Source organism: Moritella dasanensis ArB 0140 (assembly GCF_000276805.1).
Classification (GTDB): domain Bacteria; phylum Pseudomonadota; class Gammaproteobacteria; order Enterobacterales; family Moritellaceae; genus Moritella; species Moritella dasanensis.
In genome coordinates, this window is the sequence record NZ_AKXQ01000008.1 from 1 (window position 1) to 57,671 (window position 57,671).

At 41.2% G+C, this 57,671-nt stretch carries 49 protein-coding genes (1 of these 49 running past the window's edge); 26 read left to right on the top strand and 23 right to left on the bottom strand.

Annotation, left to right across the window (positions count from 1 at the left end; all coding sequences use genetic code 11):
• Positions 1-22 precede the first annotated feature (22 nt).
• A complete protein-coding gene (locus A923_RS22970) occupies positions 23-13,042 on the top strand; it encodes a T1SS-143 repeat domain-containing protein (RefSeq protein WP_237716190.1) in 13,020 nt (4,339 codons plus the stop codon).
• 237 nt (positions 13,043-13,279) lie between these two features.
• On the opposite strand, the gene A923_RS0108135 is transcribed toward A923_RS22970, so the two are convergent.
• From A923_RS0108135 to A923_RS0108145, 3 genes are all read right to left on the bottom strand, one after another.
• A complete protein-coding gene (locus tag A923_RS0108135) occupies positions 13,280-13,669 on the bottom strand; it encodes a ComEA family DNA-binding protein (protein WP_017221173.1) in 390 nt (129 codons plus the stop codon).
• A gap of 315 nt (positions 13,670-13,984) precedes the next feature.
• Positions 13,985-14,530 carry a septation protein A gene (locus A923_RS0108140; RefSeq protein ID WP_017221174.1) on the bottom strand — a complete coding sequence of 182 codons (546 nt, stop codon included), beginning with the start codon at positions 14,528-14,530 and terminating at the stop codon, positions 13,985-13,987.
• A gap of 129 nt (positions 14,531-14,659) precedes the next feature.
• Positions 14,660-16,105 (bottom strand): peptide MFS transporter, encoded by a 1,446-nt coding sequence (locus tag A923_RS0108145; RefSeq protein WP_017221175.1) that lies wholly within the window; start codon positions 16,103-16,105, stop codon positions 14,660-14,662.
• 332 nt (positions 16,106-16,437) lie between these two features.
• On the opposite strand from A923_RS0108145, the gene rfaH reads away from it, so the two are divergent.
• Positions 16,438-16,947, top strand: coding sequence for a transcription/translation regulatory transformer protein RfaH (rfaH, locus tag A923_RS0108150; RefSeq protein WP_017221176.1), 510 nt, complete (start codon positions 16,438-16,440; stop codon positions 16,945-16,947).
• A gap of 94 nt (positions 16,948-17,041) precedes the next feature.
• Here the strand turns inward: rfaH and A923_RS0108155 are convergent, their stop codons facing one another.
• A complete protein-coding gene (locus tag A923_RS0108155) occupies positions 17,042-17,422 on the bottom strand; it encodes a type IV pilin protein (protein WP_017221177.1) in 381 nt (126 codons plus the stop codon).
• A 221-nt stretch (positions 17,423-17,643) separates the two neighbouring features.
• Here A923_RS0108155 and glnS point away from each other — a divergent pair, with 221 nt between their 5' ends.
• Positions 17,644-19,287, top strand: coding sequence for a glutamine--tRNA ligase (glnS, locus tag A923_RS0108160; RefSeq protein WP_017221178.1), 1,644 nt, complete (start codon positions 17,644-17,646; stop codon positions 19,285-19,287).
• A 142-nt stretch (positions 19,288-19,429) separates the two neighbouring features.
• Here glnS and fur read toward each other — a convergent pair whose 3' ends face one another.
• The 5 genes from fur to A923_RS0108190 form a co-directional block, all read right to left on the bottom strand.
• Complete coding sequence (fur, locus tag A923_RS0108165; protein WP_017221179.1) at positions 19,430-19,855, bottom strand: ferric iron uptake transcriptional regulator; 426 nt, start codon at positions 19,853-19,855, stop codon at positions 19,430-19,432.
• 301 nt (positions 19,856-20,156) lie between these two features.
• The gene (fldA, locus tag A923_RS0108175) at positions 20,157-20,684 is read right to left on the bottom strand and encodes a flavodoxin FldA (RefSeq protein WP_017221181.1); all 528 of its coding nucleotides are present in this window, start codon (positions 20,682-20,684) and stop codon (positions 20,157-20,159) included.
• Positions 20,685-20,716: 32 nt separating this feature from the next.
• Complete coding sequence (gene ybfE / locus A923_RS0108180; protein WP_017221182.1) at positions 20,717-20,989, bottom strand: LexA regulated protein; 273 nt, start codon at positions 20,987-20,989, stop codon at positions 20,717-20,719.
• A gap of 35 nt (positions 20,990-21,024) precedes the next feature.
• On the bottom strand, positions 21,025-21,240 hold the full coding sequence (locus A923_RS0108185; protein ID WP_017221183.1) for a DUF2788 domain-containing protein: 216 nt from the start codon (positions 21,238-21,240) through the stop codon (positions 21,025-21,027).
• 70 nt (positions 21,241-21,310) lie between these two features.
• Positions 21,311-22,078, bottom strand: a complete 768-nt coding sequence (locus A923_RS0108190) for an alpha/beta fold hydrolase (RefSeq protein ID WP_017221184.1) — start codon at positions 22,076-22,078, stop codon at positions 21,311-21,313.
• A 170-nt stretch (positions 22,079-22,248) separates the two neighbouring features.
• Between A923_RS0108190 and seqA the strand changes: the two genes are divergently transcribed.
• The 20 genes from seqA to purF all read left to right on the top strand — a co-directional run bounded on the left by seqA (position 22,249) and on the right by purF (position 43,851).
• Complete coding sequence (gene seqA / locus A923_RS0108195; RefSeq protein WP_017221185.1) at positions 22,249-22,878, top strand: replication initiation negative regulator SeqA; 630 nt, start codon at positions 22,249-22,251, stop codon at positions 22,876-22,878.
• 98 nt (positions 22,879-22,976) lie between these two features.
• Positions 22,977-23,996, top strand: coding sequence for a vitamin B12 ABC transporter permease BtuC (btuC, locus tag A923_RS0108200; protein ID WP_017221186.1), 1,020 nt, complete (start codon positions 22,977-22,979; stop codon positions 23,994-23,996).
• Between the two features lie 26 nt (positions 23,997-24,022).
• Complete coding sequence (locus A923_RS0108205) at positions 24,023-24,838, top strand: ABC transporter ATP-binding protein (protein WP_017221187.1); 816 nt, start codon at positions 24,023-24,025, stop codon at positions 24,836-24,838.
• Positions 24,839-24,864: 26 nt separating this feature from the next.
• Entirely contained in the window at positions 24,865-25,809 is a 945-nt protein-coding gene (locus A923_RS0108210) for a pyridoxal-phosphate dependent enzyme (RefSeq protein WP_017221188.1), read from the top strand.
• A gap of 229 nt (positions 25,810-26,038) precedes the next feature.
• Complete coding sequence (locus tag A923_RS0108215; protein WP_017221189.1) at positions 26,039-26,431, top strand: DUF2750 domain-containing protein; 393 nt, start codon at positions 26,039-26,041, stop codon at positions 26,429-26,431.
• Positions 26,432-26,497: 66 nt separating this feature from the next.
• Complete coding sequence (locus tag A923_RS0108220; RefSeq protein ID WP_017221190.1) at positions 26,498-27,370, top strand: 6-carboxytetrahydropterin synthase; 873 nt, start codon at positions 26,498-26,500, stop codon at positions 27,368-27,370.
• Positions 27,371-27,643: 273 nt separating this feature from the next.
• Positions 27,644-27,997 carry an HIT domain-containing protein gene (locus A923_RS0108225; protein WP_017221191.1) on the top strand — a complete coding sequence of 118 codons (354 nt, stop codon included), beginning with the start codon at positions 27,644-27,646 and terminating at the stop codon, positions 27,995-27,997.
• Positions 27,998-28,155: 158 nt separating this feature from the next.
• Entirely contained in the window at positions 28,156-28,668 is a 513-nt protein-coding gene (locus A923_RS0108230; protein ID WP_017221192.1) for a hypothetical protein, read from the top strand.
• Positions 28,665-29,648: a phosphotransferase gene (locus tag A923_RS0108235; protein ID WP_017221193.1), complete on the top strand. Its 984-nt coding sequence runs from the start codon at positions 28,665-28,667 to the stop codon at positions 29,646-29,648. The genes A923_RS0108230 and A923_RS0108235 overlap by 4 nt, the downstream gene beginning before the upstream one ends.
• Before the next feature lie 51 nt (positions 29,649-29,699).
• Positions 29,700-30,713, top strand: coding sequence for a beta-N-acetylhexosaminidase (nagZ, locus tag A923_RS0108240; RefSeq protein WP_017221194.1), 1,014 nt, complete (start codon positions 29,700-29,702; stop codon positions 30,711-30,713).
• A 370-nt stretch (positions 30,714-31,083) separates the two neighbouring features.
• The gene (gene fabB / locus A923_RS0108245) at positions 31,084-32,301 is read left to right on the top strand and encodes a beta-ketoacyl-ACP synthase I (protein ID WP_017221195.1); all 1,218 of its coding nucleotides are present in this window, start codon (positions 31,084-31,086) and stop codon (positions 32,299-32,301) included.
• Positions 32,302-32,504: 203 nt separating this feature from the next.
• The gene (locus A923_RS0108250) at positions 32,505-33,623 is read left to right on the top strand and encodes a 4-phosphoerythronate dehydrogenase (protein ID WP_017221196.1); all 1,119 of its coding nucleotides are present in this window, start codon (positions 32,505-32,507) and stop codon (positions 33,621-33,623) included.
• 17 nt (positions 33,624-33,640) lie between these two features.
• Complete coding sequence (locus tag A923_RS0108255) at positions 33,641-34,657, top strand: aspartate-semialdehyde dehydrogenase (protein WP_017221197.1); 1,017 nt, start codon at positions 33,641-33,643, stop codon at positions 34,655-34,657.
• A gap of 282 nt (positions 34,658-34,939) precedes the next feature.
• Complete coding sequence (locus tag A923_RS0108260; protein WP_017221198.1) at positions 34,940-37,390, top strand: FimV/HubP family polar landmark protein; 2,451 nt, start codon at positions 34,940-34,942, stop codon at positions 37,388-37,390.
• Between the two features lie 184 nt (positions 37,391-37,574).
• Positions 37,575-38,366, top strand: coding sequence for a tRNA pseudouridine(38-40) synthase TruA (gene truA, locus A923_RS0108265; RefSeq protein ID WP_017221199.1), 792 nt, complete (start codon positions 37,575-37,577; stop codon positions 38,364-38,366).
• Positions 38,367-38,711: 345 nt separating this feature from the next.
• Positions 38,712-39,668 carry an acetyl-CoA carboxylase, carboxyltransferase subunit beta gene (gene accD / locus A923_RS0108270; protein WP_017221200.1) on the top strand — a complete coding sequence of 319 codons (957 nt, stop codon included), beginning with the start codon at positions 38,712-38,714 and terminating at the stop codon, positions 39,666-39,668.
• 23 nt (positions 39,669-39,691) lie between these two features.
• Positions 39,692-41,047 (top strand): bifunctional tetrahydrofolate synthase/dihydrofolate synthase, encoded by a 1,356-nt coding sequence (gene folC / locus A923_RS0108275; RefSeq protein ID WP_017221201.1) that lies wholly within the window; start codon positions 39,692-39,694, stop codon positions 41,045-41,047.
• Positions 41,048-41,053: 6 nt separating this feature from the next.
• Positions 41,054-41,665, top strand: coding sequence for an SPOR domain-containing protein (locus A923_RS0108280; RefSeq protein WP_017221202.1), 612 nt, complete (start codon positions 41,054-41,056; stop codon positions 41,663-41,665).
• 103 nt (positions 41,666-41,768) lie between these two features.
• Positions 41,769-42,278 carry a CvpA family protein gene (locus tag A923_RS0108285; protein WP_017221203.1) on the top strand — a complete coding sequence of 170 codons (510 nt, stop codon included), beginning with the start codon at positions 41,769-41,771 and terminating at the stop codon, positions 42,276-42,278.
• Positions 42,279-42,336: 58 nt separating this feature from the next.
• Positions 42,337-43,851, top strand: coding sequence for an amidophosphoribosyltransferase (purF, locus tag A923_RS0108290; protein WP_017221204.1), 1,515 nt, complete (start codon positions 42,337-42,339; stop codon positions 43,849-43,851).
• Between the two features lie 110 nt (positions 43,852-43,961).
• Here the strand turns inward: purF and A923_RS0108295 are convergent, their stop codons facing one another.
• Positions 43,962-44,702: a UDP-2,3-diacylglucosamine diphosphatase gene (locus A923_RS0108295; protein ID WP_017221205.1), complete on the bottom strand. Its 741-nt coding sequence runs from the start codon at positions 44,700-44,702 to the stop codon at positions 43,962-43,964.
• Between the two features lie 79 nt (positions 44,703-44,781).
• Positions 44,782-45,279 (bottom strand): peptidylprolyl isomerase, encoded by a 498-nt coding sequence (locus A923_RS0108300; RefSeq protein WP_017221206.1) that lies wholly within the window; start codon positions 45,277-45,279, stop codon positions 44,782-44,784.
• A 246-nt stretch (positions 45,280-45,525) separates the two neighbouring features.
• Between A923_RS0108300 and cysS the strand changes: the two genes are divergently transcribed.
• Together cysS and A923_RS0108310 are read left to right on the top strand one after the other, a co-directional pair.
• Positions 45,526-46,920: a cysteine--tRNA ligase gene (cysS, locus tag A923_RS0108305; protein WP_026006144.1), complete on the top strand. Its 1,395-nt coding sequence runs from the start codon at positions 45,526-45,528 to the stop codon at positions 46,918-46,920.
• Positions 46,921-47,020: 100 nt separating this feature from the next.
• Positions 47,021-47,494, top strand: coding sequence for an FKBP-type peptidyl-prolyl cis-trans isomerase (locus A923_RS0108310; RefSeq protein ID WP_017221208.1), 474 nt, complete (start codon positions 47,021-47,023; stop codon positions 47,492-47,494).
• A 93-nt stretch (positions 47,495-47,587) separates the two neighbouring features.
• On the opposite strand, the gene folD is transcribed toward A923_RS0108310, so the two are convergent.
• Positions 47,588-48,445, bottom strand: coding sequence for a bifunctional methylenetetrahydrofolate dehydrogenase/methenyltetrahydrofolate cyclohydrolase FolD (gene folD / locus A923_RS0108315; protein ID WP_017221209.1), 858 nt, complete (start codon positions 48,443-48,445; stop codon positions 47,588-47,590).
• Between the two features lie 154 nt (positions 48,446-48,599).
• Here folD and A923_RS0108320 point away from each other — a divergent pair, with 154 nt between their 5' ends.
• The gene (locus tag A923_RS0108320) at positions 48,600-49,196 is read left to right on the top strand and encodes an NUDIX domain-containing protein (RefSeq protein ID WP_017221210.1); all 597 of its coding nucleotides are present in this window, start codon (positions 48,600-48,602) and stop codon (positions 49,194-49,196) included.
• Positions 49,197-49,391: 195 nt separating this feature from the next.
• On the opposite strand, the gene A923_RS0108325 is transcribed toward A923_RS0108320, so the two are convergent.
• From A923_RS0108325 to A923_RS0108375, 11 genes are all read right to left on the bottom strand, one after another.
• Positions 49,392-49,949 (bottom strand): DUF3833 domain-containing protein, encoded by a 558-nt coding sequence (locus A923_RS0108325; protein ID WP_017221211.1) that lies wholly within the window; start codon positions 49,947-49,949, stop codon positions 49,392-49,394.
• A gap of 2 nt (positions 49,950-49,951) precedes the next feature.
• Positions 49,952-50,500 carry a chalcone isomerase family protein gene (locus tag A923_RS0108330; protein ID WP_017221212.1) on the bottom strand — a complete coding sequence of 183 codons (549 nt, stop codon included), beginning with the start codon at positions 50,498-50,500 and terminating at the stop codon, positions 49,952-49,954.
• Positions 50,501-50,544: 44 nt separating this feature from the next.
• The gene (locus A923_RS0108335; RefSeq protein ID WP_017221213.1) at positions 50,545-51,069 is read right to left on the bottom strand and encodes a DUF2878 domain-containing protein; all 525 of its coding nucleotides are present in this window, start codon (positions 51,067-51,069) and stop codon (positions 50,545-50,547) included.
• A 74-nt stretch (positions 51,070-51,143) separates the two neighbouring features.
• A complete protein-coding gene (locus A923_RS0108340) occupies positions 51,144-52,442 on the bottom strand; it encodes an SAM-dependent methyltransferase (protein ID WP_017221214.1) in 1,299 nt (432 codons plus the stop codon).
• A 2-nt stretch (positions 52,443-52,444) separates the two neighbouring features.
• Entirely contained in the window at positions 52,445-53,221 is a 777-nt protein-coding gene (locus A923_RS0108345) for a DUF1365 domain-containing protein (RefSeq protein ID WP_017221215.1), read from the bottom strand.
• Positions 53,218-54,486, bottom strand: coding sequence for an NAD(P)/FAD-dependent oxidoreductase (locus A923_RS0108350; protein WP_017221216.1), 1,269 nt, complete (start codon positions 54,484-54,486; stop codon positions 53,218-53,220). The genes A923_RS0108345 and A923_RS0108350 overlap by 4 nt, the downstream gene beginning before the upstream one ends.
• A gap of 122 nt (positions 54,487-54,608) precedes the next feature.
• Complete coding sequence (locus A923_RS0108355) at positions 54,609-55,328, bottom strand: SDR family NAD(P)-dependent oxidoreductase (protein WP_017221217.1); 720 nt, start codon at positions 55,326-55,328, stop codon at positions 54,609-54,611.
• Positions 55,329-55,353: 25 nt separating this feature from the next.
• Positions 55,354-55,818: a nuclear transport factor 2 family protein gene (locus A923_RS0108360; protein WP_017221218.1), complete on the bottom strand. Its 465-nt coding sequence runs from the start codon at positions 55,816-55,818 to the stop codon at positions 55,354-55,356.
• A gap of 245 nt (positions 55,819-56,063) precedes the next feature.
• Positions 56,064-56,744 (bottom strand): ChrR family anti-sigma-E factor, encoded by a 681-nt coding sequence (locus A923_RS0108365; protein WP_017221219.1) that lies wholly within the window; start codon positions 56,742-56,744, stop codon positions 56,064-56,066.
• Positions 56,741-57,307, bottom strand: coding sequence for a sigma-70 family RNA polymerase sigma factor (locus A923_RS0108370; protein ID WP_017221220.1), 567 nt, complete (start codon positions 57,305-57,307; stop codon positions 56,741-56,743). Before A923_RS0108370 ends, A923_RS0108365 begins: the two co-directional genes overlap by 4 nt.
• Before the next feature lie 156 nt (positions 57,308-57,463).
• Positions 57,464-57,671, bottom strand: partial view of an LON peptidase substrate-binding domain-containing protein gene (locus A923_RS0108375; RefSeq protein WP_017221221.1) — the final stretch only. The gene runs 401 nt beyond the window's last position; the window shows 208 of its 609 coding nt (coding positions 402-609); its start codon lies off the right edge, out of view; the stop codon is at positions 57,464-57,466.

Here is a 57,671-nt window from a genome sequence, read left to right on the forward strand (position 1 = left end):
GCAAGCTGCGTTAATCGCAGAGATGCAAGCCGAACTCACCTCGGGCGGACAAGCACTGAGCTTTAGCGTCGATGGTGACGGCAATCTTGTTGGTGCATTAAACGGCGTTGTTGCGGTGACGGTGTCTTTATCTGGCGAGCAGCAAGGTCAAGACGTGAAAGTCACGGTGACCATCACGCAGAACGTCCCGTTAGATCATACTAATACTGGCGACATCGGCGGCTACATAACGTCCGCTAATGATGAAATTCACATCAATGTGCCAGTGCAAGCGACCGATACTGACGGTGATGATTTAGATGCGCCAGCTAATGTCGATATCACGATAACAGATGGTGCAAATCCATCGTTTGGTACTGATTCTGGTGTGACGATTAATGAGTCAACCGAGCAAGGCAATACAATTTCAGGTCAGATCCCATTGAATGTGGGTTCTGATGCGATTGACAGCATTATCTTTCAAGCAGGCCAACCTGGATTAATGGGGATCACCAGTAACGGCGCAGCGACCACGGTTAGCGTTGTTGGTAATACCTTAATCGTACTCGACAGCGCGGGCGATGCCGTGATGACGGTAACTATCGCGACGGACGGTTCATACGAGGTGATTGTCACCGGCCCTGTTGACCAAGGTGACAGTGAATTAACCAATATTGATTTGGGTGTGACTGCCACAGATAAAGATGGCGATAAGACTGATGGCACACTCGACATTACCCTCACGGATGGCAGTAATGCCGAAGGTGGCGATGACGGTGCACTGACACTGGCTGAAGGTGATTTAGATGTTAATGGTAACGGTGTAGGCGGAGCAGACACCACTTACCCAGCATCACAATCGGGTTCATTCGTGATTAAAGCGGGTGAAGATCGTCTTGTTCCTGATTCAATTGTTATCGACCCCGCTTTGCAAGCTGCGTTAATCGCAGAGCTAGAAGCTGAACTAACCTCGGGTGGCCAAGCTCTGACCTTTGATATCGATAGCGACGGCAATCTTGTCGGTGCATTAAACGGCGTTGTTGCAGTTACGGTGTCTTTATCTGGCGAGCAGCAAGGTCAAGACGTGAAAGTCACGGTGACCATCACGCAGAACGTCCCGTTAGATCATACTAATACTGGCGACATCGGCGGCTACATAACGTCCGCTAATGATGAAATTCACATTAATGTCCCAGTACAAGCGACAGATACTGATGGTGATAATTTAGGTAGCCCAGCCAATGTAGATATAACCATCACCGATGGTGCAGATCCATCGTTTGGTTCTGATTCTGGCGTGACTATTAATGAGTCAACCGAGAAAGGCAATATAATTTCAGGTCAGATTCCATTGAATGTGGGCTCTGATGAAATCGCAACCATTGAATTCCAATCAAATCAACCAAGTCTTGCAGGCATTACCAGTAATGGTCAGGCGACTACATTCACGTTTGTTGGTAATACATTGACGGTACTGGACAGTGCTGGTAAGCCAGTGATGACAGTAACCATCGCGACTGACGGTTCGTATAAAGTCACTGTGACTGGTCCAGTTGATCAAAAAGACGCGAGTGATAAGGTCAATATTGACCTGAACGTTACTGCCACCGATAAGGATGGCGATAGCACTGACGGCATATTGGATATTACCCTCACGGATGGCAGTAATGCCGCGGGTGGCGATGACGGTGTGCTAACACTGGCTGAAGGCGACTTAGACGTTGCGGGTGATGGCGTTAATCCAAGCGATACTGATACCACTTACCCTGCATCACAATCAGGCTCGTTTGTAATCAAGGCGGGTGAAGACCGTCTTGTTCCTGATTCGATTGTTATCGATCCTGCGTTACAAGCTGCGTTAATCACTGAACTACAAGCCGAACTGACCTCTGGTGGCGAAAAGCTAACCTTTACAGTCGATAGCAGCGGTAATTTGGTTGGTACATTGCCAAGCGGTGAGGTTGCTGTGACGGTGTCTTTATCTGGCGAGCAGCAAGGTCAAGACGTGAAAGTCACGGTGACCATCACGCAGAACGTCCCGTTAGATCATACTAATACTGGCGACATCGGCGGCTACATAACGTCCGCTAATGATGAAATTCACATCAATGTGCCAGTGCAAGCGACCGATACCGATGGGGATGATTTAGATGCACCAGCTAATGTAGATATCACGATAACAGATGGTGAAAATCCATCGTTTGGTATTGATTCTGGCATTGTTGTAAATGAAACATCGAATAACAATGTAGCTGTAGAAGGGCAACTGAATCTGAATGTGGGTTCAGATGCGATTGCAACATTAGTCTTTGCTGAGAACCAAACTGATCTCGACGGCCTTACCAGCAACGGTAACCTTACGACCTATGACGTGACAGATAACACCATTACATTATTTGATAGCAGTGATCAGCCAATCATGGTGATTACTGTTGATACAGACGGTAAGTATATGGTGACAGTAACAGGTCCCATTGATCAAAAAGATAGCCTATCTACTGATTTGAACTTGGGGGTCATAGCAACCGATAAAGACGGAGACACAGCATCAGGCGAGATGAAAATCAGTATTACCGATGGTGTAAATGGCAGTGGTGGTGAAGCTGTTAGTATGGAAATTATTGAGCCCGATTCAAATCCAAATGGTTACCCAGTCTCTGCAACGACGGATATCACGCTGAAGGCAGGTGAAGATCGTCTTGATGTCAACACCGTCGGTATCGATGACACCGGAGCATTAATTGCTGAGCTAGAAGCGGAATTAACTTCTGGTGGTGAACCTCTGGCATTTACACTCGAAAATGGTGTGCTAGTTGGTAAGCTTCCAAATGGTGACATTGCAGTTAGCGTGACCGTGACAGCGGTACAAGCTGGTCAAGATGTGACTGTGACAGTAACAGTCGATCAACTTCTCCCTCTGGATCATAACGCGTTGGGGAATAGTACTGGATATGTCAGCGAAAATGGTGACAGCATTGCAATCAATGTTCCTCTGCAAGGTAAAGATACCGATGGTGATAGCTTAGATAACCCTGCGGTTGTTACGGTAACGATCAAAGATGGTCAATTGCCATCATTTGGTGTTGATACTGGTATTTCTCTGAACGAAGAAACTCAAGAAGGCCAAGTTATCTCAAGCAGTATTGTTGTTGATAAGGGCAGTGACGAGATTGCATCTATCGTATTTGATGATGCAAATATGCAATCAGGCTTTGAAAATGTCACCAGTAATGGGCTTGCAACGACAGTTGAAGTGAGTGGTCAGGTATTACTGCTGAAAGACAGTGATGGTAAGACTGTACTTGAAGTCACTATTAATAACGGTGGTTCTTACACGGCGAAAATCACTGGCGAATTAGATCAAGATATTAATAACCTGCTGAACTTACCAATCAAAGTGACCGTAACAGATGATGATGGTGATACTGCTAGCGGCATCATTAACATTGAAATTGCAGATGGCAGTGATGCAACTGGTGGCGAAGGTCACGCAATGACTGCAGTTGAAGGGGATCTTGAGACGCAAACGGGCGGAACGACCTATCCTAAAACAACGTCAGATTCTTTTAAGGTAACGGCAGGAGAAGATCGCCTCGACCCAACATCAGTGAACATCGATTCGGCACAAATAGAAGCATTGATTGATGAATTAGAGTTGGAGTTAACGTCGGGTGGTGAAAAGTTAGACTTCGTGCTCAGTGTAGATGGCTCGACTTTAGTCGGCAGTACGACCCCTGGTGGTGATGTAGCTGTCACAATCACTTTATCAGGCACTCAAGTGGGTGACGATATCAATGTGAACGTTGAATTTAAACAGCATCTGCCACTGGATCATAATAATCCAACCGATACCGATGGTTTTGTCAAAACCAATGGTGATGACATTACTATCAGCGTGCCAGTACAAGTGCAAGACACCGATGGTGATGATCTAAAGACTGCTGCTAAAGTAGATATCACCATTCAAGATGGTGATAATCCTGTGTTTGGTGCTGATGATGTCACAGAGATTACAGAAACCGAAAATAGCCAAACGGTATCAGGTTCTATTGAGCTTGATATAGGTAGTGATGCAATTGAGAAGGTTGAGTTTGAGGCTGTGCAGGCATCACTTGATGGCTTAACCACTAACGGTCAAGCAACAACGTACACCGTTAATGGTGATGTGATTTCGGTAACGATTGACGGCGGTACAAATAATAATGATCCAGTGCTTACCATCACCATGAATAACGATGGTACGTATGCAGTTAAGCAAGACGAACCACTTGATCAAGATAGTACAAAAGACGACAAGATAGACCTGAGCTTAGGTGTTACTGCGACCGATAAAGATGGTGATGTTAGTAATATCGGTAAAATCATTATTAGCATCAAAGATGGTCAAGATGCAACTGGTGAAAATGTTACTGCAAACCTAACGGTAGTAGAAGGCGATCTTGAAAACCCGGCTAAAGATAAAGCGTACCCATCAACAGGGGGGGGTAGCTTTAAGGTTGAGGCTGTCACTGACAATCTGGTTTCAAGCACGACGCGTGTTGAAGCTGATGTACAAACTGACCTCTTAACTGAGTTGAACAGTCTAACATCAAATGGTGCGCCATTAACGTTTACGCTAATCGTTGATGCTAATGGTGTCATTACTATTACGGGTATGACACAGACCGGGAACACAGACATTTTACAGATAACACTGACGCCAACGCAACTAGCGAACGGTGATATCAACGTGGTAATGGCTATTGAGCAAAGTGGTCCATTGGATCATACCAGTGGCTCGGGCACTTACGTTAATGTAGGTGATGACGCGATCAAGGTCAACATTCCAGTACAAATAACGGATTCTGACGGCGATGATCTTGCGCTACCAGTGGATGTGAAAGTCACTATTACTGATGGCGATGATCCCCAATTTGTTGCAGACAGCACTGTTAATTTAAAAGATGGAAATAATGCAGGGCTCGTCAAAGGTCAAATAGATGTCGACACAGGTAGTGACGAGGTTGTTAAGGTGTACTTTGACAATACGCAATCTTCGTTGAATGGTCTAACCAGTAATGGTGGTTCAACCAGCTACACGGTGAGTGCTGATGGCAGTTCGATTGTTGTCACTCTAGATAGTAAGCCCAATGTAGTGGTCATGAACATCACGGTTGATATCGACGGTAACTATACAGTTCAGCAAAAACAATCGATTGACCAAATTGACGACCAAGCGGGTGATAATGAAAACATCATTCTTAATGTATTAGCGGACGATAAAGATGGTGATACCAGTGTGCCGGGCCATATTAAAATCGTGGTCAATGATGGTTCTAATGCAGTTGGTGGCCAAACAGGTACTATTACAATTACTGAAGGGAATTTAACGCCAAGTGTGGGTGAATCCTCTTACCCTGTGTCTGATTTCACCACTATTCGTGTCGCTGCTGGTGTCGACCGATTAGATCCTAATTCTGTAGAAATCGATAGCAGTACTATTGAGGCATTAATTACAGAACTGCAAAATGAATTAACGGCGGGTGGTGAGGATATTGCGTTCACCTACAACGAAAACACGGGCACATTAACAGGTGTAGCCGCAGGTGTTGTAGTGATGACCGTGGTTGTTAGTGCTGTGCAAAGACCTAATGGTGATGATGTAGATATCACCATTAGCATTACACAAAATCAACCGCTTGATCATAAAGATGGCAATGCAGACGGCATGGTATCAACGGATGGTGACAAGATTAGCATCAAGGTGCCTGTTCAAGTGGCAGATACCGATGGTGATAAATTAGATACTGCTGTTACCGTGGATGTGACCATCAATGATGGTGTGGCCCCTGTGATTACAGGTTTTGAGTCGATGTCTGTCAATGAAAGTGCTTTGAATGGTAATAACCAAAACCATCAAGGTTCAGATCCATCAAGCAAAGACGAAAAATCGAAAGGGAAAATTACTGTTGATAGCGGAAGTGATGAAGTTACTGATTTCGTTATTGATGTTGCGACCTTTAATCAGCAAAACGTTGGTGTGTTAATGTCGGATGGGCAGCAAATCACGCTGTCTTACAATAGTAACAATGGTAATTACATCGGTAAGGTTGGCAATACGACTATCTTTGTTATTACACTGAGTAATAGTGGTGAATATAAGTTTATTCTTAGAGGTAATGTTGACCACGAAGAAGGTGGTGCAACTGATGATGAACTAATAATTACTTTACCGGTACAAGCTATTGACCAAGATGGTGATAAGAGTAATACCGTTAATGTACCTGTTACGATTAAAGATGATGAGCCAACTGCGACTGATGTTACCTTAAATATGGTTGAAGGTAGCACGTCTACATTAGAGGATGTGTTATCAATAGTAGGTGAAGGTGCGGATGATGCGACGGTCACGGCCTTAATCGTAGATAACGTTCGTATCCCTATTGATTCTTTACCTACTTCGGGCGATTACTACTTATACGAAGTTAAAGAAGGCAATGAGGTTCTGGGAACGTTGTTGATTACAGCTGAAGGTGAAACGTACTTCAGTGCTAATGGTGATCTAGACCATGCCATTGAAGATGTAACGAAACTCATTGATGTGGAAATTACCGATGGTGATGGTGATACTGACACGAGTAAGATTACGTTAGAAATCAGCGATCAAGACGCCAAGTTAACAACGCAGAATAGCACTGGCCTAGAAGATAACGGTAGTGCTTCAGATACGATTGCTTCAAATTACCACGGTATTACCATTAATATGGATATCAATGTAGGGGATTTAGATCGTGGTGAAGCGGTGGGTAATGTAACGATTACTGCTCCAACACCCGCACATGGTGTATTCATATACGATGATGGTAATGGCACTATCATCACTTTAGCTTATACCGATGGAAAGGTGACTATTCCTGCTGCTGCATTTGAGCTTCAAGCCGATGGTGTCACTTATACACTAGGTGGTGTGACATTTTTACCTGATTCTGACTTCTCGACAATAGGTTCTGACTTTACGATAGATGGTGGCAAACTTACCTTCGATGTAAGTGCTGAAATCGTCAATAGTGATGGTTCTACTCATCCAAATATGGATGGGAAATTCACTATTTCAGTTGATGGTGTAGCAGATATTCCAACCTGGGATGATGCAAATACTACCGAGCACTATACGGTGACGGAAGACTCGGATAACGTTGACTTGAACTTGACTGCCGTACTTCAAGATGATGATGGCGCTAACACAAGTTCAGAAGATCTGTATTACTTCATTACGATCACAACAGGTGATGGCACGTTAGTGGGTGACAACCTAGTCGAAACATCGATTGGTTCTGGTATCTATAAAGTGGCTGCTGCCGATATCGGTTCTGTGCAAGTCGACCCTGCTGATAACTTCAGTGGCGACATTAAATTGGATGTATACGCGCAGAGTGAAGAGCGTGATAATAAAGATACGGCTGACTCTGTACATAAAGAAATCATCATCAATGTCAATCCTGATGCTGATGAAGCAACCATTAAAGTGAAGCGTATTGAATCAGATGAAGATGTTCTGATTAACTTGAAAGATCACATATTCTTAACTCCTCAAGACGATAATACTGATAATTCAGAGATACTCTTTGTGCGTATATCAGGCTTACCGACAGGTGCTATCTTGCTGCTTGGTGGGGATATACAAAATAAAGTTGATGGTGAGGATTATTATGAAGTTGCATACGATGCTATTGATGGCCTGCAGCTAAAACCAACACCAGAAAGTAATGTTGACTTCACCTTTACTGTCGAAGGTGTTGTAAAAGACACTGGCACAGTAACACAGCCTGATGGCACAACGACAAATGTGGTGAATGCATTTGTTACTGGTAGTCAAACAATTGAAGTTGACTTAACGGGTGTTGCGGACAAACCTAGTTTTGAATTAGATACTTCCACTTGGACCCCATTACTTGATGATCGCATAGGACTTGAAACAACGATTTCAGAAGATGGTGAAGCTAAGTTTGATTTTGGTGTGATGTCTGGAGAAATTGCCAAGATTCCAGATGGTATTACAGACACTTCAGAAACCTTATCCTTGGTGATCTCGAATATTCCTGAAGGCGTTAAGATCTTTGATGCGAACGGTAATGTACAAGCACTAGTGTATGTCGGTACTGATGACAATGGTAATCCGAAATACGAAGTGAAATTGAGTACGCTGAATGGCATTACGATTACTCCACCACTACACAGCACGCTTGATATTGATCTTGCTGTGCGCTTAGTCGTGACAGAGAATGACGGTGACAGTAAATCGTTTGACGGTAACTTGGTTGTCCATGTTGTTCCGGTTATTGATGCGCCGCTTACATATACCACAGAGTCAACCGGACTTGAAGATGGTCTTATTGAATTGAATTGGAAGCCTGAACTCACTGACAGTAAAGAAATGATTATTGGTCTGGAGTTTGCTGATGTTCCTGATGGATATTATTTGCTCATCGGTACTAAATCGTTTAATCCTGTTGATGGAAAAATCACCTTCTCGAATGACCCTGCTGATGACCCTGAAGTTACCCCTAGATTTGATCCTGCAGAATCAATATACCTAAAAGCTCGTGAAGATTTTGAAGATTCTGATGTTGATTTCATATTGAAAACGAAAATTACAGTCATTGAAGATGATGTTGATTCATCAGCGGACGCTAAGGAAACCGAAATAGTAGGTATACTTAATGTCAACATTGATGCTGTTGTGGAAGACGATGGAATATTAGCAATTGTAGAAACTGACGTTGACGGTGTTGTAACGTATACAAATAGCATTACCAGTGATGCAAATGGTGTAATCGACATCAATGTTAATACAACAGGTGACCAGACGTTTACGGGCGGTTTAAGTTTTATCGAAGATGATTTAAGCAGTGATGAAGTGATTGAAAAAGTCATCATTACGTTCGTCGATGCTGATGGTAATACGATAACCGAACAAGCTGTTTTGGATCAGTTTTTTGTGGCAGGAGGCATAAACAATGGTGATGGCAGTTGGACCGTACCTCAATCTGAATTAGGTAATCTGAAAATTACAGCAACAGAAGATCAGGCCTCAACCGTTTATGTAAAAGTTTCAGCTGAGATTCGCGACCTGGGTGATAACAGTGAGAGTGATTCGAGCAACACTGTGATAAAAGACGCAAATATTGAACTTGAATTCATAGGCTCCTCAGGTAGCACCCTATTAGCAGGAAATATCGATGTTGATAACGATGTGATCATCACTGGCACCGAAGATACCCGTCTTAATTTTGGTGACCAATTAGAGGCCTTCATTTCTGTTAACACTGTAGATTCTGTAGGTGATGTATTCACCTTAGTGATTAGCGCTGCCGATTTACCCCCTGGTGCGTCAATCACGGGTGCGGAATTTAACTATGAAACCGGTGAATATGTGTTTAATGTGGCAGTTGGCTTAGATGGTAAAGTTGATCTTTCTGCGGTTGGTATGTCATTGCCGAAAGATTTTGCTGGTGATTTTGAGCTTGACGTTAAGTATGTGACGACAGATACCGTGAGTGGCGATGTTAAAGAGGTCATTGGCAGTATTCCTGTGCAAGTGACTCCTGTTGTCGATATTCCCGGTAATTCACAAACAGGTGATAATACGCCGGAAATCAAAATTAGCGTCGTTAAGACCGGTGGGTTAGACAGTGACAAACAGCCAATAACAGATGGTAGTGTTGATCATGATTACGTAGGTGTCGCGTATGAAGATGGTGATATTACGCTTGATTTGAGTGTGGTGCTTGCTGATAGCAGCACCTCTTTAAATGAAGGGTTAGAAACGGTAACGTCAGTTACTCTGACGGTTGATGCAGCGCAAGGCTTCTTTGTTGGCACTGATGGTTCATTAGTTTCTGAAATTACGCTACCAGCAAGTGAATTGGGCAATATTCAATTCCGTCCTGTGGAAGATTTCAGTGGTTCAGTCAGTGTTGGGGTGAAAGTCGACATTACGGATACGGCGGACTTCGATCAAATTGGTGGTTCAGCAACTGATACCGGCTCTTACACGACTGATGTGAACTTTGAGGTGGTGGCCGTTAACGACGCGGTGAACTGGACAGGCACCGATAAAGTTGTGATCGGTCAAGAAGATGCTGGCGGTGTGTCGCTTGTTGGTATTGGTGGAACGATTGTCGATGTTGATGGTTCTGAACAAATTCTGTCGATGAAACTGACGGGGGTGCCAGATGGTTTCACTATTGAAGGAGCGGCAAACAACAGTAATGGTGAGTGGAGTATTTCGCTACCATCGGGTCAGACTACTTTCAACTTAGATAATATTAAAGTAATTCCACCTGAGAATTTCAGCGGTAAAGTTGAATTAAATGTGGTGGTTTACAGCAAAGAAGATTCGTTAACGGAAGTGGTTGAGCATTCAACCAGTATCACCATTGACGTGCAACCAGTGGCAGACCGTGTGGACACTGATGTTGAAATAGAAGCATCGGGCACAGAGAACAACACGGCAGGCATTGATTTAATCCTAAATGTTGAAGCTTTTGATGATACAAATAGTTACAGCGGTTCAGCAATAAATGTAACAGAAAAAGGACCTGAAGGCTTACAAATTACCTTGAGTGATGTGCCTGATTCTAGCTCGATTGCTCTACCTGATGGTGTGGCGGGTAGCGTGACTAACATGGGTGGTGGTATATGGGTTGTGACTGTTGAGTCTTCTGATATTGATAAGTTGATTTTCCACCCTGGTGATGCGAACAGTGCGAATTGGGACGGTAATATCAATGTTGATATCCGCGCTGTGGATAACGGTGTTGTAGCCGAAGATAGCATCGCGATAGATGAAACTATCCATATCGAAGTTGAAGCTGAAAATGATGCACCGGTTAATGTTCACCCAAGTGATTTAACCGCTGATGAAGATGTGCCGCTATTAATTACCAGCTTGAAAGTGGTTGATGTTGACGTTAATGACACGGTTGGTAGTGAAATGACCGTCACCCTGAATGTCGGCGATGGAACCCTAAGTGTTCCTGCTAGCTTTGATTGGGCAGCGTTAGGGTTGACTGTAACAGGTGAAGGTTCGGAGACATTAATCATTACGGGCAGCCTTGATGATATCAATGCGCTACTCGCGAGTGGTGTGGAATATACCGGAGATGCTAATTTTAATGGTGAAGATGCCCTAACCATGACAACAAATGATCAGGCTAACGCTGGTACTGGTCCTGCTGAAGGCTTGACTGACAGCGATAGCATTACGATAACCGTTAATCCTGTGAATGATGCACCAGTGAATACGGTACCTGGTTTTGTGACAGCTGCAGAAGAAGACGGTAATACCATGATTACAGGTATGCAGATCAGTGATGTCGATGTTGGAGAAGCTGGTTCGACAGGGTCTATGTTCGTCACATTAAATGTGGCTAACGGTATTTTGAGTGTTGTTATTCCTGATGGAAGCAGTGTTGCTGTGACAGGTCAGGGAACTGACGCTGTGATAATTACAGGCTCAATGGATGACATTAATGCGCTATTGGACAATGGCGTTACCTATGAAGGTAACGATAATTTCAGCGGTGTTGATGAGCTGACCATGACGACCTATGATGGTGGTAATGTCGGCTCGGGTAATGAGCATACGGCAATCAGTAAAGTTTCTGTCACGGTAACCCCAAAAGCTGATGTGCCAACATTATCACTGGATAATAGTTTTATTCAGACCAGTGCAATACGTGCTTCGATGAACACCATGATTCCATTATTGGGATTGATGGCGGCTGTCACCGATGCATCAGAACTTCTGACCATTGAGGTTCGTAATTTAGGTGCTGGGGAGTTAGTCGATAGCAATGGTCAACCTGTTGGAACTAATATGGGCGCCGGTGTTTGGGTCGTATTAGAGGCCGATCTCGCTGACTTACATGTCATTAACTTAAGTGAAGGTGAGAACAACTTAGAAGTTGTTGCTGTGTCAGAAGAAACCGATGGTAGCAAAGCGGAATCAACCCCTGTGGATATCAATATTGTGGTCGATAACCTCGCTAATACGGGCAATCAGATAGGAGGTTCATCTAACTCTGATGCAGCAAACTTGGTGATTGATAGTAGTGCTGAAGCAACACTATTCGGCGGTGCTGGCAATGACATCTTAATTGGTGGTACGGCATCTGATATTCTCATTGGTGGTGCGGGTAACGATATTCTTTGGGGCGGTATTCAAGATGGCTCTGGTGATGGCGCTAAAGATACCTTTGTATGGCAAACCGGAGACTTTGGAACGGTAGGCAATGTGGCTACAGATAACATCATGGACTTTGAAGTGGGTCTCGATACCATTGATTTAACAAATGCTTTCAGTGCATATGACGCTATGTCGCTGAGCGATTTGAGTAGTCTTATCAAGCTGACGGGAAATGGCGCAGATTCGACGCTTGAAATTTACGATGACCAAGGTGGTTTAGTTCAAAATATTGTGCTCAATGGTGTGGCTGAATCAGTGCTTTTAGGGAATGATCCTGCAGGCATGTCTAATGAAGACAAATTAGGTGCATTACTTAACAGTGGACAGCTTGATGTTGCCGATAATTTTGGTAATGGAGTCAGTAATAGTTTAAATGCAGGTGATAGCGGTGAAAGCCTATACGGTTTTGATGGGAGTGATACGTTAATTGGTGGTGATGGTGCCGATATTCTTTCTGGCGGTGAAGGTGACGATATCTTAACCGGCGGTAACGGTGCAGACTTGTTTACGTGGGAAGAGAGTGCCTCTGGCACTGATACGATTACTGATTTTACACTGGATGAAGACCAACTTGATTTATCGCAAATATTATCTGATGGTGATGATGATAAATTTACCATGGATGATTTATTAGCCCACACCGATTCTGGCGATTTGGCGGCAAGCTTTGATGCAGATGGAAACGTAAATCTTACCGTTAAAACAGAAGCAAATAATGACCAACATATTGTTCTCAATAATATCGACTCTGCCAGTTTTGGTGGTGTTAGCGAAGCTGATATTTTGAATCAATTATTCAGTCACGATGCTTTTAAGGTTGATCCTAACTCTTAACTCTTCATACATCATGAACAAGTCGAACCAATTTAAGGTTATAACAGCTCGGTTTAAGCTGTTGTAAATTGGTTCGACTTGATTTTTAAATGAAAATTTGACATAAAAAAACCCAATAATTGGTTTTCTAACTATTGGGGTCACTTCATTAGCTGCAGGCTATTTATATCTATAACAGCGCTATATGTTTATAGCAGTAGCATGTGTTTATAACAGTACTATCTACCTAAAACACTGCTATAAGTCAGTCACACTGATTTTACCTGCCAACTTAGTTATGGTTGCTTGTCCTATGCCTTTTACGCTCGCTAAATCTGTCGTCGTTACAAATTCACCATTGTGGTCACGCCACTGTATTATTTTTGCGGCTTTATAAGCGCCAATACCGGGCAGCGCGCTCAGTTCTGATTCACTGGCGGTATTTATATTGACTGGCATTAATAGCGTAGTTCCTGCTATGGCGGAATGGCTTAGATCAAATGCGGTTGTTTCGGTTGTCGTACCAACAGCCATGTTTATGGATGCTGGTTCCGGCATTGTAATTTGTTCTGCACTCACATGCGAAAATACAAGTAAAGGTGCGGTAACGGCAATGTACAATGCGAAACGATTCATTTTTTTTAACATTTATATTCCTTTATAGTGATAACAATTAATACTGCTTACAGGGTCAAACTGTAGTAATAATGGGTTTATTTGTTATCAATAATGCCCTCGCTGTGTTGGTGGTCACATCTTTGAATAAGGAATTATATAGGAGTTCAAATTAGCAGTATGAAGGAAGTATTAGGTATTCTGAGGGCGTTAATCAGGTGCTATTCACGGGGGGATTAGAACAAGCACTGCATTCAATGAATTCGTCATTGTTCAATAAAATGCAGTACTCAGATAGATGATAGTCAGTTATCACTCAGTGTTATTCATTAACACTTTTTATTCATACTATTTATTATCGCTGTTTTCTTTTGGCATGTAGCGATAGAGATAAGCGACGGTGAGTAGTGTGAAGGCAAGCATGATGCCAAGGACACCAAAGACTTTAAAGTCCACCCATATCTCTTCTGACATATTAAATGCAATGTAATGATTAAGACCTGCAAGCGCAAGAAAGAAAATAGACCATGCCGTATTCACTCGTGACCATACAAACTCAGGTAACACCATTTCTTTGCCGAGCATTTTTTTCAGCAGGTTGTGCTTGAAACCATACTGGCTAACTAATAATACAATTGAAAATAGGCAGTAAATAACGGTTACTTTCCATTTAATGAAGCTTGAATCTTGCGTGAATAAGGTTATACCACCAAACACAGTCACCATCGCAAACGTGATTAATTGCATTTTTTCAACTTTACGATATTTAATCCAAGTAAAGAGCAGGGTACAGGCTGTGACTACGATTAGCGCAGCGGTTGCTGCATAAATGTCGTACATTTTATACATGATGAAAAAGACGATCAGGGGAATAAATTCATTAAATTGTTTCATAAAGTTTTTGGCTCACGGCTAACGATTAAACTTAGTTTATCATGAAAATAGCAGATATAAAAAAACAGCCTCATGATGAGGCTGTTTTTACATTTCTTTAACTGTTTTATAAATTAGCTTTAATCTTTATTAAGCTGTTGCTGCTACCGGTTTTTGGTTGTTGGTATCTTGTGTAATAACTTGCCCTTCTGCACCGTGCATCCAGTAAATTAGTTTACGCGCTGATGCAAATAGGATCAGTGATGAAACTACAGCTGCTATCGCGATACCGCCGAAGATAGCCATTGGACCTGCTTCACCAATTTGCGAACCAATCATGCCTGCTACTTTATTGGCAATCGCGTTAAAGCCAAACCAAGCGCCCATCATTAATGATGCTAAGCGTAGCGGTGCTAATTTAGTGATCATCGATAGACCAATTGGAGAAAGACATAATTCACCCATCGTATGGAAGAAATAAGCACCCACTAACCAATACATGCTGGTCTTAACGGTTAAATCGCCACCTTGCTCTAGTGTTGCAAAGATCATGAACACAAAACCAATAGCTAACATCAAGAGTGCCATTGCAAATTTCACTGGTGATGTTGGTTCTTTAGGTCCCATCTTAATCCAAATCATACTAACGATTGGTGCACAGGTAATAATGAAGAACGGGTTTAATGATTGGAACCAAGCAACGGGTACTTCAAAACCACCAATCATACGGTCGGTATAATCATTTGCGTAAAGGTTCATCAGACCACCGGCTTGTTCAAAGCCAGCCCAGAAGATGATAACGAATAGGCCTAAGATTAGGATAACTTTGAGGCGATCAACTTCAATTGCAGTTAATGTTGGCTTTTTGCCTTTATTTGCAGCTAGTTCTTTTTTAGCCGCGGCTTCTATACCAATGTTACCGAGGTATTTATTGGCAAATAGTTTTTGCAATACAACACTCAGTACCATGGCGATACCAGACATTAAGAACCCGTACTTGTAATCGCCAGTATAAACAACAACAGCACCAACTAAGATACCTGATAAGAACGCGCCTAAGTTAATACCCATATAGAAGATAGTAAATGCGCCATCACGACGGTTATCACCTTCTTCATATAAGTCACCAACCATGGTTGAGATGTTTGGTTTAAACATGCCGTTACCAGCGATGATGAATGCAAGACCTAAGTAAAGTCCCGCTGTAGGGCTGAGTGATAATGCTTCGACCGGTACAAATAAAAGGAATTGCCCCAGTGCCATTAATACGCCACCAATGATCACGCTTCGACGTTGACCGAGGAAGTTATCTGCTAACCAACCACCGATTAACGGAGTGATGTAAACTAAACCTGTGTAGGTACCATAAAGAGAAAGGGCATCAGCTTGGCTCCAACCTAGACCAGCCATACCACCTTGGTAATTAGGGTCGGTTAATAATGCCGCAGCTTGTTGGTCTTGAGTTACTGAAACTAGAAAAAGAACAAGAATTGCACGCATGCCATAATAGCTAAAGCGTTCCATCATTTCTGTACTGAACAAAAGGAACAAACCTTTTGGGTGACCCATAAATGTATCTGAATTATTAGGATTCATAATATCGCCTGTTTTGTATTTTTGTATTTGTTTTTTATATTTATAATTTTATGCTGATTATTTATAGTTAATCAGTCTATTCATTCTTTTATATCCCTTTTGGTAGAGAGTGACAAGTGTAAATCTTGATTGTACGAGCTGAGTCACCTAAATTTGAGTTTATGTTCTATATACGAGCGATAGATGTTTTATTGATGTTAACTGGGCGTTATTGTTATGGGTGTTTATGGTTGATATATATGCACTTTATACAAATTCAAATTTAAACTTTAATTTCCACCATTATTACGTAAACTTACAAAGGTGATAATGATTAGGATAATCAAGTCGAAATGGAAGATATAAAAAAAGACTGGTACTTGCTGTACTGTAAAGGGAAGGAAGAACTTAGAGCATTAATGAACCTAGAAAATCAAGGTTATGAAAGTTTTTTCCCAACCATGAAAGTTGAGAAAAAAGTGCGGAATAAACTGACTTGTATAGATGTGGTCATGTTTCCTAATTACCTATTTGTCGAAATAGACAAGGACACGGCAAATTTCAACAGTATACGCTCTACGCGTGGTGTCATTGATTTTGTTAAGTGTGGCGCTAATTACACGAAAGTGCCTACTGCATTGGTTGAAGCATTAAAAGTAAAACAATCATGCCGAGATAAATCAGCCAAGGAAGTGAAGGTATATAGCGAAGGTGAAAAAGTGATCATTCAAGATGGTCCCTTCAAAGGTATGGAAGCTATTTATCAATGCAAAGACGGATTGGAACGTTCAGTGTTACTGATTAATTTGATCCATAATGTAACCACCTTATGTATCCCTAACGCAGAGATAAAAAGTAAATAAGCGCGTTACCATTAACTCTCGGCATAGATTAAGCCTTACTTCAGATAAGGCTGTCCTCAGTTACAGCGCTTCTTTTATAACGCCGCTATTTTTATTACCAACAAAGCGTTGGTAACCGCGTTAAATTATGATCTAAACTCAATGCTCGACACTCACTATCATTACGCTGATTATCTATCGCCGTTGCGGTCACTTTGTACTGATTGTTTGCTGCGATGTGAATACTGTATTGGTATTTGCTACTACTAAGATCGACTGCCAAATTGTTCAGTGCAACGTATTGTTGCTGTCGACTAAAATTATCTGTTTGTAATAAGCTGATGACTGTTAACTTCATTTTAGCTTGATCGCGATGAGTCGTTAATAAGCTGTGTTGGTAACTTGGTACTGCCATGCCGACTAAAATGCTCATAATAGCGAGTGTGATGAGCAATTCAATCAATGTAAATCCCAATGACATTGTTAATTTTTTCATTGTATTCCTCCATGATGACTTTGTTTGCTAGAGCTTAGGTAATAAACCAACGGTTGGTGATGTTTTAGGCAGTGTTGTGATAGTGATTCCGTCCAAGATAAGGTTAATGGCGCTGGTACAAGGCTAACTGGCCCGCATTCGCATTTAATTGTTGTGTCTGACGACATTTTGTTAGATCATTGCTCACTATTTTATTAAAAATTTACTGTTTGAGGTAAGGAATGAGTCAGGCCGAAGTACGTCCAACGAACTTTATTCGTCAAATTATTGATGAAGATTTAAATTCCGGCAAACACACGAATGTGCATACGCGTTTTCCGCCAGAGCCAAACGGCTTTTTGCACATTGGTCATGCCAAATCTATTTGTTTGAATTTTGGTATTGCTGACGATTACCAGGGACAGTGTAATCTACGTTTTGATGATACGAATCCAGAAAAAGAAGACATTGATTACGTTCATGCGATCCAAGAAGATGTGAAGTGGTTAGGTTTTAATTGGGATGGCGAAGTTCGTTATTCATCAAACTATTTTGACAAGTTATTCGAATACGCAGTTGAATTGATCCAAGCGGGCAAAGCCTATGTTTGTTTCTTAAATTCAGAAGAAACGCGCGAATATCGTGGCACGCTTAACAAGCCGGGTAAAAACAGCCCATACCGTGAAACGAGCATCGAAGAAAACCTAGCGCTATTTAATAAAATGCGTGATGGTGGTTTTGCTGATGGTGAATGTAGCTTACGTGCTAAAATCGACATGACGTCATCGTTCATGTGTATGCGTGATCCAGTTATTTACCGTATTAAGCGTGCTCATCACCACCAAACTGGTGATAAATGGTGCATTTACCCAATGTACGATTTCACCCATTGTATTTCTGATGCGATAGAAGGTATTTCACATTCTATCTGTACATTAGAATTTCAAGATAATCGCCGCGTTTATGATTGGGTATTAGATAATATCTCAATTGATTGCCGTCCGCGTCAATATGAATTCTCACGTTTGAATATTGAATACACGATGATGTCTAAGCGTAAGCTTAATGCATTAGTAACAGAAAACCACGTCAGCGGCTGGGACGATCCACGTATGCCAACGATTGCTGGTTTACGTCGCCGTGGTTACACAGCTGCGTCAATTCGTGAATTCTGTAAGCGTATTGGTGTAACTAAGCAAATCAATACAATCGAAATGGGCATGCTAGAAGCGTGTATCCGTGAAGATTTAGAGAACTCTGCACCGCGTGCAATGGCAGTACTTGATCCGGTTAAATTAGTGATTACTAATTACCCTGAAGATCAAACAGAGCAATTAATTGCGCCTGCTCACCCTAAATTAGAAATGGGTAACCGTACTCTGCCATTCGGCCGTGAACTATTTATTGATCGTGCAGATTTCCGTGAAGAAGCGAACAAGAAATACAAACGTTTAGTATTAGGTAAAGAAGTGCGTTTACGTAATGCTTATATCGTTAGAGCTGACGACGTTGTTAAAGACGACGAAGGTAATATCACTGAGATCCACTGTACTTACGACGATGAAACACTAGGTAAAAACCCAAGTGATGGTCGTAAAGCAAAAGGTGTTATTCACTGGGTATCTGCGACGGGTTCTGTTGATGCTGAAGTACGTGTTTATGATCGTCTATTTAAAATAGAAGATCCTGCAAGTGTGGATACATTAGAAGAAGCACTGAATGAAGAATCATTGGTTGTGATTAAAGCAGCTAAAGTTGAACCGGGTCTTGTTACTGCAGAAACTGCAAGTGCATACCAGTTTGAACGTGAAGGTTACTTCTGTGCAGATAAAGATTCAACAGCGGATAAACTTGTGTTTAACCGTACTGTTTCTTTACGCGGCTAAGCATTGCTTATCGTTTTGTAAGTTGAGCGTTTAACACCAAGTGATTGTATTTTATTGCTTGGTGTTATTCGAAGACAAAAAAAACACATGAAAAAAGGAGCTATAGGCTCCTTTTTATTTATCTGTTATTTAGTTCGTGTGATTATTTATGTTCACATTTGCCACTAAGTGAACGGCCATACAGGTATAAACTGTGGGCTTGTAATGACATATTGTTGTCAGCTGCCATTACACGTTGACGTTCTTCGATCAAGTCATCATGAAATTCAATCACGTGGCCACAATCAAGACATACAAGGTGATCGTGGTGGTCTTGCGTTGCCAATTCAAAAACAGATTTACCGCCTTCAAAGTAATGGCGTGTCACAATGCCTGCATCATCAAATTGGTTAAGTACTCGATATACTGTCGCTAGACCAATTTCTTCGCCTTTGCTAAGCAATTGTTTGTATAAATCTTCGGCACTAGTATGCTGACTGCTAGGGAGTTGTAACAATTCTAAAATTTTAATTCTTGGCAGTGTTATTTTTAACCCTGCTTTTTTTAATGCGCTTTTTCTATCAGTCATAACGTACTCATTTTAAAATAGAGAAGAGTATTATTTCTTTATATTGTTTACCATTATATGACGAGACGCAAAAACAATAAACCTCATATTTGTTAAAGCGGGATTTAAATGCATAAATTTAGGTGTTTAATTCGAGAGTAGAGGACAGTTATTGATTTTGAAGTAGGGTTAAGCGATTTTTTACAAAAAAGGAGTCGGGATTGTTAACAGGGGAAACGGATAAGGTATTATCGGAAAATAAAGTAAAAGATAAAACAAGTTATAAAACGTCGCTTTATCTCTTACTTTGTAAACGAGAAGATTAGTCTTCTAGTTCAGCAAGGCACATTTCGCTGTGGATCTGTTTTACCCAAGCTTCAACACGCTCTGCAGTTAATTCTGGTTGACGATCTTCGTCGATACCTAAACCAACAAAGTGGTTGTCATCAGTTTGTGCTTTCGATGCTTCGAAATCATAACCTTCCGTTGGCCATTCACCGATTAATGTACCGCCTTTTGCTTCAACAACGTCACGTAGTGTGCCCATTGCATCAAGGAAGTATTCAGCATAATCTTCTTGGTCACCGCAACCAAAGATTGCAACAAGCTTGTCAGAAAAATCAATTTCTTCTAGTGATGGCATGAAATCATCCCAATCACATTGAGATTCGCCATAATACCAAGTTGGAATACCTAAAATTAATAGGCTGAATTCGTTAATATCTGCAGTTGTTGATTTTGCAATATCTTTAACATCAACAAGCTGTTTACCCAGTTGTTTCTGGATCATTTTAGCAACTACTTCAGTGTTACCAGTGTCACTACCAAAAAATAAGCCTACGCTAGCCATTCTTAAATTATCCTAATAGTTGTAATTTAAACTCATCGAGCTACATGAGTGTGCAATAATTGTTGTATATATTCACTGCGTGTCATCTTAGCACTTTTTGCTTTCATATTTAACATATCAAATAAGTCTTGTTCGACTTTTAATTCAATACGTTTTAATCCATTCGCCTTATCTCGGCTTAATTGATTACGTTTATTGTGTTTCAACTGCTCTTTACGTGAGAGTGGGTTGGTTTTAGGTCTACCAGCACGCTTCTCTTCAGCAAAAAGGTCAATCGTGGTTCTGTCTAAATTTTCCTTTGCCACGTTATTTTCGCCATTGCAGTTAATAATATTAGTAATTAAATCTGGGTTTCCCAGACAGTGATCAATATTTCTTTAAACACAAAACCAGCCATACCAAAACAGAGTACAAACCAAACAGCTATACGTCCGAATCGCGGCACATTACCTTTTTTAAGTACGTCTTGAATTGCCATGCCGATTAAGAAAAACAGTGCGACAAAGAATAGCTTAATGCCTACCGCTTCAATTAAGTCAATGTATTCATACAACATATCAATTTTCACCTAAAGTACATAACTGTATTTACTTAAAGTACGAACGGGCAAATATAGCACAATGTGACTAATGACTAAATAAAAAGTCGACTATTATTTTATTAAATATCACGGGCTTTTCAGCATGTAGCCAGTGCCCTGTGCCTTGCACTAATTTTGCTTTTGCCTGGGGGAAATATTTCGCAATCGCTGATTTGTGTGCGTTGGTAATATAATCTGAGTTCATGCCTTTAATAAATAACACTGGCTTATCATACTGTTTATTTACTTCTGGCCAGTCTGAAATGACATCGTATTGCGAAATAATAGTGTCTAACGCATAGTGGAAATCAAAGTTGCCTTGGTCATTTTTATATAACCCTTTGAGTAGAAATTGCTGCACACCCGCTTCTTCAACATGCTCTGCCAGTTTTTCTTGCGCTTCACTGCGGCTGTTGATGTCTGTTAACGGTATGTTTTTTAGACCCGCAAAGACATTATCATGTCGAGGAGGGTAATTAACCGGTGCAATATCGGCGATCGCTAAACTGATTACGCGGGTTGGGAAGTTTAACGCGGTGCGCATGGCAATTTTACCGCCCATCGAATGACCGATGATGTGCGCTTGTTCAATTGCTAAATGATCCAGCAACTGAATAATATCATTTGCCATATCATCATAATGCATACTATGATGGCGCATAGATAAACCGTGGTTTCTGACATCAACAGCAATGACTTGATAATCAGTTTTTAGTTGTTTAGTCAGCATGCCTAAGTTAGTGGCACTGCCAAATAAACCATGGATAACGATAACAGGAATACCCTGACCGTATATTTTGTGATTAAGTAACATATATCTCTCCGTTATTGTGACTGATTCTACCGCAATAATTAGGTCAATGTCGTGTATGAATTGTCGACAAATGCATCATAGAGGTAATTTTTTGCTTATAAGCGTAGAGAGAAATCTATTCACAAGGTATAATTAAACCAAATTTATAAGCAAGGATTCACTAGTTAAATATGAAAACGATTGAGCTTGAAGACGACCTATATCGTTATATTGCTAGTCAAACGAAAGATATTGGCGAAAGTGCATCAGATATTTTACGTCGCTTACTTGATGTATCAGCAAATGTTTCTGCAGATTTAACGAATGTTGAAGAATCGCAGCCGCATGCAGTGGACACCAACAGTGAGACTAAGCAAACGGTAACTAAATCACCGGTAGTAGTCGAAGAAGAAGAACCGACACCTGTATCTGCACCTATTGTGGTAGAAACAGCAGTAGAGGTTGTTAGTCATTCTACATTGCCAGCCAGTATCGCTAAGCTTATTAAAAATAAGAAATTTAAAGAAACGACAGTGTCGGTTACTAAGTTTATCCAGATCTTATCTGTGCTTTATGCTGAAAACCCGAAAGAGTTTGATACTGCGACTGATATTAAAGGTCGTAAACGTATTTACTTTGCAAAATCTGAAAGTGAATTGTTAAGCGCGGGTAGCACGACTAAACCGCGTCAGATTGAAAACACACCATATTGGGTTATTACTAATACCAATACGGGACGCAAACGTAATATAATTACGCAGCTAATGGCTGAAATGGGCTATACCCATGCGTTAATTGATGCTGTAAGTCAATCTATCTAATTACAGCCTACTGACAGGGTATTTGAAATGTGCTTAAGCGTTATGCTGACATTATTTGAAGTACCTTGTCTGTTTCTTTCAGAATCCCCATTTAAATTATGATCGACCTACTTGAATTACAGCGTGCCAGTACGCAAAAAAGTCGAACTACCCTTATCTTGTTATCAATCTTCCTTGTTGCTGTTACTTTTATTTCACTCGCCTCCGGTAATTTTAGTATTGGTTTGGATGATATTGTTAACGGACTCTCACCTTTACAACAACAAGTGCTGTTTGAATTACGCTTACCACGTATTATTACTGCTATTTTAGTCGGCGGGGCGTTAGCTGTGGCAGGCTGTATCTTACAGGTGCTATTGGCGAATTCGCTGGCAGAGCCTGGTGTGATCGGTATTTCATCGTTTGCCAGCTTGTTTGCGGTATTATCAATCGTGTTGCTTGATTCGTTATTACCACAATTTGCTGGGCTACAGCAGTACATCTTGCCACTGTCGGCTTTTGTCGGCGCTAGTCTGGTGACTGGCCTGTTGTATCAAGTGACCAAGAATAATTTACCCACCACGAAGATCTTATTATTGGGTGTGGCGATTGGCATATTCTCGGGGGCCATTATGACTTGGCTACTTTATTTTTCAGATGACAGTAGCATGCGTCAGATGCTGTATTGGATGATGGGCAATTTAGCCTATGGTGCCGACCTTATTTATATTGCGGTGATACCACTGGCTTTGAGTTTTGTGTGGATCATGCGCCGTATCGATGCGCTTAATCTGTTGCAGTTTGGTGAGCAGGGCGCTTTTCAGTCTGGTATTGATGTGCCTAAATTGCGTATTCAGCTGATTTTATGCGTTGCCGTGCTTACCGGTATATCCGTATCAATGGCCGGGGTGATCAGCTTCATCGGTTTAGTTATTCCGCATATTTTACGCATTTTGGTCACCAGTCAATTACGCTTTTTGGTGCCGGCTTCGGCTTTGCTTGGGGCGAGCTTTTTATTATTAGCAGATTTAATTGCCCGCAGTGCGTTTGCCACTGCTGAGTTACCTGTCGGCGCAATAACTGCTAGCCTTGGCGCACCATTCTTTATCTATTTGTTGTTACGTAAGCAAGTAGCGTAAAGTAAAAAATAAGATGGGAATAGACTATGGTTAAGGTAAAAAATACGATGCAGCAACCTGCAATACTCTCGCTCACTGGGGTGAATTATCAGCAGCGTCTACATGACATCAATATATCGATTGAGGCCGGTGGTTGTTTGTTTTTATTGGGGCCAAACGGCAGCGGTAAAAGCACGTTATTAGCCATTCTTGCTGGTCATGCAAAAGCTTGCCAAGGAGAATACCAGCTAGCAGCACGTAACGTTACGGATTATCCTATTGCCGAACTTGCACTGCAACGCGCATGGTTACCGCAAGCATCGCCGCCGCCTTTTGCCATTCCTGTGTATCAGTTTATTGCGTTAGGTTTACATCCATTAGGTATAAACCTAGAAGATGAGCAGGCTTGTCAGGTGATTAATCAGCTATTGTCGCGTTTGGATATTGCGAAATTAGTCACGCGAAATTGTGATCAGTTATCTGGTGGTGAATGGCAAAGAGTATTGATTGCGCGGACCTTGGTACAAGTATCACCCATACTAAATAAACAATCAGTGCTGTGCTTGTTAGATGAACCATTAACAGGACTTGATTTAAAACACCAAATTGAAGTGTTACAGATATTAAAAGAATTTTCTGAGCAAGACATTACCATTATTGCGTCTATTCATGATCTTAACCTTGCCCTTAATCATGCCTCAGCGGTGTTACTATTAAAGGCAGGACGCGTGGTTGGGCAGGGGGATGCTAATCATGTATTAACCGTTGAGACTATTAAGCAAGTGTATGACGTTGATACCGAGCTGTTAGCTGTTAATGGCCGCCAATTTATTGTCTCTGCCGCACTGCCTATGTCAGTTTAGTTAGGTAATAAAACGAGGACACCTCTGTGCAACTACGAAATACCCCTGTCGATGAAATCGAATTCTTAGGTCATCAAGTGTATGTCAAGCGTGATGACTTATTAGATGTGGCTTTTACGGGTAATAAAGCCAGAAAATTTTATCACTTCTTACAACAAGATTTATCCCAAGTCGATATTCTGGTCGGCCATGGTTCTGTTCAAGCTAACTCTTTGTATTCACTATCTGTATTAGCGCAGTTGAAACAATGTCAGCTGTATTATTATGTTGACCATCTGCCGCAGTACCTTATTGATAACCCCCAAGGTAATTACCGCGCGGCTTTAGCGCAAGGCGCATATATTATCGTCGTTGATTCACTCGAATTATCCGTCATTGAGCATATACAACAGCAAGTATTACCGAGGTTAGCTGAGCAAGGCCAACGCGCGGTATTTATTCCTGAAGGCGGGCGTTGTCAATATGCTGAAATGGGATTGAAAATTCTCGCTGATGAGATTAAGGCTTGGGCTGCAGCAAAGTCGTACGCGGACATTCGCGTCGTACTGCCTGCAGGAACCGGCACAACGGCCTTGTTTTTACAAAAGCATTTACCCTTTGAAGTACAAGCGTGTGCGTGTGTTGGCGGTGATGGTTATTTAAAACAACAGTTCTTGGCATTGTGCGTTGATGAATCGTTGCACCCGACTATTATGAAGGCAGACAAGAAGTATCATTTTGGCAAACTTTACCTGCCGTTTTATCATATATGGGCGCAGTTAAAACAAACCACCAATATAGAATTTGATTTACTTTACGATCCGCTCGCTTGGTTATGCTTGCAGCGTGAATTTACCATTGCTAATGAGAATACCGCTGCAGGACTTGAAAATAGCGATAATCGCCCCATTCTTTATATACACCAAGGTGGATTGCAGGGTAATGAAACCATGCTACCGCGTTATTTTCGCAAACTGTCATTTGTAAAATAGAATGGGTGTGTGGAAAATCGAGTTGCGTTATCTGATGGCTACGTTGTGATGTTTACGAACCTGATAAGTGAATGCTTATCAGCATGAACATGACTAATACCAAGTAGAAATAGTAATACTGACTTTACTATTTCTACTTGGTATTTATTATTACGCAGCGTACAATCCGCAGCTGCTTTATTATAAACATTATTTGAAACTGCAAACCGCGGTTTCTTGAGAGAAAATTATGACATTTAAAATCCATGACAAGCAAACTGCTGACGCTGTTGAAAAATCACCAGAAGCACGTTTCAACTATTTCATTTTTCGTGCAGTTAAGTCTGAAGAAATATGGACATTAGCAGACGAGAACGGTTTTGTTATTAGCGAAACTGAAGGTGAAAGAAGCATCCCAGTTTGGCCACATGCCGAGTTTGCAAGTGAGTGGATCCAAGGCGATTGGGCTGCGTGCCAACCGCTTAAAATTGAAATGGGTGCTTGGCGTAACAGTTGGTTACCAGGTCTTGCTGCAGATGGCGTTGTTATCTCGGTATTTCCAAAAGCTGGACAAGACGTAGTTGTTGTTGATAGTGAAGAACTTATGGCTTCATTTAAAGATGAATACGACGCACAAAAATAGTATTAATCAATGAGTATCACTCAAACAGCGCTACCTATTTTAGTTACCATAAAGGACATTATTTAGATGAAATTATTCGTCAAAGACCTTACTGTTATTGATTCTTCAGTATTGGATTATTCACGCGGCGTTATTGGCCAAAGTTGGTTAGTGGATATCGTTCTGCATGGTGACTTAAATGAACAAAGCATGATCCTTGATTTTGGTATTGTGAAAAAACTTATTAAGTCGACGGTTGATGAATTAGTCGATCATAAATTGATCGTACCTGCACATGCTAAATTTTGTGATGTGATGAGCGATGGTGCATTTACTTATGTCGATGTATGGCGTGAGCACAGTGAATCAATTCATTTAGCTTGTCCTGACCAAGCGTTTGCCTTGATCCCTACAGCACAAATTACGCTTGCTAGTTTAGAAACGTATTTGACTGAGCAATTAATGTTACGCCTGCCAAACAATGTTAAAAAATTAGATGTTAAATTACGTGAAGAAAAAATTGACGGCGCAGAATACTGCTACAGTCATGGTTTACGTAAACATTTAGGTAATTGCCAGCGTATCGCCCATGGTCATCGTTCGACGATTGAAATTCTACGTAACGATGAGCGTGATAGCGCACTTGAACTGAGTTGGGCAGAGCGTTGGAAAGACATCTACCTTGCTGAACATTGCGACATGGTATCAGCGTCTGAATTATCACTATCTCGTGCGGGCATGGCGGCATTAACGCCGGAACATTACTGTTTTAAATATCAGGCGCCACAAGGTGAATTCCAGCTTGCCATTAGTAAGTCAATTGTCGAAATTATGCCGACTGAAACAACCGTGGAAAACATTGCTCAGTATATTGCTGATACATTAGCAAAAGACTGCGATGATACGTTAACAGTATTTGCTTATGAAGGTGTTGGTAAAGGCGCTATTGCTTCTGCTTAATCGCCGCTAGTGTTGACTTTATTCACTGCTGAATTGAAATGATAAGCCCGCCAGCCACTACACTCATATGTAGAGGCTGGCGGGCTTTTTTGTTGTGGTTATCACTGAAACAAGCAAAGATAATGAGTGGTGGTGGATAACAGGTGTATTTGTATTTTTTTTCACTTATTATTGAAGTACTTATTATTGTGCGATAATTATTAAGCTTATTGTCGTACGATAATTATTAAACGATTTATTATTAAATGACTTAATTTTGTAATGGAGTTAAAAATGGCAGAAGAAACAATTTTTCGTAAGATCATTAATAAAGAGATCCCAGCTGATATTCTTTACCAAGATGAGTTAGTGACAGCATTTCGTGATATTAGTCCAAAAGCAGCCACACATGTATTAATTATCCCTAATAAGCTGATCCCGACGACCAATGACGTATGTGAAGCCGATGAGCTAGCGTTAGGGCGTTTATTCACCGTAGCACGTAAAATTGCCGAGCAAGAAGGTATCGCTGAAAATGGCTATCGTCTTATCGTTAACTGCAATAAGCACGGTCGACAAGAGGTTTTCCATTTACACATGCACCTTGTTGGTGGTGAGCAACTTGGTGCCATGGTGACGACTAAATAGTTCGATTGAATCGTCGGCATAAATAGCACGGGTTAAACCCTGCTATATACTATAAAGATGACCGCTTATCTCATTGCTATCTTGTCGGTCATCTCATTACGTTATCACTATTAAAGACAATAAAACCAACAGTAACAGGATCTTGAGGGGGAGTATAAATGAAATGGATGCTCATATTATCGTATCTGCTTAGTGCGTTATTGGTTACCGGTTGCACCTCGTCAGTACAATCACCACAACTCGTGCCTGCACCGTCACAGCAAGTGCTCACCATGGCGCTTGATCCTATTCAAGAACACCCGCTAACTACCCAAGTACGAGAATTAAATTGGCAGTTATTGCAGCAACCTTTCTTTGTGCAAGGTACTTTTGAACACGGTCAACGCCTTTATATCACCTATCCAAGTAGCGTGGTCGCGCTACCTATTACTCATGAAGAATTACAACGGGCGAGTGCTGAAACGCTGACGCAACCGCGCTGGTTTGATATCCAGGTTTTAGCTGTAGCAGAACAAGACCAGAGCGCCGAAATCGTAGAGAAAAGTTATTCTTTGGTTATCAGCGTTGTTAACATCAAAGATACGCCTAATGCACATACCTTAACGATCGAACTGCTGAATAATCGTTTCAATACGGTTGAAGCACACGTCAGTCGTGTGATCTTGTTATGAGCTTGAAACCTGAACATTGCCATGTTGATGTAGAACCTGCCGCTAAAAATGCCGTGAACCAATTACCTGAATGCGTTGTCGAAATAGCGCCTGAATGTATTGCCGAAGCCATACCTGAATTTGTGGTGCAATTTAGTCCTGCGTTATTTTCTTTAACCCCCGTATTAGGTGGCTTAAGTAATCATAATTCTCGACTTGAATTCCAACGCAATGGTGTGCAACAGCGCTATTTTGTACGGCAGTTATCATCGACGTACCATGACATGGATAACAATGTTGAGCACGAATACGCAGCGCAAATTCAAGCAGCAAGTATCGGTTTAGCGCCGAATATCATTGTTCAGCATGCACAAGGCATGATCAGTGATTGGATTGTTGGCCAGCATTGGAATGAAGCCGAGCAAGGCCGAGATGAAAACATAGAAAAAATAGCGCAATTAGTCGCTACGCTTCATCAACAACCTCTGCCTCACCATCATCTTGATATGGTCGAGCGTCTGCAACATTATTACCAGACAATTAATACCGAATTTAAAACCGTACAACGAGAGCAACAACTAGCCCTTGTAATTAACTTAATTCAGCAACATTTATCGACAAATCTAACGACAAATAGAACTGTCTTTTGTCATCATGACATGAATCCATTGAATTTTATCGAAGATACACAGGCTAAGTTATATCTGTTGGACTGGGAGTTTGCAGCCGCGGGGCATGGTGATTTTGATATTGCCACTTTGTTTCAGACCTTCGCGTGGCAACCATCACAGCAAGCGCTGTTTTTAAACTATTACAATCAAGATCACCCAACCGCGCAAGTGACGTCTGCACAAGTGGATATGATGGCGGTGGTCGTGGAGATGATGACGCTGTTGTGGTGCATTGTGATGTACCAGCAAGATAAAGACATTACCTATTTAACGTTGTGGCAGCAATCTGAACGTGCCATGGCAGATAAAATCAACAAATTAACAAATTAACAAATTAACAAATTAACAAATTAACAAAGTTAAATTAATTGAGGAATTAAAGTGGGACCAGTAATAGTAGATGTTAACGGTTATGAATTAACGGCGGAAGATAAAGAGGTCTTAGCGCACCCATTAACCGGTGGGCTGATCTTGTTTAGTCGTAACTATGGTGATCATGGCCAGTTAAAAGCATTAATTAAATCGATTCGTAAAGCAGCCAATAGTCCCATCGTGATCTCTGTCGATCATGAAGGTGGTCGCGTACAGCGTTTTCGTGAGGAGTTCACGCGCATACCCGCTATGGGTAAAATCGCCGAACTTTATGCCGATGATCGTGAGACCGCAAAGCAGTTTACTCAGCAATGTGGTTGGATGTTAGCCGCTGAATTGTTAGCGTTTGATATTGATTTAAGCTTTGCGCCAGTGCTGGATCTAGAACGTGGTAGCCAAGTGATTGGTGACCGCTCATTCCATGCTGATCCAAGCTGGGTAACAGACCTGTCAACTGCGCTTTGTATTGGTATGCATAATGCGGGCATGAAAACGACGGGTAAGCACTTTCCAGGACATGGCAGTGTATTAGCTGATTCACATATTGCATTGCCAGTTGATGAGCGCAGCTTAGCTGAAATTACCGAGACGGACTTATTGCCGTTTAAGGCGCTTATTGCTAATTCGCAGCTTGATGCAATTATGCCTGCACATGTTATTTATCAGCAAATGGACAGTAAAGCGGCTGGTTTTTCTCAATATTGGTTACAAACAGTGCTAAGGCAACAGTTGGGCTTTAAAGGCGCGATTTTCTCTGATGATTTATCTATGCATGGCGCCAGTGTCGCGGGTAATTATTTAGAACGTGCCGAGCAGGCAATGTGGGCGGGCTGTGATTTATTACTGGCGTGTAACGATCGCACCGGCGTATCTGCTTTATTGGATGGTTTGGATAATCATTTAACCACGGATGATTTTAACCTGAAACACTGCAGTAACTTTTCATTAGACGAGCTTAAAATGAGCTCATTATGGCAAAGTACAGCACAGTCGTTAGTGAAGTTTAACCAAGAGTTTAGTTAATCAATTGGCAAATACAACTAAGTTATGAATAAGCCATGAACAGGTACATTGTCATTACATTACTGTTTTAGCTGTAAAAGTAACCATAAAGGCTGATGATTTGATCACACGCAATTTTTAAGCGGTGACAAGAACGAATAGCAGTGGGATACTGGTTAATTAAGACTTTGCTATAATAAAGTTAGGTAACACAACGAGTCTTGTTGGCTCTAGTGAAAGCGTTAATACGTTTTTGAGATGGAAAAATAATCCATCTATAGGCTCAAAATTAATAAAACGGTCATAATCTTATCCGATTATAGGGAAAGCAGACCAGATCACGTTAAAAAATAAGTAAGAATAACGTAATAATTTTATATTAGGGAATATCATGAAAAGAGCGGTTATAACAGGTATCGGTATTGTATCAAGTATCGGTAACAATAAAGCAGAAGTATGTGAGTCACTAAAAGCAGGCACAAGTGGTATCGAGTTTGCACCACAATTCGCTGAACAAAACTTACGTAGCCACGTCTGCGGAACTGTTAATCTTGATCCTAAAGAAATCATTGATCGTAAAGCAATGCGTTTCATGGGTGATGCAGCCGCTTTTAGTTATATTGCTATGCAAGAAGCGATTGATGATTCAGGTTTAACAGAAGAGCAAGTATCTAATGTACGTACTGGCCTCATCGCAGGTTCTGGTGGTGCATCATCAAAGAACGTTGTTGATTCTGTTGATATCGCGCGTAACAAAAGCGTGAAGCGTGTGGGTCCATATATGGTGACTCGTACTATGTCGAGCACCATTTCTGCTTGTCTTGCTACACCATTCAAAATTAAAGGCCCAAGCTATTCAATTACGTCTGCATGTGCAACAAGTGCGCATTGTATTGGTCATGCTGTAGAACAAATTCAACTTGGCAAGCAAGATGTCGTATTTGCTGGTGGCGGCGAAGAAATTGATTGGACGCTAGCATTAGAATTCGATGCGATGGGCGCGTTATCAACTAAATATAACGACACACCGCAACAAGCATCACGTACTTATGATGCGAACCGTGATGGTTTCGTTATCTCTGGTGGTGGCGGTATGGTTGTTGTTGAAGAACTTGAGCATGCACTTGCTCGTGGCGCAACTATCTATGCTGAAATCACAGGTTACGGTGCAACATCAGATGGCTACGACATGGTAGCACCATCAGGTGAAGGCGCTGTACGTTGTATGAAACAAGCACTCGAAACTGTTGACGGTGAAATTGATTACCTGAATACCCACGGTACATCGACACCGGTTGGTGACACTAAAGAACTTGAAGCGATTCAAGCGGTATTCGGTCACAAATCACCAAAAATCAGTGCGACAAAAGCATTGACTGGTCATGCGCTAGGCGCGGCTGGTGTACATGAAGCTATCTACTCATTAATTATGATGGAAAACAACTTCATTGCAGCAAGTGCAAATATCCAAGACCTTGACGAAAAAGCGGCAGGTCTAGATATTGTTTCTGGTAAAGCAATTGATGCAGAACTCACAAACGTAATGTCGAATAGCTTTGGTTTCGGCGGCACGAATGCAACGCTAGTATTTAGTAAATTTACGAAATAATAGCCTGATTCGTTAAAGCGGAAATTAAACACCCGCTTATCGCGATGAAGAGAATGCAAGCCCATTTATCATATTATTGATAAATGGGCTTTTTTTTTACCTGCACAACGCGCAAAATGGTGCTTTGCTGTTACAACGCGTAAATATTTTTTACTGTTACAAAGCGGAAATAACTTTAGCCGTATTATTAAGGGAAAACTTAAATGAAGATCGTCGTTGATGAAAATATGCCTTATGCCATTGAATTGTTTTCTCAGTTCGGTGAAGTAGTACCTTTATCTGGTCGTACGATAAACGCTGAAGATCTACAAGATGTAGATGCGTTGATGGTGCGCTCTGTGACTCAAGTAAATGCAGCCTTACTTAGCCAAGCAAACAAACTGGCTTTTGTCGGTACCGCAACGATTGGCATTGATCATTTAGACCAAGCGCTATTACAACAACGTAATATTGAATATACCAATGCCCCTGGCTGTAACGCCGTGTCTGTGGGTGATTATGTTTGTAGCGCATTATTAGTATTAGCTGAGCAGCAGAGCTTTGTCATCGCTGATAAGAAAATAGCTGTTATTGGCGTGGGTAATACCGGAGCGCAGACGGTCAGTCGACTTACGGCGTTAGGTGCACAGGTGATGTTATGCGATCCTCCGCGGGTTGAAAAAGAAGGCTTAACCGGATTTGTTAGTTTAGAACAAGCTTTACAAGCAGATATCATTTGCATGCATGTGCCGTTAGTTAAAATAGGCGCTAATCAAACCAAGCATTTATTAACTGCAGAGCTACTGGCTGGTATTAATCAAGATGCCATTCTTGTCAACAGTGGCCGCGGCGATGTGATTGATAACCAAGCTTTATTAGAATTAAAAAAAGCAGGGCATGGTATGACGCTTGTGCTGGATGTGTGGGAAAATGAACCGACTCCATTACTGGAACTTATTCCTCACGTGGCAATTGCGACGCCGCATATTGCCGGTTACAGTTTAGAGGGTAAAGCACGGGGCACTGAGATGATTTATCAGGCCTACGCAAAATTTTTAGGTCTGCATGCCGATCGCAGTATCCGTGATATCTTGCCTGTTCCAGCAGTGAGCCGCGTTGACGTTAATCAACCTGCAGATCAAGCATTCGCTAAAAGTTTGGTGCATTTGGTATACGATGTTCGCCGAGACGACGTTATTTTTAGAAAAAACATAATGAAAGCGGGTAGTTTTGATGAAATGCGTAAAAATTACTTAGAAAGAAGAGAATTTTCCTCATTGAGGCTAGTAAATGAGTCACATTATGCGGTAGAGTCGATGTATCAACTTGGGTTTGCCAAATAATTTTTTAGGAGTCGTTGATGAGTCAACTATATGATGTTGCAGTACTAGGAGCAACAGGTGCCGTAGGGCAAATGATGTTGGAAATTTTACAGGAACGTAAATTTCCAATTGGTAATATTTATCCATTAGCAAGTAGCCGTAGTGCTGGTGGTACCATTACCTTTAATAATAAACAAGTTGAAGTATTAGATGTTGAAGCATTCGATTGGACACAAGTTCAAATCGGTTTGTTCTCAGCGGGTGGTTCAGTATCAGAAAAATGGGCGCCAATCGCAGCCGATGCTGGTGTCGTTATTATTGATAACACATCACAATTCCGTTATGACAGCGATATTCCACTGGTTGTGCCAGAAGTAAATCCAGAAGCAATTGCCGATTATAGAAATCGTAATATCATCGCCAATCCAAATTGCTCAACAATTCAAATGCTAGTTGCACTGAAACCAATCCACGATGCAGTGGGTATTTCACGTATCAATGTTGCAACGTATCAAGCTGTATCGGGTTCAGGTAAAACGGCAATCGATGAACTTGCTGGTCAAACTGCAAGTCTATTGAATGGACGTGAAGTTGAAACGAAAGTTTATCCAAAGCAAATTGCATTTAACGTGATCCCACAAATTGATGTGTTCACTGACAATGGCTACACCAAAGAAGAAATGAAAATGGTGTGGGAAACGCAAAAGATTTTTGCTGACGATAGCATCATGGTTAACCCAACAGCGGTACGTGTACCAGTATTCTATGGTCACTCAGAAGCTATCCATTTAGAAACGCGTACGCCAATTAGTGCAGAAGAAGTACGTTCACTAATGCGTCATGCGCCGGGTATTAAACTGATCGAAAATGAAGAAGACTACCCAACACCAGTGTCTGATTCTGCCGGTCACGACGAAGTCTTCGTTGGCCGTATTCGTGAAGATATCTCACACGCTAGCGGTATTAATATGTGGGTTGTAGGCGATAACATCCGTAAAGGTGCTGCAACAAACAGCGTGCAAATTGCAGAATTATTGATTCAAGATTACCTGTAATAATATATTAGACTTGATAATGCGGATGCATAATTAGGTTATAACGTTATTTTAATTGCACATTTAGCACCCAATGTTGGGTGCTATTTTTTTATTTGAATTTTATTTTTCTGATTCATATCATAGTTTCAGAAAGCAAAATTTTATTATCGAACATAATCATTAAAATAGCATTAAAATAGTAAAGTAGAAGATACCTGTAAATTCATGTGTATATTGGGATTTTGGATATGGTATATTGAATTTAAGTGTATTGAAGTTGTTTCATAGTAAGGGTTAACAATGATATCGGTGTTATCGAAGTTAAAATGGGTTGTTTTATTTCTGCTACTGCCTATGGCGAGTATTGCCGCTAATTCAAATGGATTTGTGCTTCAATTAAAGGGCCCTGAAGTGCATACGCCTTCTTCACCAAGTCGCTACGGCCCAGTTGTTAAAGCCGATACATTATGGTCTGTTGCAACCGCGACAAGACCCAATGATAGCTTAAGTTTGTATAAAACGATGGCCGCAATTTTAGCACTTAACCCGCATGCATTTTTAAACGGTGACATCAACAAAATGATTGATGGTAGCTTTCTTAAGATCCCAAGTGCAGCTGAAATACAAGCCACAGACGGTTCAAGGCTAAAGAGTTTACTCACCAATAAATCTAACACCAAAGCCGCGTCGACAAGTAAGCCAGCAACGTCAAAGCCGAAGGGTATTGCTAAAAACAAACAAACCCAAGATAAATTTGCTTTATTACAAGGTGAGTTAACAGAAAGTAATGAACACCTTCTACTCTCCAGCGAAACTAATCGTCGTCTAAAATTACAGCTAGAAAGCATCCGTATGGAACTGGCTGAATTGAAAGAACAAATGGCAATTGATAATCAATTGAAAACAGAGCTGAAAGCTTTGATTGAGCAACAAAATGCACAGATTAGCGAACAGAAAGCAACGATTGAAGAAGCAAAAGAACAAGCGATTCTAGAAGCTGAGTCTCATAACAACTGGTGGTTAATCGGTGGTGTTTCGGGGCTGTTTTCGCTGTTATCTATTATTTGGTTAGGTTTATGGTTAAAAAACAGAAATGACCAAAAAAATAACATTGAAGACAACGTTATGTTCGAAACTGATAATAGCGTCGATGAACTTAGCGATTACCTCAGTACGGAGAGCTTTGCTGGGGCAACAGGCAATCCTGAAGATGCTCAATCTTCGATGGAGCAGTCTAATGAAATTAACTCATTTTCAGCACCTGATTTAGACGAACCAAATTTTAACTTACAAATGGAAGCGGAACTCGCTGATGTTGTAAGTCATGCACCAACCGCTGTCGTCACCCAATCCTCGACCCCAATCATGCCTGAAGTGATTGAGCAAGCAGTTGTGATGCCTGAGTTAAATTTGGACGATAACGACTTTAGCGATATCGACTTAACGTTAGATGATGAAAGTACCAGTTTTGAAAATGACAGCGTGGCACCAGATTTAAGTTGGCGTGATGAGCTTGATGAACCAAGCTTGATACCCGACCAACCGGCGCATAACGGCAATACGTTAGATGAAGACTTAGCCGAAGTTGACGATTTGTTAGAGCAATTTAAGTTAGGTAATTCACAACCCCCTGATTTTGATGTTAACGCACTTGACGATGCAGACGTAACAGCAACGAATGACCCTGAAACGGCTCCAGAACCTGTGGTTAATGATGAATTTGTGAACATGGATGATATTGACAGTATCCTCGCTGAAGCTGATTCTGCGGCAAATAATCAATCACAAAATCCTGCTCCGGATGAATTTGTGAATATGGACGATATCGACAGCATTCTTGCTGAAGCTGAATTAGAAGCAATTGCGCAAGCTGATAACGTGCCAAATACTCAGCCTCAGACGCCAGTGCAGAATGAAGTTGTTGATATGGATGATATCGATAATCTTTTAGCTGAAGCCGGGTTGGATGCGATTGCGCAATCTGAAGCTGAGAATGCTACGCCTAATTTAGATAACCAACAAACAGTCGATATGGATGATATTGACAGTTTATTGGCTGCAGCGGGTGCTGATAATAATGTACCGGCAGCAACAGTGACTGCGCCATCGAGCCTGGATAACTTTGATGTTGATGTTGATGTTGATGTCGACGATATTGATAGTATTTTAGCCAGTGCAGGACTGGATACACCTGTAAAGGATATCGGTGAAGATAGCAGCATCGATAATGACGAATTGCCACAAGCGCATGGACAGACTGTCGATGAAATGCTGGCTGAGCTTGATGGGGCTGCTAATGCGACCCCTGAAGCAGCAAAGCAGTCAAACAAGGATGATGATGCACCGTTAGATGATATTGAAGCGATGCTAGCAGAGTACAGCCCTAATGCATTTAGCGAAGCACCTAGTGAGCAGGCACCCATTGATGTTGAAGCTGCAAAAGCCGAAGAGTTTATTGATATCGATAAATTGTTGAATGACGCGTCTCAACAACCCGCAGCGATTGAAGATGAACCGTATGATCAAGTTACATTAGACGTCGGTCTTGATGAGTACAGTAATTCATTGTTTGATAGCGATATCGTGGATGTTGATGACGAGAGTAACCGTTTAGGTGCGCAATTAGACCTTGCACGTGCTTATCTTGAAATTGAAGATAAGGACGGTGCTAAATCTATTTTAGAGCCATTAGCAGGGGTTGGTGACGCTGCTACGCAAGCTGAAGTGAGCAAGCTTTTGAGTCGACTGTAATTATTTTATAACGCCGAGTAATGTAAAGTAGTACTGAGATTATTGAACCTTAGCTACTTTCAAGTTTTACCTTGAAGCGTTATAATCGGTAAATACAAGTATTGTGTTATATAGCGTAAAGCGGTGGCGAAAGTCACCGCTTTTTGTTTTTAAAAATTAATGAAAGTATAAAATTGGAAGAAAAATGCGAATTGCACTCGGTATAGAATATGACGGTAGTAAATATTATGGCTGGCAGCGTCAAAAAGACGTGATTAGTGTACAACAAAAGCTGGAAGAGGCTTTATCTCGTGTTGCCAATCATACTGTGATCGTACATTGTGCGGGACGTACTGATTCTGGTGTTCATGGTACCGGTCAAATTGTGCATTTCGATACAGACGCGGTACGCCAAGACGTTGCTTGGACATTGGGTGTTAATGCTAATTTGCCGGATGATATTGCGGTGCGTTGGGCACAGGAAGTGGATGAAGAGTTCCATGCCCGTTTTAGCGCAACAGCGAGACGTTATCGTTATATTATCTTTAATAGTCAATTACGCCCGGCTATTTTGAGCTCTGGTGTAAGCCATTACTATGGTGACATTAATGTTGATTTGATGCATGAAGCTGCACAGCAACTTATTGGCGAGCATGATTTTACCACTTTCCGTGCGAAACATTGCCAGGCCAAAAGCCCGATTAAAACCATGCATCACATTAAAGTGATACGTCAAAATGCGTATATTATTATTGATGTGAAAGCCAACGCATTTTTACATCATATGGTCAGAAATCTCGCTGGTTCATTAATGGAAGTGGGTAAAGGTAATAAACCAGTATCTTGGATTGCTGAGTTATTAGCCGGAAAAGACCGTTCAGTTGCCGCAGCAACAAGTAAAGCCGCAGGTTTGTACATGGTCGAAGTTGACTACCCAAGTCAGTTTAACCTACCTCGACCTGCAGTAGGCCCGTTGTTTTTACCTGAACAGTTTTAACTGATTGCTTTAATTGAAATAAAGCAGGTAATTTGGTGAACTTTTAAGTCATATCAGCATCCAAAATAAAGCGTTATACCTGTCTGATATTTATTTCGCTTTATGACTTTTTATTAAATTTGGATGGAAAGTCACAAGGGTATGACCAGTTTTATATAAACTTATTGTAAAATCTGTGATTTAATTGTGCTACACGAGTAATGTGGAGTATTGTTAAGTTTGGTAATCATCGACTTAACGCATTAATTTCTGTTTATTGCATCGGGATGCTAATTTCCGCTCCAATTAACAACGCATTTAACTCCATATACTTCAATTAATTAGAATAAATTATAAGTAGGGTTCATGAGCTGGATTGAAAAAATATTACCAAAAAGCAAGAGCGCAACGGCACGTCGTAACATCCCTGAAGGTGTTTGGACTAAATGTGGTTCTTGTGACCAGGTGTTATATCATGCAGAACTCGAGCGCAATTTAGGCGTTTGTCCTAAGTGTGATCACCATATGCGCGTGAATGCACGTGAACGCCTGAATAAATTACTTGATAAAGATGGCCGTATTGAAATCGGTGCTGAATTTGAACCAAGTGATAAATTAAAATTCCGTGATACCAAAAAATATAAAGACCGTTTATCTAGTGCACAAAAAGCAACCAACGAAAAAGATGCTTTGGTTGTCGAAAAAGGCACAATTAAAGGTATCCCAGTTGCTGTATGTGCATTTGAATTCTCATTTATGGGCGGTTCAATGGCAACAGTTGTTGGTGCACGTTTTGTTGCGGCAATTAATGTATGCATGGCAGAAAACCGTGCGTTGATTTGCTTTTCAGCAAGTGGCGGGGCACGTATGCAGGAAGCGTTGTTCTCGCTAATGCAAATGGCAAAGACAAGTGCTGCACTGGCTAAATTGTCAAAGAAAGGCTTACCTTATATCTCGGTAATGACTGATCCAACAATGGGTGGTGTATCTGCGAGTCTTGCTATGTTAGGTGATCTTAACTTAGCAGAGCCTAAAGCACTTATCGGTTTTGCTGGTCCACGTGTTATTGAACAAACGGTACGTGAAAAATTACCTGAAGGTTTTCAACGTAGTGAGTTCTTGTTAGAAAAAGGCGCGATTGATATGATTGTTGATCGCCGTGAAATGCGTGATAAACTTGCAGGCTTATTAGCGAAGATGATGAACTTGGAAACGTCGGATAACATCGCGACTGCAGTAGCAAGTACAGAAGCGACACCTGTCGTTGTACCCGCCGCTGATGACGTTAAGACGCCAAGTGACGCTACCGATAATCACGCGTAAACACTGACGAGTAACCATTACCGATGTTGAACAGTATTAATAAAAGCCAGTCTCTTGCAGACTGGCTTTGCTATTTAGAAAGTATTCATCCCGTTAATATAGAAATGGGGTTAGGCCGAGTAGGGCGCGTTGCTGCTGATTTAGCATTAACGACATTTGATGCCAAAGTGATTACGGTTGCGGGCACCAATGGTAAAGGATCTACTTGCGCATTCTTAGAGCGTATTTTACTGGATGCAGGCTTCAATGTCGGTGTGACCAGTTCTCCACATATACAAGATTACCGCGAACGTGTTCGCGTAAACGGTAATATGCTAACCGCACAAGCGCACGCAGACTCATTTGCTTTTATTGAAGCAGGGCGTGGCGATACCACATTAACGTATTTTGAGTTTACGACATTATCGGCTTTGAAGTTATTTCAAGATGCCGCATTGGATGTGGTGATCCTTGAAGTGGGTTTAGGTGGTCGTTTAGATGCATCAAATATTGTGTCTGCCGATGTCGCAGTCGTGACGACCATTGATATTGATCATGCTGATTGGTTAGGCACGGATAAAGCGGTTATTGCCCGCGAAAAATCGGGTATCTTCCGTGCAGGTAAAAAAGCTATCTGTGGGGTGATTAATCCGCCATCAACCATTGCAGCGTATGCTGACGAAATTGGTGCGGATTTGATGGCTGTTAATCGTGATTACCATTATCGACAAGCGGGGAACAGCTGGGATTGGCAACTCGGTTCTGATGCAAAACGAGGGACTGATACTCAGCTCGCTACAGATGCAAAACCACAAGTATTGTCATTGACTGATTTAGCCATTCCACAATTACCATTACAAAATGCCGCGACGGCGATTGCCGCAGTACAAGCATTGGGACTAACCGTCCCTGAACATGCCATTCGCAGTGGTGTTGCTAACGCAAGATTACCTGGACGTATGCAGCATCTAGGCACGGCACCTCAGCAATATTTAGATGTCGCCCATAACCCTGAATCAGCACGTTACTTGGCTACCCAACTTAGCCGCTTAAAACAACAAGCCGGATCGCCAGTTAAGGTCATCGCCGTTGTTGGCATGCTGAAAGATAAAGATATTGCCGCCAGCTTAGCGGCGTTGACCGATGTGGTTGATTGCTGGCACCTTGCACCACTGCAAGGTGAACGTGCCGCGCCATGCCAGCAGATCGAACAGGGATTAGCGGATGCAATGCAGCAGACTGGTAAAAGCCATGATAGCCTTAGGCAGCAGCCTATGAGTCATGATACAATAGCGCAAGCTTGGCAATCGGCAAATCAACATGCTGATTACAATGACATTATTATTGGTTTCGGCTCATTTTTCACGGTAGCGGAAATTACCCAACATATAAGTGGTTAAATAAACGTGGCATCGACATTTCAACATCGCTTAGTCGGCACTATCATTTTAGTGGCGATTGGTATTATCTTTTTACCTGACTTACTCGATGGTCAGAAGATAACGTATCGTGAGAATACCGCGAGTATTCCTTTGCGCCCTGCGCTTGTTGAACTGGCTGATCCCGTTAACTTTGATTCATTAGAGCGTGATTCATTCGATAATGACGTCGCCGATACTGAATTACTGATTGAACCGGCACCAACTGTCAATTTAACTTCAGTAGATAAAACGACAAAAACGCTTTCAACATCAAAGTCTATTACTAAAGCGCCAAAGCTGGTGCCATTAGTTAAACCTGTTGAGACTGTAAAAGCGATACCAGCAGTCGGCAACAGTTGGAATGTTCGCTTAGGGACATTCAAGAATTCAGCCGCAGTCGATGATCTGGTCAAAAAAATCAGAAAGGCCGGTTTTGATGCCTATCGACTCCCGCGCTATCAACAAGCAGGGCAGTTAAACAGGTTATATGTCGGCCCCAATACCGATAAAAATGAACTAAAACGTTTATTGCCTAAACTACAAAAGATCACTGGTTTGAAAGGCGTCATTGAAAAATTTGACCCTCGAGACAAGTAATTAAAAAGCCGACATTTATGTCGGCTTTTTTTGTTTATAACTATTATCAATCTGGTATTTTAGTTGTTACAATAGCGCGAATTTAACATGAGTAGAACAAAACATGGCATGGATTGATTACCTGATTATGGGGATAGTTGGTTTATCTTCAGTAATAAGTTTAGTACGTGGTTTTGTCAAGGAAGCGTTCTCTCTTTGCACTTGGTTCTCTGCTTTCTTTATATCTCGTTTTTATTATCAAGATATCGCTGCTTACTTAGAAAATTTTGATGCCTTTAGTGCTGCATTCAGCGAACAGTTAGTTAAAAATGGCGTGGCGATAGCGTTATTATTTATTTCGACCCTTATATTAGGGGCTTTGCTAAATTACATACTCGGTCAGCTCGTGGATAAAACGGGCTTATCAGGTACGGATAGATTACTCGGTGTATGCTTTGGTATTGCCCGAGGAGTATTAGTGGTGTGCGTATTACTGTTATTCTTGCAGTTATTCACCAGCTTTCCGGAAACGGTTTGGTGGCAGGGCTCGCCACTAATAGCTGAGTTGAAACCACTCATCAAATGGTTTTTTGAACATCAAGCTTCTGCATGGGACAACATGCAGGGTTTATGACAAGCGAAACGTTATAAATAGCATTTTATCGAAAGCACAGTAAACGAGGATTTAGGTTATGTGTGGAATTGTTGGCATTGTTTCTACAACCCCTGTTAATCAGTCGATCTATGACGCATTAACAGTATTACAGCATCGTGGACAGGATGCTGCAGGGATTGTAACCTTAAGTGATGGAAACTTTAGGCAGCGTAAAGCAAATGGTTTAGTGAGCGATGTATTCGAAGCTAAACATATGCAACGTTTGAAAGGTAATATTGGTATCGGTCACGTTCGATACCCGACAGCAGGAAGCTCGAGCGCCGCTGAGGCTCAACCTTTCTATGTTAACTCTCCGTTCGGTATTTCCCTTGCTCATAACGGAAATCTAACCAACGCCGCGCAATTAAAAGAAGATCAATTTCATAAAGCCCGTCGTCACATTAATACCACGTCTGATTCAGAAGTATTACTTAATGTTATGGCGCATGAATTAGATAAATGCCCAAGTTTACATTTAACTGCAGAGGATATTTTCACTGCTGTTAAAGCTGTACACAAGCAAGCACTTGGTGCTTATGCTGTTGTGTCTTTGATTATCAATCATGGTCTTGTTGCTTTTCGTGATCCTAACGGTATTCGTCCGTTAGTATTAGGTATGCGTACTGAAGGCGAGCAAAAAGAATATATGGTTGCTTCGGAATCTGTTGCACTTGATGCAGTTGGTTTTAAATTTGTTCGTGATATTGAACCCGGTGAAGCGGTTTATATTACTGACGAAGGCGAGCTATTTAGCGCACTTTGTGCTGAGAATGCACAACACAGTCCATGTATCTTTGAGTTCGTTTATTTTGCACGTCCAGATTCTACAATAGACAAGGTATCGGTTTACGAATCACGCCTTGCTATGGGTGAGAAACTCGGCCAGAAAATTAAGCGCGAGTGGGCAGATATTGAAATTGATGTTGTGATCCCGATTCCTGAAACATCATGCGATAGTGCGTTAGAAATTGCCAAAGTACTGGAATTACCATACCGCCAAGGTTTTGTTAAAAACCGTTATATTGGCCGTACGTTTATTATGCCAGGACAAACGTTACGTAGAAAGTCTGTACGTCGTAAATTAAACGCAATTTCATCAGAATTTGTGGGTAAGAACGTGTTGTTAGTTGATGATTCAATTGTACGTGGTACCACGTCTGAACAGATTATCGAAATGGCGCGTGAAGCAGGCGCTAAAAATGTTTATTTAGCTTCAGCTGCACCAGAAGTACGCTATCCGAACGTTTACGGTATTGATATGCCGAGCACGGATGAGCTAATCGCACATGGTCGCAATGTCGAAGAGATTGCTACGATGATCGGTGCTGATGCACTTATCTTCCAGGACCTCGATGATTTAATCGCTGCGGTGTCAAAATGTAACCCTGAAATTAAGCGATTTGAAGCCTCTGTGTTTAGCGGTGAATACGTAACGGGTGATATTGATGCTGCTTATTTACAGCGTCTTAACGATGTTCGTAGCGATGGTGCTAAAACCGTCAAAGAAAAAGAAGAAATTGCTAATTTAGAAATTCATAACGAAGGCGAGTAAGCTTAGTGTGAGTTGAATTATGTGATTTTTTGCTTTAATCATTAATAGATCGTAAAAGGAGCGTCATGCTCCTTTTTTTACCGCTGTAATTTATAAAACAGAGTTATTTTTTATTCAGCGTCTTTTAAAAAAGCACGTTGTTGCAAGTCATATTGACCATTTTTCCAGATCAGTACACTGCCTTGCTCAAACCAATCACCTAATACAATGCGCTTGCCTATTTTATCGTTAGATAATGGCACATCGTGAATATTTGGTTTGTGAGTATGACCATGAATTAAAATGTCACACTTATATTCTTGCATTTTATCAATCACTTCAGACTCTGTTACATCCATGATTGTCATGCTCTTTTGTTGGTTACCTTGTTTACTTTTACCACGTATTTTATCGGCGATGGCTTCGCGTACAAAAATGGGTAAACAAGTAAACAACGTCTGGCGCCAAGGGATATTAACCGCCGCACGAAATGCTTGGTATTTTTCATCAAGCGTACAGAAAGTATCGCCATGTGCAATGAGGACTTTTTGACCATCAAGTTCAATCGCGGTGTAATCACCAAGAATGGTAATGTCAGTGCGTTTAGCAAAGCGTTTGTTGACCAAAAAATCACGGTTACCTTTCACTAGAAAGCATTTAACGCCGCTTGCGGTTAAGGCTTTAAGCCCATCTTGAACGCTATCGTTAAGTGGGTTGCTAATATCATCACCTGACCAAAATTCAAATAGGTCGCCTAAAATATAGAGTGCGTCAGCTTCGCGTGCTTCGGTTGCAAGAAAGTGTAAAAATAACTGGGTAATTTGCGGACGACGTTCATCAAGGTGCAGATCTGAAATAAATAAAGTAGTCATGTGATAGTTTCATCCTTGTCGTGAATAAAAAAATACACTACCGAAGCAGTGTATTTATTGTCAGAAACTGAGTGAGCAATTAAGCTTCTTCTACAGTTACTTTAGTTACGATAATGTCTTCTAGTGGTACGTCGCCGTGGCCAAGCTTATTGCCTGTCGCTACTTTTTTCATTTTTTCAACGATGTCCATGCCTTCAACAACTTCAGCAAATACACAATAACCCCAACCTTGTGACGTCTTGCTTGAGAAGTCTAGGAAGCTATTGTCTTTCACGTTGATGAAGAACTGTGAACTTGCTGAATGCGGATCAGAAGTACGTGCCATTGCTAATGTACCGACTTTATTCGACAGACCGTTGTCTGCTTCATTTTCGATACATGCATTTGAACTTTTCTCTTCCATACCAGGAAGCATGCCGCCGCCTTGAACCATGAAACCATCGATTACACGGTGAAAGATAGTACCTTCGTAGAAGCCGCTTTTTGCGTATTCTAGGAAGTTAGCTGCTGTTTTTGGTGCAGCTTCAAAGTTAAGTGCGATTTTGATATCACCGAAATCTGTATGTAGAGTTATCATTTTAATGATCCTTTGGTTAATTAACTGCTAAATTCTATCCTAAAGCCCTGCGATCGAAAAGCCTTAACCTTCACAAGCAAGCCCAGCAGTTAAATTTATCCTGCCATTTGGCTGATTTATACACTTTTTTAGTGGTTGAGCAAATTTTCGATGCTTTATGCTGCTGCAAAGCTAGTAATCATTAGTGCGAATGGTAAAATCAGTCAATTAATTGCATTTTACTGTTTGCGCAAGGATCACTATTCGATGCTGAAGATTTACAACACACTGACTCGCCAAAAAGAACAATTCAAACCTATCACCGAAGGTGAAATCGGTATGTACGTATGTGGTGTGACTATTTACGATTACTGTCACATTGGTCATGGTCGTACTTTTGTAGCATTTGATACTGTGGTGCGTTACCTTCGCCATCGCGGTTATGCGGTTAAGTTTATCCGTAACATTACCGACGTTGATGACAAGATCATTAAGCGTGCTAACGAAAACGGTGAAACTTGCGACCAGTTAACTGCGCGATTTACTCAAGCAATGCACGAAGATTTTGATGCGCTGCACATGGTTCGTCCTGACATCGAGCCAACAGTAACCGGCCACATGCCTGACATCATCGAAATTATCGAAAAATTAGTTGCTAAAGGTAATGCTTATGTTGCCGCCAGTGGTGATGTATTATTTGAAGTGAAGACATTTGCTGACTACGGTAAATTAAGTGGCCAAGACTTAGATATGTTACAAGCTGGCGCACGTGTTGAAGTTGAAACAAATAAACGTAACCCGATGGATTTCGTGTTATGGAAAATGGCTAAACCAGGTGAACCAAGCTGGGTTTCTCCTTGGGGTGAAGGCCGCCCTGGTTGGCACATTGAATGTTCAGCAATGAACAACAAACTACTGGGTGAAGTATTTGATATTCACGGTGGTGGTTCTGATTTAATGTTTCCACATCACGAGAATGAAGTTGCACAATCATGCTGCGCACATAACGGTGAGTACGTGAATACGTGGATGCATTCCGGTATGGTGCAAATCGACAAAGTTAAAATGTCGAAATCACTGAATAACTTCTTTACTATCCGTGATGTATTGGAAGAGTACGATGGTGAGTCTGTTCGTTATTTCTTACTTTCTGGGCATTACCGTAGCCAGTTAAACTACTCGGAAGAAAACTTGAAGCAAGCACGTTCAAGTCTAGAACGTTTATATACGGCATTACGTGATGTAACCATTGCTGAATATACTGATGGTGTTGTACCCGGTTGTGAAGCATATGTTGAAACGTTTAAAGCGGCAATGGATGATGATTTCAATACCCCTGAAGCATTCCCGGTACTGTTTGAACTAGCCAAAGAAATTAACCGTATTAAAGAAACTGATGCGAAACGTGCAGGTGAATTAGCTGCGCAACTGGTTATTTTTGGTAATGTATTAGGTTTATTATCACAAGAACCTGAAGCCTTCTTACAAGGTGATGCTGGCGCGGATGATGAAGTTGCTGAAATTGAAGCGTTGATTAAACAACGTAACGATGCGCGTGCAAGTAAAGACTGGGGCATGGCGGATGACGCGCGTGACAAGTTGAATGCATTAGGTATTGTATTGGAAGATGGCGCAAACGGGACTACTTGGCGACGCAAGTAATTTTGATATCGTGACTAAAGATAAATCACGATTTTTAATGCCATGCTCTGTTGTTTAATTTAAGCAGTAATTGGCATTTTTACTATATAAAGGATTAAACATGTTTAAAGTTATTTCGGTTATCATTGGTTGTGCGTTAATTTTCTTTGTGATGCAACGTATGGGTGGTAACAAGAAACAAGCGGCTGAAAATATTGAAGCGGGTAAATTGTTTCTAGCGGCGAATTTAGAAAAAGAAGGCGTTGAAGAAACGGCTTCAGGTTTACAATCAACAGTACTAACAGAAGGTACTGGTACCGATCATCCAACGGGTCGTTCTAAAGTAACCGTGCATTATCACGGTACATTATTAGATGGCAGTGTATTTGATAGCTCTGTTCAGCGTGGCGAGCCGATTACATTTGGTTTGAACCAAGTGATCCCTGGTTGGACTGAAGGTGTGCAGTTGATGGTAGTGGGTGAGAAACGTCGTTTCTTTATTCCAAGCCGTTTAGCGTACGGTAACCGTGGCGCGGGCAGTATCCAAGCCGGTTCAACACTGATTTTTGAAGTTGAGCTGTTAAGTTTCAAATAAACAGTTTAGCTTACAAAAAAGCCGCATGACCTAAGGTGATGCGGCTTTTTCTATTATTGATTATCTACTATTCTTTTTATGACTGTTTAGTCATTACTTTGAATGGTAATCACGGCAAGAGATTAATGTATTTTCAATCAAGCTTGCAACTGTCATTGGACCAACACCACCTGGTACAGGGGTAATGAAAGCAGCGTTTTCTTTTGCTACTTCAAAGCCAACATCACCAACAAGTTTGCCATTTTCTAAACGGTTAATACCGACATCGACAACCATAGCGCCTTTCTTGATCCATTCACCTGGAATAAAGTTAGGACGACCAACAGCTACAACAACTAAGTCAGCACGACGTACATGCTCTTCTAGGTTCAGCGTGAAACGGTGGCATGTAGTCGTTGTACAACCTGCAAGTAATAATTCAAGCGTCATTGGACGACCAACAATATTAGATGCGCCAACAACAACAGCGTCAAGACCGTGTAGGTCAACACCTGTTGATTCAAGTAGCGTAATAATACCTTTGGGTGTGCAAGGACGTAATGCAGGAATACGTTGTGATAAACGACCGACGTTGTAAGGGTGGAAACCATCAACATCTTTGTCTGGGCGAATATGTTCCAATACCGCGGTTGTATCAATATGCGCCGGTAAAGGCAGTTGCACTAATATTCCGTCAATCGTTGCATCTGCGTTTAATTCATCAATTAGCGTTAATAACGCTTCTTGTGAGCTATCTTTTTCAAGATCATAAGATTTAGAAACGAAGCCTACTTCTTCACAGGCACGACGTTTACTCCCAACATATACTTGTGATGCCGGATCGGCACCCACTAAAATCACAGCAAGACCCGGGGCGCGTAATCCTTGTGCAGTACGCGTAGCCACTTCATCAGCAACTTTCTGGCGAACTTGCTGAGAAATATTTTTTCCATTAATGATTTGAGCAGTCATTGAGTTGTTTAATCTCTTGGTTAGAAAGTTGCGCTATTTTCGCACTAAAATGTGACTTTGTCAGCAATTCTTAAAATAAATAATCATCTAATTAGGGTGACAAAGAGGGTCTATTTAGTTATAAAGAGGCTTTGAATTATTTAGGTAGATAACAGTGAAACACCAAGAGCATATTATTTCCGTTTTTGCAGACGTAGCAGCACCCTCAACCCGTTTAATTGACAGTGCGACTGTTAATATCGAAAGTAAAGACGTTGTTATTATGCAGCGTGCACTGTTAGAAACGAACCCTAAATTCCGCCAACTTATTCCTTATGTAGTGGTAAAACAGGGCGATAAGTATTTAGCTTATGAGCGCTCTAAATCAGGTGGCGAATCACGTCTACATAACTTATTCAGTATCGGTATTGGTGGTCATGTTGACGCCGTTGACGCTGTTTATAATGACAAAGGTGTATTCCAATTAACGGATACATTACGCACGGGTATGTATCGTGAATTACACGAAGAGTTAGGCTTAACAGAAGCTGACTTTTTGGGTATGACGACCATAGGTTATTTGTCTAAAGACGTAACGCCTGTGGATGAAGTTCATTTAGGTATCGTATTAGTAGCTGAAGTACATGCAGACTTGGTTATTACCAGTAAAGAAGATGCATTGAACCTAGCGGGTTTCTTGGCTGCTGATGAATTAGCCAAGCTAAACTTAGAATCATGGTCTGAAACGGTTGTTGATCACTTAACGGCATAATTGCAGTATCGATTATCGCAGTAACGATCACGGTTGCTATTGTTGTTATAATCGCGATACATAGTCGCTATATGAATAAAAAAGCCATGCTAACCAATAGCATGGCTTTTTTGTATTCAGCGCTTAGGCATGAATGGTGTTTGTCGTATTCAGAACATGTACAGGGTTATGTTTTTCGTATTCAAATAGAGTACATTAGCTTTTCTTTTCGATAACGAGGTTGATCTCACCGACCTTAATGCCAAATTTGATAATATCGGTTTTGTTGAATAAGCGTTTTTCATCTAATAAATACATCCAGTCATCCAATGCCACTTCATAGTCAGAACCGTCGACATTGATCACAAGATCATACTGCCAATGTAATGCAGAACCTTGGGTTCTACCTTGGGCGATACCGATTACATCACTCGCTGTGCCTTCATATAAATTAGCTGATTTTTTGGTTATGCTCCAAATACGTGTTGATTGTTCACCATCATCAAAGGTAAACCATTCTTTAATCGTGCCTTGATTATCTTGCCATGTCGCGCTGAGATCAACATGAAAGCGGCGTGTCATTTTACCGTCTCGATCAAACACAATGCCATAGGCAATAAGCTCACCATCAAAGAAGGTATCAAACGCGAAAACGGGTGTTGTTTGTTGATAATCCTCTAGTGCAGGTGCGCTACAAGAGGCTATAAACAATAGTGCAAATACGCCTGTTGTTATCTGCCTTAATTTACCGAATATTTTTGTTAAAGCATGCATTGTTAATATCCTATTAGTTGCGTCCGTAAGTCAGGTCGTGATGTGTCTTTTGATAACCAAATCGCTAAAAATGATGAACCAAAGGCTTGATTCTCTAAACGTCCTAAGCTCTTGACACTATCGTTGTTAGGTAACGTTAAATCGTTAGATAAATAAAAGTGACTCACCTGCTGTTCATCGACAATAAGGGTGATGACATCACCTTCGTTAACATCTGGCCATATGCTGGCTAAATCCTTAAGCCATTGGCTTTCATCTGGTAAATTCAATCCAAGCTCTCGCCACTGCTTTTGCGTTGCTTCAATCAAGTCTTGCTGTGATATGTCACGTAAATAGGTGATTTTGAGTGCTTGTGGGTAACGCTTAATATCAAAGTCTGGTTGGCCAGAATAGAGTTCAGCCTTGTATAAAGTCCAAAACAGAAAACTCATTTCGCCTTCACCGTGTTTGTACATGTCACTGAGTAGCGGCATTGCCGATAAACGTAAGGGTATAAATAGCTGTAATAATAACAGCGCCCACAGGCAACTCATTTGGGTCATTCTATTCATGACTGCTCCTATTTATTACTGATACTGTTTATTATTGTTACTGCTCATGACTGTTCATGGCTGCTGGTATAGTCATACGTGATGACTTGCGCTAAATGGCTTAATAACGGTAATAAAACCAGCCACACTAGGGCATAAATAGCCACGTAGCTTACCGTCGTTATTTGTGTATCTAATGCGCCGGTTTTTAACGCCGCGTAATAGCTGAGTGGACCTGCTATCGCTCCTGCAAGCATGATATACAGCGGTTTTAGTATTGTGATCCAGCGTAGACTATGATTAAACGTCAGGGCTAATGCGCACCATAGTAATACCAGATAAAACGGAATGATGCCGCTATCAACATCGAGTACATCCATCGCCACTAATACTTGGTCTACCGTTGCGCCAACCAATGCTAATAACATAAATCGCATATCTGTTTGTCGGCTAGGGCTAAGCAGAAAATGTAATAGCAGTAGTACCAACATCAATTTTACGGCGCTATGTTGGTAAAATAATGCCAGTAGCAGCATCGATTGATAGATAGCAAAATTGATAACGTTAAAGTAACGATGAAGCATGCACATATTAGTGGACCCTGTCTTTGTCACTCGACATTGATAGCACTATGCTTTGATTAACACTGCCCGCGTTATTTAGCTCATAAGTAGTCAAGTATGATTTCATCATCGTGTTCCTTATTAAGTGGTTTCCTTGCGACGATGTGATGGGTGCTAATCACGCGTTCAATAAACGCACCTTCGCAATAACCAAAGTAGTAATGCCAGAGACGTTTAAATGCATCATCGTAACCAAAGGGCTGTATATCGCTCCAGTTTTCATCAAATTTAACGCGCCAATCATTTAAAGTACGCGCGTAATGCAAACCAATATCTTCAATATTATCGATCATCATGTCAGTCGATTTAGCAATATGCTCGCTCATTACTGACACAGACGGTAGACAACCACCGGGAAAGATATACTTTTGAATAAAATCAATGTTCTGTCTGTAGCTATCGTAGCGTTGATCGGCAATGGTAATGGCTTGAATGAGCATCTTGCCATTGGGTTTGAGTAAGCTATTACACTTCTCAAAAAAGCTGGGCATAAATGCATGGCCAACGGCTTCAATCATTTCGATAGAAACTAATTTATCGTAAGTGCCTTCCAGCAATCGGTAATCTTGTTTAAGCAGGGTGATCTTATCGTCGAGTTTAAGTGATCTCACTCGCGCTTGGGCATAGCTATATTGCTCTTCAGAGATTGTTGTCGACGTGACTTTACAACCATAATTGCTGGCCGCATATATGGCTAACGCGCCCCAGCCAGTGCCGATTTCAATCAATGTATCTGATGGTTTTAAATTAAGTTTGTCGCAAATGGTTTTTAATTTCAGTATTTGCGCTTGCTCTAAGGTGCTGTGCTGCGGTGAATATATCGCACATGAATACATCATTTCAGGATCTAAGAAACGGGTATATAAATCATTACCAAGATCATAATGAGCAAGGATATTTTTCTTTGAACCTGCTTGGGTATTGGTATTTTGATAATGTAAAAATTTATCTTTAAGCTTATTGAGCAAACTGCCGTTATTTTCAATATCATCGAGGGTATTTTGACTGCGCGCACACACACGTATCACGGCGGTTAAATCAGGACTTGACCATTTCTGGGTGAGATAACCTTCAGATGCGCCAACACTGCCACCACGAATAAAATCGATGTATAACGACGGGTCGTGGACAATCATTGTTCCTTTAAGGCTGGCATTTGGGTTACCCAGTTCAATGATGTCGCCATGCTCTTCAATTTGTAAGCAGGCATCTTCCATCTTATCTAATGTCGATAACACTAATGAACGGCATTTATTATTAAACCAGCTTAATTTTGTTTTCACATTTGCACGTTCAGTACTCGATGCTGGTTTTAAATCTAAATTTTGAGTTGTTGTCATTATTAATCTCCGTGCTTCTGATAAGAGATAAAGGGGATACGTTTAGCTACTAATTTAAGTGCTTGCCAGTAAATCAAGATCAATACTTTGATGACACTAAAGGGTAACGTTATCCAGCTCTTACCAAGTTCAATTGTTGTTATTTTGGTTTTGTCTAAGCGCATTGATACATCAAACAGCTTATTATTTTTTAAACCCGTATGGTTTAAATCAGTGCTGTTTAAACCAATGTTGTCGATGTTGACCTTCACTTTCTGTCCAGGTGCCGTTAACCGCCAGCGGTATTTCATATCCAACGTCATAAACGGGGACACATGAAACTCTTTTGGCGTTAGTGCGCTAGAGTGCATATCAACCAGATAGTAATGGCGTTGGTTCCAAGGGGTATTACTGACTTCGGCTAACATGTATTTACAGTCACCAGATTGCTCAAAACAGTAGTACAAGTTAATCGGGCTAAAATAAATTCCCAAACAACGACATTGGGCTAACATCAATACCCTCGAGCCATCCCAATCGCCCCCCAGTTTAGCTACTTTATTTTCTATACGTTGGCGCAGCGTACCAGGATCATTTTTTAAGTAATCTTTTTCAAAAAAGCGGATTGGATTAAACCAGTTTTTACCCAATAACCAATGTTGGGCAATAACATCATCGAGTTCGTCGAGATCTATGCCGAGCATGGCTATCTGATAAGTAAAGCTGTTTTTCCGTGGGCTAAAGCGGCGATGGGTGACTGAACCTTGGTAAAGACCACTGTGATAGTTTGTGTCTGTCATAAGCTAATACCAAAGCGTTTCGCTACGATAACGGCACTGTTGACGCCGTCTTCATGGAAACCATGGTGCCAGTAAGCACCAGTGAAGTGGGTGCGGTTTTGACCACAAATTTCATCTCGACGTTGTTGCGCCGCTAAGCTGAGGTGATTAAATACTGGGTGGTGATAGACAAATTTTTGAATGATTTTTTGTGGTTCAATTTGTTCGGTTTGATTCAAGGTCACACAGAAGGTATGTTTTGATTCAATGCCCTGCAGTATATTCATGTTGTAAGTCACGCAAGATGGCTTGGTGAGCTGCGCTTGTTTATCTGCACTGAGTAAATAATTCCAACTTGCCCATGAACGGGTATTTCTAGGCAGAATATTAATATCTGTGTGTAGCACCACTTCATTACGGCTATAAGGGATCGCGCCTAAAATAGCGGTTTCTTGCACTGATGGATCAGCGAGTAAGGTTAACGCTTGATCGGAATGGCAAGCAAATACCACTTCATCAAACAGCTGTTCACTGCCATCTGCGAATTGTATCGTTACATGGGTTGTGGTTCGGCTGACACGGGTAATATTGCTGTTTAATTGGATCTTGTCTTTGAATGATGCAATCAGCGGGGTGATATATTCTCGTGAGCCACCAGGGATCACGTACCACTGAGGTCTGTCTTGGATATTGAGCAAGCCATGATTAAAGAAAAAACGCACAAAGAATTTCAGTTGGAAATCTTTCATTTCGTTTAAGCTGGTGGACCAAATGGCTGCGCCCATCGGCAAAATATAATTCTGACAAAAGTAATCGGAAAAACCGTTTTCAGTTAAGAATGCCCCTAGCGTATGTTCGTCACTAATATCATCGGCATGATAATGGGCTTTACAACGTTTGTTAAAATTCAAAATTTCTGAGATTAACCGCCAAAATTTCAAGTTGAAAATATTCCGACGTTGTGAAAATAAACCATTTAAATCACAACCATTGTATTCCAAATTATTATTCTTGTTGAATACGCTAAAGCTCATCTCGGTGTCTTGTAATGGCACATTGAGTTGTTCGAGTAACTTTAAAAAATACGGGTAGGTTTTGTTGTTACACACGATAAAACCTGTATCAATGGCATAATCTTGACCATCGTAATGAATGTCTTTGGTTGCGGTATGGCCGCCGATGTAATCATTTTTTTCAAATACACGGATGTTATGTTGCTGATTTAATAAATAAGCACTGGTGAGTCCGGAGATGCCGGTACCGATAATTGCAATATTCTTTTTCATAATTCAACTTCCTTGTAGTGCTCTTTGTCGACAGATATTCTGTATTTGGTTAGATGTCATTGTCAGTTTTAGGCGCTATATTCTTTAGTATTTATGTTCAGTATTTGTTGATAACAATAGCCTTAAGACATTCTCAGGGCTATTCTTTGCCATAATGAAAAAGGCAACAAACGAATGATTTTCATGATCCAAATAAAATAACGCGGGAAGTTAATTTCAACCTTGTTGTTATCCAGTCCGGAGGCGATATAACTTGCGGCGCGTTCTGCTGTGACAATCTGGGGCATCACAAAGGTATTTTTTTGCGTTAATGGTGTATCAACAAACCCCGGATGAATAACGGACACATGAATGTTATGGGCCTTTAAATCTATGCTTAATGTTTTTGCAAGGTAACTGAGTCCAGCTTTTGACGCACCGTACGCCTCGGCGCGAGGGAGGGGGAGGAACGCTGCGCTAGAGCTAGTTAATGCCAATTTACCACCTGATTTTATTAATTTTAACCAGGCTTGCAAGCAGTAACCAACGGAAATTAAATTGGTGGTGATGATGCGGGCAAATAAATCACCGTCAAAATCTTTAGCATCATCAATATACTCACAGCCACCTGCATTAAGAATCAGTACATCTAATGGCGGTAAGTTTAAACTTGCCTCGGTGATACTCTGTTTCGATGTCACGTCGCAAACCAAGGGGGTGATATTGTCATATCCCGCGCTGAGTTTATTCAGTCGTTGAATATTACGACCGCCAGCAAATACTTGATAACCCTTGTCGGCGTAATGAGTGGCTAACGCTGCCCCAATACCTGATGATGCGCCTGTAATTAATATCGATTTCATGAGTTGTACTCCTTATGAATGCGCTTCATCCAACATGCTTTTTTAAATAACGGACGGCTTTACCAAGAACAGGAATATGTTCGTATAACATTGCGCCGACATCGAGATAATCACGGTGATATATCACTTTACCGTCGACTGCTTTAAGGTGTGAATGACCCGATACGGTGATGGCTTTGCCGGCATTTAATTTCGGATGAACGTAGGTCATATGCCAATAAATAGCGGCTTCTTTATCGTTAAGCAGTTGGTGGGTGATATCGAATGTGCAGGTGATTAAGTTGGTATACAGGTTTTCAAAGTAAGTGATCAGCTGGGTAATCCCCGCTACTTTATGCAAAGGATCTTGAAATTGAATATCATCATGATAAATGTCTGCAAGGGTGTGCAAGTTTGCTTTATTTAAACGTGTGTAGATTTCAATAAAATGATTGAGCCACTGTCCTTGATCTTGTTCCAATGTCGTATTACTTAGCGAGGTATTTATCATTGTTAATTCCATCTAATGATTAAGTACTATTTATAAATAGACTGTGTAAGTGCTATTTATAAGTGTTATGTCTTTAATACGGTTGGAAGCAGAAAAAGGATCACATGAATGATTCATTAAATGAGTCATTTAATTGTCGTAATGAAAAGAGTTGTGATACTAAAGAAAAGTGTAGCGAAAATAATGGGAGGGTGCATAACAATTTACGACAGTTTATCAATTAATTACAATAAACTGCCGTTGATTTAATAGATAAAGTTTCCGAGGGGGTTAAGTATTTTGGCTATGCCGTCAGTAAATGTCAGTGGACTATCTACCACGGTATAACAGAGACAACCTTGCTGAGTCGTGGGGCTATGGGTATGCTTATTATTGAGCACAATAAAATCACCTTTATTGTAGGTGCCCATTTCATCTTCAAAACTACCTTCGAGTAACAAGGTTAACTCAGTACCTTTGTGCGTATGGTTGGGAATGCTGCCGCCAGCTTGAATATGCAGTAAACTTGCGTGTATCGCACCTTCATTAAGATCTAACCGAGAACGGGTCAACTTGCCTACGTTAAGCTGTTTACCTAAGGCGATATGTTGTAATGCGCGCGGTAGTAGATATTCAGTGTGGTTAAAGCTAATAGCCTGCGGTACTGCCGCTGTCGCATGAATTATCTCATCATTGCCAGTGATCGAGCAGATTAAACTGTCTATTTCCCAGTCATTAAATAACATGTCAGCTGTCAAATCAGACTCTTCGTCGGCAGCTGATGAAATGAAGGTACTTGTTGCATGAGTTGACTCTAACTGCGCTACTTTGTTTCGACAAATCTCGCAAAGCTCAGTATGCATTGCGATAGCAGCACTGAACGAGGCAGGTAGTTGACCTGTCACGAAGGTATCGAGTAACTCATGGCTAGGGTGATATTTAATCATGAATCTTCTCCGATATACTGTTTTAACTTGGCGAGCGCTAGGCGTAATCTTGATTTTACGGTACCGACCGGGATATCAAGTTGCTTAGCCAGTTGTTCTTGCGACAGTTCGTTGAAGTACACACCCTTAATTATTTGTTTCTGGTTTTCGGGTAACTGATCAACATGAACGGACATGGTTCGGCTCATCAGGTGATCGGGGTAAGCATCTTCATTACTGTTTTCATCGCTGTCGAGCATAGGCCAGATATCATCACTAATGGTATCTTCTTTGTTAGATTGGATTTTTCTGAGCATATCAAAAGACACGTTACGCATAACGGTATACACCCAGGTGCTGGCTTTACCTTTGGTATCATCGTAGGTATGGGCTTTCTTCCATACTTTGGTCATTGTTTCTTGCAACAATTCCTTGGCATGCGCCTCGGTATTTAATGTTTTGATACCAAAGCGGATTATTTTGGGCGCAAACCATTTGAACAAAGTTGCAAAGGCTACTTTATCTCGTGCATTGCCGATTTTAACTAAGCAGGTACTTAGTTGTTGTGTTTCGTCATCTTCCATTATGAACTTTTTAGTTACGTAATTGACGCGAGGTGAATTACTTATACTTATCGGATTTATCATCTGGATTCTTCATATAATGTAGCCATGCGTAAAGAGTCATACGTGACGATGAATAACATCGATCACTTTATTTCTATAACTTATTTAAATAAGTTAGGCAGGCGCATTATTATGTCCATTAATTGTAGTATGCAAGAAGGCTAAGCATTGTTCAAAGCTTTCTGGCGCCATAAAGTTAATTTTATGTTTAATGTCGAGGGGTAATAGTTCGATAAAGCGCGCACATACCCAGCGTAGGTCTTGTCCATTGGCGTGAGGGTAAAGCGAGGCTAAGTTTTGATGTTCCTCAAAGATGGCGCTT

What these genes read in the sequence shown, in the direction of transcription:
- accD (WP_017221200.1), top strand. Translation starts at nt 38,712, where the DNA reads ATGAGCTGGATTGAAAAAATATTACCAAAAAGCAAGAGCGCAACGGCA.
- A923_RS0108215 (WP_017221189.1), top strand. Translation starts at nt 26,039, where the DNA reads ATGACATTTAAAATCCATGACAAGCAAACTGCTGACGCTGTTGAAAAA.
- A923_RS0108345 (WP_017221215.1), bottom strand. Translation starts at nt 53,221, where the DNA reads ATGACAGACACAAACTATCACAGTGGTCTTTACCAAGGTTCAGTCACC.
- seqA (WP_017221185.1), top strand. Translation starts at nt 22,249, where the DNA reads ATGAAAACGATTGAGCTTGAAGACGACCTATATCGTTATATTGCTAGT.
- btuC (WP_017221186.1), top strand. Translation starts at nt 22,977, where the DNA reads ATGATCGACCTACTTGAATTACAGCGTGCCAGTACGCAAAAAAGTCGA.
- A923_RS0108230 (WP_017221192.1), top strand. Translation starts at nt 28,156, where the DNA reads ATGAAATGGATGCTCATATTATCGTATCTGCTTAGTGCGTTATTGGTT.
- A923_RS0108145 (WP_017221175.1), bottom strand. Translation starts at nt 16,105, where the DNA reads ATGAATCCTAATAATTCAGATACATTTATGGGTCACCCAAAAGGTTTG.
- A923_RS0108285 (WP_017221203.1), top strand. Translation starts at nt 41,769, where the DNA reads ATGGCATGGATTGATTACCTGATTATGGGGATAGTTGGTTTATCTTCA.
- A923_RS0108325 (WP_017221211.1), bottom strand. Translation starts at nt 49,949, where the DNA reads ATGCATGCTTTAACAAAAATATTCGGTAAATTAAGGCAGATAACAACA.
- rfaH (WP_017221176.1), top strand. Translation starts at nt 16,438, where the DNA reads ATGGAAGATATAAAAAAAGACTGGTACTTGCTGTACTGTAAAGGGAAG.
- A923_RS0108225 (WP_017221191.1), top strand. Translation starts at nt 27,644, where the DNA reads ATGGCAGAAGAAACAATTTTTCGTAAGATCATTAATAAAGAGATCCCA.
- A923_RS0108250 (WP_017221196.1), top strand. Translation starts at nt 32,505, where the DNA reads ATGAAGATCGTCGTTGATGAAAATATGCCTTATGCCATTGAATTGTTT.
- folC (WP_017221201.1), top strand. Translation starts at nt 39,692, where the DNA reads ATGTTGAACAGTATTAATAAAAGCCAGTCTCTTGCAGACTGGCTTTGC.
- A923_RS0108310 (WP_017221208.1), top strand. Translation starts at nt 47,021, where the DNA reads ATGTTTAAAGTTATTTCGGTTATCATTGGTTGTGCGTTAATTTTCTTT.
- A923_RS0108350 (WP_017221216.1), bottom strand. Translation starts at nt 54,486, where the DNA reads ATGAAAAAGAATATTGCAATTATCGGTACCGGCATCTCCGGACTCACC.
- cysS (WP_026006144.1), top strand. Translation starts at nt 45,526, where the DNA reads ATGCTGAAGATTTACAACACACTGACTCGCCAAAAAGAACAATTCAAA.
- fur (WP_017221179.1), bottom strand. Translation starts at nt 19,855, where the DNA reads ATGACTGATAGAAAAAGCGCATTAAAAAAAGCAGGGTTAAAAATAACA.
- A923_RS0108135 (WP_017221173.1), bottom strand. Translation starts at nt 13,669, where the DNA reads ATGTTAAAAAAAATGAATCGTTTCGCATTGTACATTGCCGTTACCGCA.
- A923_RS0108370 (WP_017221220.1), bottom strand. Translation starts at nt 57,307, where the DNA reads ATGGAAGATGACGAAACACAACAACTAAGTACCTGCTTAGTTAAAATC.
- A923_RS0108235 (WP_017221193.1), top strand. Translation starts at nt 28,665, where the DNA reads ATGAGCTTGAAACCTGAACATTGCCATGTTGATGTAGAACCTGCCGCT.
- A923_RS0108295 (WP_017221205.1), bottom strand. Translation starts at nt 44,702, where the DNA reads ATGACTACTTTATTTATTTCAGATCTGCACCTTGATGAACGTCGTCCG.
- truA (WP_017221199.1), top strand. Translation starts at nt 37,575, where the DNA reads ATGCGAATTGCACTCGGTATAGAATATGACGGTAGTAAATATTATGGC.
- A923_RS0108330 (WP_017221212.1), bottom strand. Translation starts at nt 50,500, where the DNA reads ATGAATAGAATGACCCAAATGAGTTGCCTGTGGGCGCTGTTATTATTA.
- A923_RS0108340 (WP_017221214.1), bottom strand. Translation starts at nt 52,442, where the DNA reads ATGACAACAACTCAAAATTTAGATTTAAAACCAGCATCGAGTACTGAA.
- A923_RS0108335 (WP_017221213.1), bottom strand. Translation starts at nt 51,069, where the DNA reads ATGTGCATGCTTCATCGTTACTTTAACGTTATCAATTTTGCTATCTAT.
- A923_RS0108155 (WP_017221177.1), bottom strand. Translation starts at nt 17,422, where the DNA reads ATGAAAAAATTAACAATGTCATTGGGATTTACATTGATTGAATTGCTC.
- fldA (WP_017221181.1), bottom strand. Translation starts at nt 20,684, where the DNA reads ATGGCTAGCGTAGGCTTATTTTTTGGTAGTGACACTGGTAACACTGAA.
- A923_RS0108355 (WP_017221217.1), bottom strand. Translation starts at nt 55,328, where the DNA reads ATGAAATCGATATTAATTACAGGCGCATCATCAGGTATTGGGGCAGCG.
- A923_RS22970 (WP_237716190.1), top strand. Translation starts at nt 23, where the DNA reads ATGCAAGCCGAACTCACCTCGGGCGGACAAGCACTGAGCTTTAGCGTC.
- purF (WP_017221204.1), top strand. Translation starts at nt 42,337, where the DNA reads ATGTGTGGAATTGTTGGCATTGTTTCTACAACCCCTGTTAATCAGTCG.
- A923_RS0108185 (WP_017221183.1), bottom strand. Translation starts at nt 21,240, where the DNA reads ATGTTGTATGAATACATTGACTTAATTGAAGCGGTAGGCATTAAGCTA.
- A923_RS0108140 (WP_017221174.1), bottom strand. Translation starts at nt 14,530, where the DNA reads ATGAAACAATTTAATGAATTTATTCCCCTGATCGTCTTTTTCATCATG.
- fabB (WP_017221195.1), top strand. Translation starts at nt 31,084, where the DNA reads ATGAAAAGAGCGGTTATAACAGGTATCGGTATTGTATCAAGTATCGGT.
- A923_RS0108190 (WP_017221184.1), bottom strand. Translation starts at nt 22,078, where the DNA reads ATGTTACTTAATCACAAAATATACGGTCAGGGTATTCCTGTTATCGTT.
- A923_RS0108260 (WP_017221198.1), top strand. Translation starts at nt 34,940, where the DNA reads ATGATATCGGTGTTATCGAAGTTAAAATGGGTTGTTTTATTTCTGCTA.
- A923_RS0108365 (WP_017221219.1), bottom strand. Translation starts at nt 56,744, where the DNA reads ATGATTAAATATCACCCTAGCCATGAGTTACTCGATACCTTCGTGACA.
- A923_RS0108255 (WP_017221197.1), top strand. Translation starts at nt 33,641, where the DNA reads ATGAGTCAACTATATGATGTTGCAGTACTAGGAGCAACAGGTGCCGTA.
- glnS (WP_017221178.1), top strand. Translation starts at nt 17,644, where the DNA reads ATGAGTCAGGCCGAAGTACGTCCAACGAACTTTATTCGTCAAATTATT.
- A923_RS0108220 (WP_017221190.1), top strand. Translation starts at nt 26,498, where the DNA reads ATGAAATTATTCGTCAAAGACCTTACTGTTATTGATTCTTCAGTATTG.
- A923_RS0108360 (WP_017221218.1), bottom strand. Translation starts at nt 55,818, where the DNA reads ATGATAAATACCTCGCTAAGTAATACGACATTGGAACAAGATCAAGGA.
- A923_RS0108205 (WP_017221187.1), top strand. Translation starts at nt 24,023, where the DNA reads ATGGTTAAGGTAAAAAATACGATGCAGCAACCTGCAATACTCTCGCTC.
- A923_RS0108300 (WP_017221206.1), bottom strand. Translation starts at nt 45,279, where the DNA reads ATGATAACTCTACATACAGATTTCGGTGATATCAAAATCGCACTTAAC.
- folD (WP_017221209.1), bottom strand. Translation starts at nt 48,445, where the DNA reads ATGACTGCTCAAATCATTAATGGAAAAAATATTTCTCAGCAAGTTCGC.